Source organism: Thermoanaerobacter uzonensis DSM 18761 (assembly GCF_900129115.1).
In the GTDB taxonomy this organism is placed as follows: domain Bacteria; phylum Bacillota; class Thermoanaerobacteria; order Thermoanaerobacterales; family Thermoanaerobacteraceae; genus Thermoanaerobacter; species Thermoanaerobacter uzonensis.
In genome coordinates this window covers 1-46,269 of the sequence record NZ_FQUR01000019.1, presented here as the reverse complement: position 1 = coordinate 46,269, position 46,269 = coordinate 1, and the positions used below count along the sequence as shown (strand labels likewise).

Annotated in this window: 47 protein-coding genes, 1 tRNA gene and 1 pseudogene; 36 read left to right on the top strand and 13 right to left on the bottom strand. The window is 33.5% G+C overall.

What is annotated here, in order from left to right; genetic code table 11:
- The first annotated feature begins 297 nt into the window (after positions 1–297).
- The 20 genes from ruvC (at position 298) to BUB32_RS10760 (ending at position 19,598) form a co-directional block, all read left to right on the top strand.
- Positions 298–795 (top strand): crossover junction endodeoxyribonuclease RuvC, encoded by a 498-nt coding sequence (ruvC, locus tag BUB32_RS10855; RefSeq protein WP_072969397.1) that lies wholly within the window; start codon positions 298–300, stop codon positions 793–795.
- A complete protein-coding gene (gene ruvA / locus BUB32_RS10850) occupies positions 792–1,355 on the top strand; it encodes a Holliday junction branch migration protein RuvA (protein WP_072969395.1) in 564 nt (187 codons plus the stop codon). Before ruvC ends, ruvA begins: the two co-directional genes overlap by 4 nt.
- A gap of 10 nt (positions 1,356–1,365) precedes the next feature.
- Positions 1,366–2,382: a Holliday junction branch migration DNA helicase RuvB gene (ruvB, locus tag BUB32_RS10845; RefSeq protein ID WP_072969394.1), complete on the top strand. Its 1,017-nt coding sequence runs from the start codon at positions 1,366–1,368 to the stop codon at positions 2,380–2,382.
- On the top strand, positions 2,375–2,587 hold the full coding sequence (locus BUB32_RS10840; RefSeq protein ID WP_072969393.1) for a DUF2905 domain-containing protein: 213 nt from the start codon (positions 2,375–2,377) through the stop codon (positions 2,585–2,587). Before ruvB ends, BUB32_RS10840 begins: the two co-directional genes overlap by 8 nt.
- A gap of 24 nt (positions 2,588–2,611) precedes the next feature.
- Positions 2,612–4,198 (top strand): SpoIID/LytB domain-containing protein, encoded by a 1,587-nt coding sequence (locus BUB32_RS10835; protein ID WP_072969392.1) that lies wholly within the window; start codon positions 2,612–2,614, stop codon positions 4,196–4,198.
- 16 nt (positions 4,199–4,214) lie between these two features.
- On the top strand, positions 4,215–5,240 hold the full coding sequence (gene queA / locus BUB32_RS10830) for a tRNA preQ1(34) S-adenosylmethionine ribosyltransferase-isomerase QueA (protein WP_072969391.1): 1,026 nt from the start codon (positions 4,215–4,217) through the stop codon (positions 5,238–5,240).
- 40 nt (positions 5,241–5,280) lie between these two features.
- Positions 5,281–6,411: a tRNA guanosine(34) transglycosylase Tgt gene (tgt, locus tag BUB32_RS10825; protein WP_072969390.1), complete on the top strand. Its 1,131-nt coding sequence runs from the start codon at positions 5,281–5,283 to the stop codon at positions 6,409–6,411.
- Positions 6,411–6,710 carry a preprotein translocase subunit YajC gene (gene yajC / locus BUB32_RS10820; RefSeq protein WP_072969389.1) on the top strand — a complete coding sequence of 100 codons (300 nt, stop codon included), beginning with the start codon at positions 6,411–6,413 and terminating at the stop codon, positions 6,708–6,710. The genes tgt and yajC overlap by 1 nt, the downstream gene beginning before the upstream one ends.
- Positions 6,711–6,798: 88 nt before the next feature.
- Positions 6,799–7,191, top strand: coding sequence for a TIGR04086 family membrane protein (locus BUB32_RS10815; protein ID WP_072969388.1), 393 nt, complete (start codon positions 6,799–6,801; stop codon positions 7,189–7,191).
- Positions 7,192–7,246: 55 nt separating this feature from the next.
- Positions 7,247–7,384, top strand: coding sequence for a six-cysteine ranthipeptide SCIFF (gene scfA, locus BUB32_RS10810; protein ID WP_072969387.1), 138 nt, complete (start codon positions 7,247–7,249; stop codon positions 7,382–7,384).
- Positions 7,385–7,450: 66 nt separating this feature from the next.
- Positions 7,451–8,836 (top strand): thioether cross-link-forming SCIFF peptide maturase, encoded by a 1,386-nt coding sequence (gene scfB, locus BUB32_RS10805; RefSeq protein WP_072969386.1) that lies wholly within the window; start codon positions 7,451–7,453, stop codon positions 8,834–8,836.
- Positions 8,817–9,374: a gamma carbonic anhydrase family protein gene (locus BUB32_RS10800; protein WP_072969385.1), complete on the top strand. Its 558-nt coding sequence runs from the start codon at positions 8,817–8,819 to the stop codon at positions 9,372–9,374. Before scfB ends, BUB32_RS10800 begins: the two co-directional genes overlap by 20 nt.
- A gap of 19 nt (positions 9,375–9,393) precedes the next feature.
- Entirely contained in the window at positions 9,394–10,629 is a 1,236-nt protein-coding gene (gene secD / locus BUB32_RS10795) for a protein translocase subunit SecD (RefSeq protein ID WP_072969384.1), read from the top strand.
- 12 nt (positions 10,630–10,641) lie between these two features.
- Positions 10,642–11,553, top strand: coding sequence for a protein translocase subunit SecF (secF, locus tag BUB32_RS10790; RefSeq protein WP_042832892.1), 912 nt, complete (start codon positions 10,642–10,644; stop codon positions 11,551–11,553).
- A gap of 78 nt (positions 11,554–11,631) precedes the next feature.
- On the top strand, positions 11,632–13,299 hold the full coding sequence (gene ubiB / locus BUB32_RS10785) for a 2-polyprenylphenol 6-hydroxylase (protein WP_072969383.1): 1,668 nt from the start codon (positions 11,632–11,634) through the stop codon (positions 13,297–13,299).
- Between the two features lie 8 nt (positions 13,300–13,307).
- Entirely contained in the window at positions 13,308–15,755 is a 2,448-nt protein-coding gene (gene recJ / locus BUB32_RS10780) for a single-stranded-DNA-specific exonuclease RecJ (RefSeq protein WP_072969382.1), read from the top strand.
- A 13-nt stretch (positions 15,756–15,768) separates the two neighbouring features.
- Positions 15,769–16,290 (top strand): adenine phosphoribosyltransferase, encoded by a 522-nt coding sequence (locus tag BUB32_RS10775; RefSeq protein ID WP_072969381.1) that lies wholly within the window; start codon positions 15,769–15,771, stop codon positions 16,288–16,290.
- A gap of 44 nt (positions 16,291–16,334) precedes the next feature.
- On the top strand, positions 16,335–18,494 hold the full coding sequence (locus tag BUB32_RS10770) for a RelA/SpoT family protein (RefSeq protein WP_072969380.1): 2,160 nt from the start codon (positions 16,335–16,337) through the stop codon (positions 18,492–18,494).
- An 11-nt stretch (positions 18,495–18,505) separates the two neighbouring features.
- Positions 18,506–18,955, top strand: a complete 450-nt coding sequence (gene dtd, locus BUB32_RS10765) for a D-aminoacyl-tRNA deacylase (protein WP_072969396.1) — start codon at positions 18,506–18,508, stop codon at positions 18,953–18,955.
- A gap of 10 nt (positions 18,956–18,965) precedes the next feature.
- Complete coding sequence (locus BUB32_RS10760) at positions 18,966–19,598, top strand: MBL fold metallo-hydrolase (RefSeq protein WP_072969379.1); 633 nt, start codon at positions 18,966–18,968, stop codon at positions 19,596–19,598.
- A gap of 30 nt (positions 19,599–19,628) precedes the next feature.
- Here the strand turns inward: BUB32_RS10760 and BUB32_RS10755 are convergent, their stop codons facing one another.
- From BUB32_RS10755 to BUB32_RS10730, 6 genes and pseudogenes are all read right to left on the bottom strand, one after another.
- Entirely contained in the window at positions 19,629–20,837 is a 1,209-nt protein-coding gene (locus tag BUB32_RS10755; protein ID WP_072969378.1) for an ABC transporter permease, read from the bottom strand.
- Positions 20,838–20,849: 12 nt separating this feature from the next.
- Entirely contained in the window at positions 20,850–21,542 is a 693-nt protein-coding gene (locus tag BUB32_RS10750) for an ABC transporter ATP-binding protein (protein ID WP_003869775.1), read from the bottom strand.
- Complete coding sequence (locus BUB32_RS10745) at positions 21,542–22,723, bottom strand: efflux RND transporter periplasmic adaptor subunit (RefSeq protein ID WP_072969377.1); 1,182 nt, start codon at positions 22,721–22,723, stop codon at positions 21,542–21,544. Before BUB32_RS10745 ends, BUB32_RS10750 begins: the two co-directional genes overlap by 1 nt.
- 18 nt (positions 22,724–22,741) lie before the next feature.
- Positions 22,742–23,182 carry a MarR family winged helix-turn-helix transcriptional regulator gene (locus tag BUB32_RS10740; RefSeq protein WP_072969376.1) on the bottom strand — a complete coding sequence of 147 codons (441 nt, stop codon included), beginning with the start codon at positions 23,180–23,182 and terminating at the stop codon, positions 22,742–22,744.
- A 174-nt stretch (positions 23,183–23,356) separates the two neighbouring features.
- Positions 23,357–24,760 (bottom strand): ISLre2 family transposase, encoded by a 1,404-nt coding sequence (locus BUB32_RS10735; RefSeq protein WP_072969375.1) that lies wholly within the window; start codon positions 24,758–24,760, stop codon positions 23,357–23,359.
- A 129-nt stretch (positions 24,761–24,889) separates the two neighbouring features.
- A pseudogene (locus BUB32_RS10730) lies at positions 24,890–25,393 on the bottom strand (transposase); the annotation flags it as partial.
- 212 nt (positions 25,394–25,605) lie between these two features.
- Between BUB32_RS10730 and BUB32_RS10725 the strand changes: the two are divergent.
- Positions 25,606–26,160 (top strand): DapH/DapD/GlmU-related protein, encoded by a 555-nt coding sequence (locus tag BUB32_RS10725; RefSeq protein WP_042832862.1) that lies wholly within the window; start codon positions 25,606–25,608, stop codon positions 26,158–26,160.
- Here the strand turns inward: BUB32_RS10725 and BUB32_RS10720 are convergent, their stop codons facing one another.
- The gene (locus BUB32_RS10720; protein ID WP_072969374.1) at positions 26,161–27,513 is read right to left on the bottom strand and encodes a PIG-L deacetylase family protein; all 1,353 of its coding nucleotides are present in this window, start codon (positions 27,511–27,513) and stop codon (positions 26,161–26,163) included.
- A gap of 153 nt (positions 27,514–27,666) precedes the next feature.
- On the opposite strand from BUB32_RS10720, the gene BUB32_RS10715 reads away from it, so the two are divergent.
- The 6 genes from BUB32_RS10715 (at position 27,667) to trxA (ending at position 31,745) form a co-directional block, all read left to right on the top strand.
- Positions 27,667–28,812, top strand: coding sequence for an ROK family transcriptional regulator (locus BUB32_RS10715; RefSeq protein ID WP_072969373.1), 1,146 nt, complete (start codon positions 27,667–27,669; stop codon positions 28,810–28,812).
- 12 nt (positions 28,813–28,824) lie between these two features.
- On the top strand, positions 28,825–29,586 hold the full coding sequence (gene nagB, locus BUB32_RS10710) for a glucosamine-6-phosphate deaminase (protein WP_072969372.1): 762 nt from the start codon (positions 28,825–28,827) through the stop codon (positions 29,584–29,586).
- Between the two features lie 109 nt (positions 29,587–29,695).
- A complete protein-coding gene (locus BUB32_RS13145) occupies positions 29,696–29,917 on the top strand; it encodes a hypothetical protein (protein ID WP_072969371.1) in 222 nt (73 codons plus the stop codon).
- A 179-nt stretch (positions 29,918–30,096) separates the two neighbouring features.
- A complete protein-coding gene (locus tag BUB32_RS10700) occupies positions 30,097–30,753 on the top strand; it encodes a cytochrome c biogenesis CcdA family protein (RefSeq protein WP_072969370.1) in 657 nt (218 codons plus the stop codon).
- A gap of 12 nt (positions 30,754–30,765) precedes the next feature.
- Positions 30,766–31,380, top strand: a complete 615-nt coding sequence (locus tag BUB32_RS10695; protein ID WP_072969369.1) for a peroxiredoxin family protein — start codon at positions 30,766–30,768, stop codon at positions 31,378–31,380.
- A 41-nt stretch (positions 31,381–31,421) separates the two neighbouring features.
- Entirely contained in the window at positions 31,422–31,745 is a 324-nt protein-coding gene (trxA, locus tag BUB32_RS10690; protein WP_042832869.1) for a thioredoxin, read from the top strand.
- Positions 31,746–32,094: 349 nt separating this feature from the next.
- On the opposite strand, the gene BUB32_RS10685 is transcribed toward trxA, so the two are convergent.
- Complete coding sequence (locus BUB32_RS10685) at positions 32,095–33,582, bottom strand: aminotransferase class I/II-fold pyridoxal phosphate-dependent enzyme (RefSeq protein ID WP_072969368.1); 1,488 nt, start codon at positions 33,580–33,582, stop codon at positions 32,095–32,097.
- A 375-nt stretch (positions 33,583–33,957) separates the two neighbouring features.
- Between BUB32_RS10685 and BUB32_RS10680 the strand changes: the two genes are divergently transcribed.
- On the top strand, positions 33,958–36,423 hold the full coding sequence (locus BUB32_RS10680) for an ASKHA domain-containing protein (RefSeq protein ID WP_072969367.1): 2,466 nt from the start codon (positions 33,958–33,960) through the stop codon (positions 36,421–36,423).
- Between the two features lie 55 nt (positions 36,424–36,478).
- Positions 36,479–38,179, top strand: coding sequence for an ABC-ATPase domain-containing protein (locus BUB32_RS10675; protein WP_072969366.1), 1,701 nt, complete (start codon positions 36,479–36,481; stop codon positions 38,177–38,179).
- 58 nt (positions 38,180–38,237) lie between these two features.
- Here BUB32_RS10675 and BUB32_RS10670 read toward each other — a convergent pair.
- Positions 38,238–38,326 (bottom strand) — tRNA-Leu (locus BUB32_RS10670).
- 154 nt (positions 38,327–38,480) lie between these two features.
- Here BUB32_RS10670 and hflX point away from each other — a divergent pair.
- Complete coding sequence (gene hflX / locus BUB32_RS10665; RefSeq protein WP_072969365.1) at positions 38,481–39,722, top strand: GTPase HflX; 1,242 nt, start codon at positions 38,481–38,483, stop codon at positions 39,720–39,722.
- Here hflX and BUB32_RS10660 read toward each other — a convergent pair.
- Positions 39,712–40,194, bottom strand: coding sequence for a DUF3189 family protein (locus BUB32_RS10660; RefSeq protein ID WP_042832874.1), 483 nt, complete (start codon positions 40,192–40,194; stop codon positions 39,712–39,714). The two genes, hflX and BUB32_RS10660, sit on opposite strands and share 11 nt — an antisense overlap.
- Positions 40,195–40,414: 220 nt before the next feature.
- Here BUB32_RS10660 and BUB32_RS10655 point away from each other — a divergent pair, with 220 nt between their 5' ends.
- The 3 genes from BUB32_RS10655 to BUB32_RS10645 all read left to right on the top strand — a co-directional run bounded on the left by BUB32_RS10655 (position 40,415) and on the right by BUB32_RS10645 (position 42,076).
- Positions 40,415–40,843 (top strand): NUDIX hydrolase, encoded by a 429-nt coding sequence (locus BUB32_RS10655; protein WP_003869745.1) that lies wholly within the window; start codon positions 40,415–40,417, stop codon positions 40,841–40,843.
- An 89-nt stretch (positions 40,844–40,932) separates the two neighbouring features.
- Positions 40,933–41,583: a YigZ family protein gene (locus BUB32_RS10650; protein ID WP_072969364.1), complete on the top strand. Its 651-nt coding sequence runs from the start codon at positions 40,933–40,935 to the stop codon at positions 41,581–41,583.
- Positions 41,584–41,665: 82 nt separating this feature from the next.
- Entirely contained in the window at positions 41,666–42,076 is a 411-nt protein-coding gene (locus tag BUB32_RS10645) for a CoA-binding protein (RefSeq protein WP_072969363.1), read from the top strand.
- Positions 42,077–42,102: 26 nt separating this feature from the next.
- On the opposite strand, the gene BUB32_RS10640 is transcribed toward BUB32_RS10645, so the two are convergent.
- Both BUB32_RS10640 and BUB32_RS10635 read right to left on the bottom strand, forming a co-directional pair.
- Entirely contained in the window at positions 42,103–42,456 is a 354-nt protein-coding gene (locus BUB32_RS10640; RefSeq protein ID WP_072969362.1) for a sulfite exporter TauE/SafE family protein, read from the bottom strand.
- Positions 42,453–42,809, bottom strand: a complete 357-nt coding sequence (locus tag BUB32_RS10635) for a TSUP family transporter (RefSeq protein WP_072969361.1) — start codon at positions 42,807–42,809, stop codon at positions 42,453–42,455. The genes BUB32_RS10640 and BUB32_RS10635 overlap by 4 nt, the downstream gene beginning before the upstream one ends.
- A gap of 131 nt (positions 42,810–42,940) precedes the next feature.
- Here BUB32_RS10635 and cysK point away from each other — a divergent pair, with 131 nt between their 5' ends.
- Both cysK and BUB32_RS10625 read left to right on the top strand, forming a co-directional pair.
- A complete protein-coding gene (cysK, locus tag BUB32_RS10630) occupies positions 42,941–43,861 on the top strand; it encodes a cysteine synthase A (RefSeq protein WP_072969360.1) in 921 nt (306 codons plus the stop codon).
- Between the two features lie 60 nt (positions 43,862–43,921).
- A complete protein-coding gene (locus BUB32_RS10625) occupies positions 43,922–44,662 on the top strand; it encodes a YebC/PmpR family DNA-binding transcriptional regulator (protein WP_029688331.1) in 741 nt (246 codons plus the stop codon).
- A gap of 19 nt (positions 44,663–44,681) precedes the next feature.
- Here BUB32_RS10625 and BUB32_RS10620 read toward each other — a convergent pair whose 3' ends face one another.
- Positions 44,682–45,128: a chemotaxis protein CheW gene (locus tag BUB32_RS10620; protein WP_072969359.1), complete on the bottom strand. Its 447-nt coding sequence runs from the start codon at positions 45,126–45,128 to the stop codon at positions 44,682–44,684.
- Positions 45,129–45,238: 110 nt separating this feature from the next.
- On the opposite strand from BUB32_RS10620, the gene BUB32_RS10615 reads away from it, so the two are divergent.
- Positions 45,239–45,805 (top strand): hypothetical protein, encoded by a 567-nt coding sequence (locus BUB32_RS10615; RefSeq protein WP_072969358.1) that lies wholly within the window; start codon positions 45,239–45,241, stop codon positions 45,803–45,805.
- Positions 45,806–46,269: the final 464 nt, after the last annotated feature.

The following is a 46,269-nucleotide window of genomic DNA, read 5'->3' as shown; positions in this document are numbered from 1 at the left end:
CGCTCCGATGTTCCAAAGCGACAAAACTAAAACTCGACCTTCAGGTTCCGGCAGGGTACCGGGCACAATCGACGTCCTGTCTCAGGTGCCCGCCTCCGCCATCCTTGGCTTCGGCCCTGCCTCCACCTTTGGTCTTGCTAAGTTTTGTTGCCGCTTTGTCACAAGTCGCACCGATTACAAAATATCTCCTTTACGAAAGTTTGTCTACAGTCTGAAGTTCTCCTATGCTTTTAGGAGAACTTTTTCTTGTTTATAAAGTCCATTGATGTTAAAATAAATAAAAGGAGAGGAGATATAATGAGGGTATTAGGGATAGATCCTGGAATTGCCATAATGGGCTATGGTATAATAGATTACAAATCCAATAAGTTTACTGTTATAGACTATGGTGCAGTTACTACAAAAGCTGGTATTGATAAGGCTTTGCGCCTACACGATATATATAATGGAATTATATCACTTATAAAATCTTACAGTCCTGAGGTAGTAGCTATAGAAGAGCTTTTTTATAATAAAAACGCAAAGACTGTCATAACTATTGGGGAGTCTAGAGGAGTTTCTATTTTAGCTGCTGTCAATTCGGGAATAAAGGTTTTTGAATATACTCCTTTGCAAGTTAAACAAGCAGTGGTAGGGTACGGAAGAGCAGATAAATATCAAGTCCAACAAATGGTGAAGGTTTTATTAAATCTTGAGGAAATTCCTAAACCTGACGATGTAGCTGATGCATTGGCAGTTGCTATATGCCATTGTCACAGTAACAATATGATTGAAAAGCTGGGGTATTCAAGATGATTGAGTATATTAGAGGGATGATTGAAGATATTGGACAAGATTATGTAGTGATTGACTTTATGGGTATAGGTATAAAGGTTTTTGTCCCATTTTCTACTTTTAAAGTTTTACCTTCTAAAGGAAATATAACCAAGCTTTATACATATTTACATATGAGAGAAGATGGTTTCCAAATTTTTGGCTTTAAAACAAAAGAAGAGTTAGATTTATTTGAAAAGTTATTGTCTGTTAGTGGTGTAGGGCCTAAAGGAGCTTTATCTATTTTGTCCGTGGTTTCTATTGATAATTTTGTAAAAGCAGTTAACGCAGGCGATTATAAAGCTCTTACATTAGCTCCGGGAATAGGTAAGAAGACTGCTGAGAGAATTATTTTGGAATTAAAAGATAAGCTTCCAAGAGAAATAGTTTTTGAAGGTGATAATAATTTTTCAAATGAGGCTTTAGAAGCTTTATTAGCGTTGGGTTACACCAAAAGTGAAGCTATTTATGCTTTGGCAGATATCACCTGTGATAGCGTAGAAGAAGCTGTAAAGCAAGCATTGAAAAAATTAATGAAATAGGGTGAATTGAATGGAGGAGAGAATACTAACTCAAAGTTTTACACAGGAAGATGCCTCTGAATACAGTTTGCGTCCTAAGTGGCTTTCTGAATATATAGGTCAGCAAAAGATAAAAGAGGAATTAAAAATTTACATAGAAGCCGCTAAAATGAGAAAAGAGCCCCTTGACCATGTTCTACTATATGGTCCTCCTGGCCTTGGAAAAACGACTTTAGCCACAGTAATTTCTAATGAAATGGGAGTAGGAATAAAAATAACCTCAGGTCCTGCTATAGAAAAGTCGGGAGATTTGGCAGCAATTTTGACTAATTTACAGGAAAATGACATACTTTTTATAGATGAGATTCACAGGCTTAATAGAAGTGTAGAAGAGATTCTATATCCTGCAATGGAAGACTTTGAATTGGATATAGTAATAGGAAAAGGCCCAAGTGCCAGGTCTATAAGGCTTAGTCTTCCGCGCTTTACTTTAATTGGGGCTACGACAAGGGCTGCTCTTATGACTTCTCCTTTGAGAGACAGATTTGGGGTTATAAACCGCTTGGATTACTATTCAGTGGAGGAATTAAAAGAAATAATTAAAAGGTCAGCGAATATTTTAAACATTGGAATTGATGAAGATGCAGCTTTGGAGATTGCTAAAAGGTCACGGGGGACTCCGAGAATTGCCAATAGACTTCTAAAACGGGTGAGAGATTTCGCACAAGTAAGAGGAAATGGATACATTGATTTTAAAACTTCCAAAGAAGCGCTGGACGTATTAGGTGTAGATGAGATGGGATTAGAATACATTGATAGAAAGATTTTGGTTTCTATTATGGAAAAGTTTGGCGGTGGTCCTGTAGGAATCGATGCTATTGCTGCATCAATAGGAGAAGATGGGGATACAATAGAGGATGTTTATGAACCTTATCTTTTGCAAATAGGTTTTTTAAACAGGACTCCGCGAGGAAGAGTTGTTACAAAATTGGCTTATGATTACCTTAAATATCCTTATATAGAACAGGAGAGGATAGAAGGTGTTTGATAGTTTTGGTAAAATATTGATATTTATGGGAGCTATATTAATTTTAATAGGGGTGCTTTTTTCTGCAGGTTCAAAAATTGGTTTAGGACGTTTGCCGGGAGATATAGTTTATCAAAAAGGAAATTTCACTTTTTATTTTCCTATTATGACAAGCCTTTTATTGAGCCTGTTTTTAACACTAATTTTATGGCTTTTTAGAAGATAACATATGAAAAAGGAGTTGTATTTTGTGAGGTTGAAAAAATTTATAATAGGGAGTATAATTAGTGTCATGATTTTAACTCTCTCACCTTATCCTACCGTGAATGCTGATATCAGCATTCCAAAAATTATAAAAGTAGGACTTTTTTACGGACAAGGGGCGAAATCTTCTTACCAGCTTTCTTCTCTCGGAGGTTTTAATTTTGCTTATCAAGATAATACAGGAAATTTAATTAATATTTTTAGTACCAGCATGCAAAACATACAAGTTGCAAAAGATGATAATTTCTATTTAATGGTGGGAAGCTATGATAGTTTGGACCTGGTGAATGCTGATTATGCTAAAATAGCAAACCAAATTCCGAATGCTTTTATAGGATTTGATGGCAAATATCATGTATACATAGGACCTTATTTGGCGCTTCCGGATTTGCAATCTGCCTATGAAATTTTTTCCAAAAATTATACCAATATATCCACAGTGTTGCCGGATAAAAATATTTTAATAAGCAATGGGACAAAAAACCTGTTTTTATTTAATATGAAGGATGATTTATATGTAAGTAAACTTAACCCTGATGGCATGCCCCTTGCGATAGAATCAAAACGTTACAGAGGCATGTTTGAATTTAGAAGGCAACAAGACAGTGACATGACTGCTATAAATGTTGTGCCATTGGAAGAATATTTATATGGTGTTGTGCCGGGTGAGATGCCACCATCTTGGAATATAGAGGCTTTAAAGGCTCAAGCAGTGGCAGCACGAACTTATGCAGCGAAAAATATAGGGAGATATGGAAAATATGGATTTGATTTGACAGATGATGATAAAACACAAGTTTACAAAGGGTATGATGGAGAATCTTCTTCTACAAACAAAGCGGTAGATGAAACAAAAGGTGTGGTGGCTATATATCAAGGAAATCTTATAGATGCCCTTTATCATTCCCACAGTGGTGGATATACCGAAGACAATAATAATTATTTTTCTGCTGATGTTCCTTACTTAAAAGGTGTGGAAGATAAATACGTTTTTGGCTATAGCAGTGCTAATGACAGTTGGATAGTCACTTACACAAAAGACCAGATAAAAAACCTGCTGTTAAGTAAAGGACAGGATATAGGAGATATAGTAGATGTAAAGGTCACTGAGAAAAGCTGGACTGGAAGGGCGATTACTGTCACCATTTACGGTACAAAAGGAACTTTTTCTCTACGGAAAGGAGATATACGGTCTTTCTTTGGACTTAAAAGTACCATGATTGACATAAAAGGCGATGGCAACAGTGAATTTGAAGTTTTCGTGACTTCTTCTTACAGTGATTCGCAAAAAGTTTCTTTAAATGAGATAAATATTCAAAATAATGAAGGTATAACGAGGGTTTCTAAAGATACCGTTTATGTTGTAGGAGCAAATGGTATTAAAGAACTAAAAAAGACAGACAAGCCCAGTGAAGTTTATACTATAAAAGGCAGTGGTTATGGACACGGGGTAGGGTTAAGCCAGTATGGGGCAAGAGGACTGGCGGACCATGGGTATAATTACATTTATATTTTAAAATACTATTACAAAGGTATTGAGGTATACGATACTATAAACAACAAAACTTTGTAAAAGGATGGCGCAAAAAATGAAACGCAGCGAGTTTTACTTTGAATTACCAGAAGAATTAATTGCACAAGAACCTTTAGAAGATAGGTCTAGTTCTCGTTTAATGTTTTTAAATAAAAAAACTGGTGAGATTCAACACGATATTTTTAAAAATATAATAAAATATTTAAAAGCGGGAGATTGCCTTGTTTTAAATGATACAAAAGTTATTCCTGCGCGCCTTATAGGACGAAGACAAGACTCGGGAGGAAAGATAGAATTTGTTCTTTTGAAAAGATTATCAGTAAATGAGTGGGAAACGTTAGTAAAACCTGGCAGAAGAGCTAAAGTAGGGACAAGAGTTGTTTTTGGAAATGGAGAATTGGTTGCAGAAATTTTGGACAATACAGAAGTTGGAGGAAGAGTAGTAAGATTTTATTATGAAGGAGTATTTGAAGAGGTATTAGATAAATTAGGCGAAATGCCTGTCCCTCCTTATATCAAGAAAAAATTAAAAAATAAAGACAGATACCAAACTGTTTACGCAAAATATGAAGGTTCTGCAGCTGCTCCTACTGCAGGGCTTCATTTCACACAAGAGTTATTAGAAAAAATAAGGCAAATGGGAGTAAAAACTGTTTTTATTACTCTTCACGTAGGATTAGGTACCTTCAGACCAGTAAAGGAAGAAATAATAGAAAATCACAAAATGCATGAAGAGTTTTACATTGTTACAAAAGAAGCAGCTGAAGAAATAAATGCTACAAGAGAAAAAGGTGGTAGAGTAATAGCTGTTGGAACTACTTCTACTCGTACTCTTGAAACTGTAGCCGATGAAAATGGTTATATAAGAGAAAAAAGTGGTTGGACTGATATTTTTATATATCCCGGTTATAAATTTAAAGCTATTGACGGCATGATAACAAATTTTCACTTACCTGAGTCCACTTTAATTATGATGGTGTCAGCTTTTGCAGGTAAAGAAAACATAATGAGGGCTTATAAGATAGCCATTGAAGAGAGATATAGATTTTTTAGCTTTGGAGATGCAATGCTTATAATTTAAGCAGTTGATTACGAATCAAAAGGTAGAATAGGAGGATATAATGACAGCAATTAAGTATCATCTCATAAAAAAGGACAGTAAGACTAAGGCGAGATTAGGAATAATAGAGACTCCCCATGGAATTATAGAAACGCCTGTGTTTATGCCAGTAGGAACACAAGCAACTGTGAAATCTATGACTCCTGAAGAATTAAAGGAAATTGGAGCGACGATTATTTTAAGCAACACTTATCATCTTTATCTAAGGCCGGGGCAGAAGATTATAGAAAAAGCTGGTGGCCTTCATAAATTTATGAATTGGGATAGAGCGATTTTAACAGACAGTGGAGGATTTCAAGTTTTTAGCTTGAGTTCTTTAAGAAAAATTACAGAAGATGGTGTAGAGTTTAGGTCTCATATAGATGGTTCTAGACATTTTTTCACTCCCGAAAAAGTAATAGAAATACAAAATGCTTTAGGTTCGGATATAATGATGTCTTTTGATGAATGTGCACCTTATCCTGCAGATTACGATTATGTAAAAAAATCTATGGAACTTACTATCAAATGGGCTGAAAGGGGAAAAAGAGCCCACAAAAATACTGAAAAACAAGCTCTTTTTGGAATTGTCCAAGGAGGAACTTATGAAGATTTAAGAAAAGAATGTGTTCAAAGATTAGTAGACATAGATTTTCCTGGATATTCTATAGGTGGATTAAGCGTAGGAGAACCAAAGAATGTAATGTACGACATTGTAGATTTAACTACAGAATATTTACCTGAAGACAAACCGAGATATCTTATGGGGGTGGGAAGTCCTGATGACCTTATAGAGGGAGTAATACGAGGAGTTGATATGTTTGACTGCGTACTTCCGACGAGAATTGCTAGAAATGGGACAGTTTTTACCAGCAAGGGCAAATTAATAGTAAGAGATGCTCCTTATGCGGAGGACTTTTCTCCTTTAGATGAAGAATGTGATTGTTATACTTGTAGAAATTATTCAAGAGCCTATATAAGACATTTATTTAAGGCTAACGAAATTTTAGCAGCAAGGCTTGCTACTTTACATAATCTTTATTTTCTAATTAAGTTGATGAAAAAAATAAGGGAAGCTATAAGGCAAGACCAGCTGCTTGAATTTAAAAAAGAGTTTTTTAAAAAATATTATGGGAATAAGGAGGAGTATTAATGAATCCACAAACGACTTATGTAATTGTCGAAATGCTTATTTTTATTGCAATCTTTTACTTTTTGCTGATTTTGCCTCAACAAAGGCGCCAAAAGAAAGAAAGAGAAATGCTTGATTCTTTAAAACCTGGCGATGAGATTATTACAAAAAGTGGCTTTTATGGTAAAATTCTAAACATAAAAGACGATGTGATAACTTTAGAAATGGGAGCAGATAAGGTGAGGCTAAAGATTGCAAAATGGGCAGTTGGAGGAGTTATAAGCTCAACTAGTGATAAAAACGAAAAAGAAGAAAAGTGATAAGATGCGGTTTGCCGCGTCTTTTTTTATGTACTATGTTTAAAATAAAAAGCATACATATTAGTAAGAAAACTGTGGGGGTGAGACTTTGAAAGGAAGGTTTGGCGTGGAAAATGGAACTGGTATAAATATTACTGGAATTTTTACAGGGGTTTTAATAGCCTACATTATCACTCTTAGTTTTTTCATAATTTACGCTTTGCTTTTGACCTTTACAGCCGTATCCGAATTAACTTTACCTACCCTTGCTTTGTTGATAACCATAATAGGCATAGTTTTATCAGGTGCTTTATCTGCACGACATACTACCAGTAAAGGGTGGTTGAATGGAGGAATTGCTGGTATTCTGTATGTAACTATTATGCTGATTGTGGGAGCATTTTTTGTAAAAGAATTAGGGCCTACCTCTTCCTGGGCGGTAAAATATGCTTGGGGGGCTATTTTAGGAGCTTTAGGTGGTATGATAGGCATCAATTTATAACTTTAATTCCTTCTCTTTATGTGTTATAATAAATCAGGAAGAGGAGGGAAGAAAAATGAAGCATGTTATAACAATTAACAAGCCAACGTTAAAAAATAGCTTAAAAAAACCAGGGTGCGGCGAATGCCAGGCATCCTGTCAGTCTGCTTGTAAAACCTCATGTACTGTAGCAAACCAAGAGTGTCAATATTAATACATATTACTCAAATGGCAGTAAAGTGTAATTACTGCCATTTAAACTTGCAATGGAGGTTAAAAAATGTCAGAGCTAATGCATAAATTTAAAAGACTGGGAATGAATATTGTAGTAGATCCGGTAAGTGGCTCTATCCATGTGGTAGACGATATTATTTATGATATTTTGGACTTTTATGAAAATCATTCAAAAGAAGAAATTGTAAATTTACTTCAACATAAATATGAAAAAAAAGATATACTAGAAGCTATTGCAGAAATTGATGAATTAAAAGAAAAAGGTTTATTATTTTCAGAAGATATTTATAAAGATATTGCAGTGTCGAGAAGCGATTCTGTTATAAAAGCAATGTGTTTAAATGTGGCCCATGATTGCAATCTAAGGTGTAAGTACTGTTTTGCCTCTACGGGGGATTTTAAAGGTGGACGCAAATTGATGGATTTTGAGACGGGCAAAAAAGCAATCGATTTTTTAATAAAAAGTTCTGGAAAAAGGAGAAACATTGAAGTTGACTTTTTTGGCGGTGAACCCCTTTTAAATTTTGATGTAGTCAAGAAGTTAGTAGAATATGGTAAAGAAAAGGCGAAAGAGAATAAAAAAGTAATTAAATTTACCATAACGACGAATGCAGTTTTGCTGGATGATGAGAAAATAAAGTATTTTAATGAAAATTTTTCTAATGTGGTACTTAGTTTGGATGGAAGAAAAGAAGTAAATGACAACATGAGAATACGTGTAGACGGCAGTGGAACTTATGATACAATAGTTCCCAAAATAAAAAAGTTTGTTGAGTCAAGAGGGAAAAAGGAATACTATGTTAGAGGGACTTTTACTGCAAAAAATTTGGATTTTGCTAATGATGTGTTGCACATTGCTGATTTAGGAGTTTATGAAATATCTGTAGAGCCGGTAGTTGAAAAAGAAGATAAAGACTATACATTAAAGGAAGAGCATTTAGAGAGAATTTTAAATGAATATGACAGATTAGCAGAAGAATATATAGAGAAATACGAAGAAGGAAGGCCTTTTTCTTTTTATCATTTTAAAATAGATTTAGAAGGAGGGCCTTGCGTTAAAAAAAGGCTTCAAGGCTGTGGTGCTGGCTTTGAGTATATAGCGGTGACTCCCGATGGGGATATTTATCCTTGCCATCAATTTGTGGGTATTGAGGAATTTAAATTAGGAAATCTTGAAGAAGGTATAACTAATAAAGAATTACAGCAAAAATTTATGGAAAGCGATATTTACAAAAGAGAAGAATGTACAAAATGTTGGGCAAGGTTCTATTGCAGTGGAGGTTGCTTTGCAAATAATTACAACATAAATGGAGATATTAATAAACCTTATGAGCTGGCTTGTGAAATGCAAAAAAGGCGTTTTGAAAATGCGATTGCCATAAAAGCATATCAAATGTTAAAGGGTGAGGTAAATGATTATAAAGGAATATAAGGGTATGAAACCCAAAATAGATGATGAGGCGTATATAGCGGAAACAGCAGAAGTTATTGGAGATGTAGAAATAAAAAAAGATGCTAATATATGGTATGGAGCTGTGCTAAGAGGAGATATAGATAAAATAGTTGTTGGAGAAGGAACTAATATACAAGATAATTGTGTTGTACATATTACAGAGGGACATCCCTGCTATATAGGAAATTACTGTACAATAGGACATGGGGCGATAGTCCATGCTTGCAAAATAGGAAATAATGTGCTAATAGGAATGGGGGCGATTATCTTAGATGATGCAGATATAGGAGATAATTGTATAATTGGAGCTGGTTCATTGGTAACAGGAGGTAAAAAGATTCCTGAGGGTAGTCTTGCTTTTGGGAATCCTGCAAAAGTTATAAGGAAACTTACTCAAGAGGAAATTGAAAATATTCATCGTTCCTATGAACATTATGTAGAATTAGCAAAACTACATTTTTCTAACTTTGGGCAATTGACCGTTTACAATAAAAGTAATATAATAGAAAATAGTTAAACTACGAAGGAGGATTTGAATGAGAAGTAGAGGGTTTATCAAATTTTTTTCTGTAATTGTTATTGCAGCAGTAGTTGCATATGTGGCGTTTTTTGGAATAAATGCAGGTAATTACTCCATAAGTCCCGTACAAAAGCACATAAGGTTAGGGTTAGATTTAAGAGGAGGCGTTTATGTATTAGAAGAGGCACAAGGTAATGTTACACAAGATGCAATAAATAAAGCTATTGCAGTTATAAGGAATAGAGTAGATGCCCTTGGTGTAACACAACCTGTGATAGCTCAACAGGGGTCAAATAGAATTCGTGTAGAATTACCTGGTATGAATGACCCTGATAGGGCAATACAGGTAATAGGTAAAACCGCTCAATTAAAATTTGTAGGTCCTGACGGCAAAGTAATATTGACAGGAGCTAATGTAAAAGACTCTAAAGCAGTATACGCTCAGACTCAAACAGGTGTACAACAACCAGAAGTTACGTTAGTACTTGATGCAGAGGGTACAAAGAAATTTGCAGAAGCGACACAAAAATTTTTAGGACAACCTATTGCGATACTTTTAGATGATAAGGTAATTTCCGCTCCTAGAGTAGATGCTGTAATAACTACTGGAAATGCAGTCATTACAGGCTTGAAGGATTTTCAAGAAGCATCTGAATTAGCCACTCTTATAAGGGCAGGTTCTTTACCTGTTACATTGAAACCTATAGCCTACAGTTCTGTAGGGGCAACGTTAGGACCAAGTGCTTTAAATGCCAGCGTAGAAGCTGGAATATATGGGACATTGCTGGTAATGCTTTTTATGATTGCTTTTTATAGATTACCTGGTTTTGTAGCGGACTTAGCTTTATTAATATATATATTGATAAATTTCATTATTTATGCTTTGTTTAATATTACTCTCGATTTGCCTGGTATAGCAGGCTTTTTACTCTCTATCGGTATGGCTGTTGATACTAATATTTTAATTTTCGAAAGGTTTAAAGAAGAATTGTGGTCTGGTAAAAGCATAAGACCAGCTTTAGATGGTGGCTTCGCGAAAGCTTTTAGGGCAGTATTTGATGCTAATATAACCACTATAATTGGAGCTATTATACTTTTTTACTTAGGCTCTGGAAATGTTAAGGGGTTTGCCTTAACTCTTATAATAGGTGTGACTTCAAGCCTATTCACTGCTATAACTGTTACAAGGTTTTTGTTGCATGCACTATTAGATATGGATTTGTCAAAGAATATAAAAGTCTATGGAGCATAGGAGGGGAATTGAGTGAATCAGCACAGATTTCATATAGATGTTATTAAAAGAACTAAGATTTGGTTTGTAATATCAGGTGCAATGATTCTAATTGGTATATTAGCTATGTTTGTGAATGGATTTAATTGGGGCATAGATTTTACTGGTGGAACGATAATGGAGTTTAAAATTGGTAAACCTTTTGATACAAATGATATAATTAAAATCTTAAATGAACATAAAGTTAAAGACTTCCAAATACAAAAGATAGGGACAAAAGGTGATGAAGTTTCAATAAAAACAAATCCTATTTCCAATGAAACGCGACTTTCAATAATAAAGGATATCACAAAAAAATACAACTTAACAGAAAATGACTTAATAATGTCACAGCAAGTTGGACCTTCTTTAGGAGCAGAAATAAAATTTGGAATGATATTAGCGCTTTTAGTAGCTTCTGCAGTGATGCTTACTTATTTAGGTTTTAGATTTAATTTTGAAATGAGCTTGGCAGCAGTTGTTGGATTATTGCATAATGTAGTAATATTAATTTCAATTTACGCTATTTTCAAAATAACAGTAGACTCGCCTTTTATAGCGGCTCTTTTAACAGTATTTAGCTATTCTCTTCACGATACTATTGTAATTTTTGACAGAATAAGAGATAATTTAAAAAGTATGAGAAGATCTGATTATGCAGAAATTGCGAATGTGAGTATAAACCAGACGCTTACACGGTCGATAAACGTAGTTTTAACAGTATTAATTATGCTTGCTTTAATGTATTTCTTAGGACCTAAGGCATTGAAAGATTTTGCATTGCCTTTACTTATTGGTATAACTTGGGGAGCATATTCTTCAATATTTATCTCTACTCCTCTTTGGGTATTAATTAAGAATAGAGAAAAGAGAAGGAAAATCTCTAATAAACCTATAAAAGCCTAAATCTTAAATTATAAAAAATGTAGTGGCATAATATCTCTTTGAGAGATAATGCTACTATATTTTTATTGAGGTGAAAAAATGAATTTGCCTTTTATTTTTAGAAATAAAAATATTACCCGAAGATATAAAGAGATATTAAAAATTTTAACTAAAAATGGCTTTAGTTTTATTTCTGATATTTTATTAAAAGGTGGACATATACCTTTTAATATACTGAAAAGTCATGATTACATAGGAGTTGGAGAGAGGATTCGAAAAACATTGGAGGAATTAGGCCCTACTTTTATAAAAATGGGACAGCTTTTAAGTACAAGAGGGGACCTTATTCCTCATGATATTTTATTGGAACTTGCTAAACTTCAAGATAATGTAGAACCAGAAGACTTTGTAGCTATAAAGAATATTTTAGAAAGTGAATTAAAAGGCAAAATATCGGATTTTTTCATTTATTTTGATGAAACTCCTATTGCTTCAGCTTCTATTGGACAAGTTTATAGGGCAAAAATTAAAGAAGGGAAAGATGTCGTTGTTAAAGTACAGCGTCCAGAAGTATCACAAAAGATAAATGCTGATATAATAATTCTAAAGAATATTGCTAAAATTTTAAATGAGCGTATAGTTGATGCTCCTTTGGATTTTGTAGAAATTGTTGACGAATTATCCGAATCTCTTCTCAATGAATTGGATTACACACAAGAAGGGAATAATGCCGAACGCTTTAGAGAAAATTTTGAAAAGGAAAGTTATATCTACATACCTAAAGTATATTGGAAATACACTACAAAGCACGTTCTTACAATGGAGTACGTAGAAGGTGTAAGTGTAAAAAATAGAGATTTACTTATTAAAAAAGGCTTTGATTTAAAGAAAATTGCAAGAGAGGGAGCATGGGCTATATTTTTACAAGTTTATGAATTTGGTCTTTTCCATGGCGATCCCCATCCTGGCAATATCTTAATTACAAATAATGGCAAAATTTCATATGTGGATTTTGGAATTGTAGGTTACCTTGATAAATCCTCAAGGGAAATGATAATTGACCTTTTTAAAGCTTTTGCTGAAAATGATATTGAGGAAGTAATAGAAGTTTTATCGGACATGGGTGCCATAAGGCCTGATACTAATCTTAGAACCCTTAAATCTGATTTAAACCATATAATAAATTATTTTTACAACACTCCACTAAAAAATATCAGTGTGAACGATTCAATGAGGAAAATAATGTCAACTGTTTATAAGCACAAACTGATCTTGCCTCCAGAGTTTACTTTACTTCTCAAATCTTTAGCTACAGTAGAAGGTGTAGGCAGAAGCTTAGATCCCGATTTTAGTATTTCTAGTGTGGCAAAAGATTTTATAAAAGAGGTATATTTGAGAAACATCAGTTTAACTAAAATATTAAAAGAAAACTCGAAGGATTTACATAAGGCAATAATAGTATTGAGAAAGCTTCCATCTAAAATCCAAAGTATAATGACAAAGCTTATAAAAGACGATATAAAAGTTAGAATAAACCTTGATGAAAGTGAAAGCTTACGCTATGACTTAAATATTATGGTAAATAAGGTTATTGTAAGTATCATAGCATCAGCTTTAATTGTAGCTTCTTCATTGGTTTTGACATTTCAAGGGGGATATAAAGTTTTTGGCTACAATGCACTGGGGCTTTTTGGTTATGTAGTTGCTTTATTTCTATGTTTGTGGGTTTTCTACAGAATCTTTATAATTGAGAGGAGAAAAAAATAGAAGAATTTGTGGGTGATTTGATGTCTAGAATTTGCAGGTGGATTTTGAAGGAGAATAAAGATTCTCGATTATCTGAGGAAGTACAAAAAACTTATGGACTACCCAAAATAATTGCTGATATACTTTCATCAAGATTAAATCTCCAAGAAGTTAAGAGTTTTTTAAATTCTGATTTGAAAGATTTGTACTCTCCTTATCTTTTAAGGGGAATAAAAGAGGCAAAAGATTTGATACAACAACATATCGCCTTGAAGGACCTAATCACTGTTTATGGCGATTATGATGTTGATGGGATTACCGCTACTGCTATCCTATATTTAACCTTAAAAAAGTTAGGGGCAAAAGTGGATTATTACATACCAGAAAGATTAGTTGAAGGATATGGTATAAATGAAGAAGCAATAGACAAAATTGCACAAAGAGGAACAAAACTTATAATTAGTGTAGACTGTGGTATAACTTCTGTTAAGGAAGTGGAAAAAGCTAAATTTTTGGGAATAGATGTAATTATAACTGACCATCATAGTATTCCTAAAGAGATACCACAGGCAGACGTTGTGATAAATCCTCATTTACCTGATAGTGAATACCCTTTTTGTGACCTAGCAGGGGTGGGAGTCGCTTTTAAACTGTCACAAGCTCTTATTGGAGAAGAAGCTTATGAACTTTTGGATATTGTTTCAATAGGAACTATTGCAGATATTGTTCCTTTATTAGGAGAAAACAGAATAATTGTAAAAGAAGGGCTAAAAAGACTAAATGAAACACAAAATATAGGTTTAAAAGCCATCATAAAAGCTTCTGGATTGGAAAATGTTAAAATTGACGAATATCATGTGGGATTTATATTAGCTCCTCGTCTCAATGCTGCGGGGCGATTAAGAAGTGCAGAAGCGGCTGTCAGATTATTGATAAGCCATAGCGAAAAAGAAGTAGAAGAGATAGCAGAATATTTAAACCAGGAAAACCTAAATAGGCAACAGTTAGAAAATCAAATACTTCAACAAGCAATCAAAAAAGTAGAAGAGACTGTTGATTTGAATAGAGAAAAAGTAATTGTACTGTGGGATGAAAATTGGCATCCAGGTGTTATTGGGATTGTGGCATCCCGGATAACAGAAAGGTTTTATAGGCCTTCTGTACTTATAAGTTTAGGAGAAATAGAAGGTAAAGGTTCGGGGCGAAGCATAGAAGGCTTTAATTTATATAAAGCATTAGAATACTGTAAAGATTATTTGATAAAATATGGTGGCCATGAAATGGCTGCTGGAATAAATATTGAGAAAAACAATTTGGAGATTTTTAAAACTAAGATAAATGAATATGCTGATACGGTGCTTAGTGAACTTGATTTAATTCCAAGTTTAAGAATAGATGCAAAGGTTAAAAATGAAAAGATAGATATAGAAATAGCTAAGCAAGTTCAAAGATTTAAACCTTTTGGCAACAATAATCCTCGGCCTAATTTTTTATTTGAGGGTTTGACAGTTACAAAAGTATTTGATTTAAATGGTGGAAAATACAAAAAAATCATCGTCCAAAAAGACAAGTTTGTGTATGAGCTTATGCTATTTGATGCATCAGAAAAAGGAAACGATGTAAAAATAGGAGATGTAATAGATGTTGTGGGAAACATTGAAATAAATAGCTGGAACGGTATAGAGGCAGTAGTGATAAATGTAAAAGATTTAAGAATTAAGTTGCCTTTGTTTTCCTACTATAAAAACTTGAGCAAAATCATGGTAGAGTATCAGCCTGAGAAAAAAGAGATAGACAAAAAAGTTGATTATATAATTGACCAAAGAGGAATTAATAACAAGTGGGAATATGTGCTGAAACTTTTTAAAGGAGAAAGCAAAACAGTTGTCATAGTAAATACAATTATAGAACTTAGGTCATTACTTAGATATCTTAAAAAGGAAAAGTTTTTGGATTTTTCATTATGTAATGGAGATTGTGAAAAGGAAAATGGTATACTATTTTTCCCTAATTCTTTAAAATCATTAAAATACTACGATGATATAATTATTTATGATATACCCTTTAAAAAAGAAATCTTTTATCACATTCTTTCTCATTCACAAGGAAAGAGGATTCATTTAGTTTTTAAAGAAGCAGATATATATTATAATTTAAAATCCTTTGACGAAATTTTTCCTCAAAGGAAGGACTTTATTAAACTTTACAAATTTATAGAAGAAGGAAACAACATTTTATTTAAAGAACATTTGCATCCACAACTGAATTTAAATCCAATAAAATTTTCATTTTGCATAAAAGCAATGAAAGAAATAGGATTGATAAATGTAAAAGAACGTGATAATATTTTTATGTTAAGCAAAAATTCTGTGTCACAAAAGGTTAATATTGAACAAGCTCGGATAATGCAACAGATACTCTTAGCTAAAAAAGAGTTTATTGAATTTGCCAAGTTCATTGTCAGCCAGAAAATTTAAGGAGGTTTTTGTAATGACGCTGGAAGAAATCAAAATGATGATTAGAGAAATACCTGACTTCCCTAAAAAAGGAATAAAATTCAAAGATATTACACCTGTTTTAAAAGATGCGCAAGCTTTCAATTATTCCGTAGAAATGCTGGCTAAGGCTTTAGAGGGTAGAAAATTTGACCTTATTGCAGCACCAGAAGCAAGAGGATTTTTGTTTGGAGCCCCACTAGCTTATAGATTGGGAGTAGGATTTGTCCCTGTCAGGAAACCTGGAAAACTACCTGCAGAAACGTTAAGCTATGAGTATGAACTAGAATATGGGACAGATTCACTTGAAATACACAAAGATGCTGTTTTAGAGGGACAAAGAGTTGTAATAGTTGATGATTTACTAGCGACAGGTGGTACAATTTACGCTTCTGCAAAACTGGTGGAAAAATTAGGAGGAATAGTAGACTCTATTATTTTCTTGACTGAATTAACTTTTTTAGATGGTAGAAAAAAGCTTGACGGATATGATATAATTTCATTAATAAAGTTTTAATCAAAAGTGGCTTTAAGCCACTTTAATTATAAGGTGTGATAATTATGTTGGACAAAGTGATAAATAGGATAAAAAAATACATGGGTGATGATGCAAATTTAGAGTTAATATACAAAGCTTATAACTTTGCTGTAAATGCCCATGAGGGCCAAATGAGAAACTCGGGAGAGCCATATATTGTTCATCCCATAGAAGTTGCATATATTTTGGCCGATTTGGAGTTAGATATTACAACTATTGCAGCAGGTCTTTTACATGACGTATTAGAAGACACAGATGTGAATTACGGCCAGTTATTGGAAATTTTTGGGAAAGAAATTGCTGATTTGGTTGACGGAGTTACAAAGTTAGGAAAAATAGAATACAAAAGCAAGGTAGAGCAGCAAGCTGAAAACATGAGAAAAATGCTTATAGCAATGGCAAAAGACATAAGAGTGATACTCATAAAACTGGCAGACAGGCTTCACAACATGAGAACTCTCAAATATTTACCTCCTGACAAACAAAAAGAAAAAGCGGAAGAAACTTTAGAGATTTATGCTCCTATTGCTCATCGCCTAGGAATATCTAAGATAAAATGGGAATTAGAAGATTTGTGTTTGAGATATTTGCATCCGGAGGAGTATTATGACCTCGTAGAAAAGGTTGCTGCAAAAAGAAAAGAAAGAGAAGAGTTTATACAAAATATTATAACTGCCATTAAAGAGAAATTAAAAGAAATGGGAATACAAGCAGAAGTAGATGGGCGACCTAAACATTTTTACAGTATATACAAAAAGATGAAAACGCAAAATAAAACTTTCGAGCAAATTTACGATTTGTTAGCAGTGAGGATAATTGTTAACACTGTAAAAGACTGTTATGGTGTATTAGGAATTGTTCATACTTTATGGAAGCCAATTCCTGGCAGATTTAAGGATTACATTGCAATGCCTAAGCCTAACATGTATCAATCCCTTCACACTACAGTAATAGGTCCTAAAGGAGAACCTTTTGAAATACAAATAAGAACATGGGAGATGCACAAAACAGCAGAATACGGTATTGCAGCCCATTGGAAATATAAAGAGGGTAAGACCACAGAAGACGAGTTTGACCAAAAGCTTTCTTGGCTTAGGCAGCTTTTAGAGTGGCAGAAAGAGTTAAAAGATGCAAAAGAATTTATGGAAACTTTAAAAATTGATCTTTTTACAGATGAGGTTTTTGTCTTTACCCCTAAAGGGGATGTAATAAATCTGCCGGCGGGGTCTACTCCTATTGACTTTGCGTACAGCATACACACTGAAATAGGTCATCGTTTGAACGGTGCTAAAGTAAACGGTAAAATAGTCCCTATAAATTATCAATTGAAAAACGGCGATATTGTAGAAATATTGGTAAGTCCAAATAAAGACAGAGGTCCAAGTAGAGACTGGCTCCAGATTGTCAAAAGCTCTCAAGCGAGAAATAAAATCAGACAGTGGTTTAAAAAAGAAAAAAGAGAAGAAAACATCGCTCGCGGCGAGGAAATGTTAGAAAGAGAGTTAAGGCGTCATGGTATACAGCCTGCCATGATAAAGAGTGAAATATGGGATGAGGTGCTTAAAAAACTCAATATTCACACAATGGAGGATTTATATGCAACAATCGGATATGGAGGGTTAACTCTAAATCAGGTAATACCGAGAATTAAGGAAGAAATCAAAAAATCTCAGAAAGAAATAGGTTTAAAGTCTGTTCCAACTGATAAGGTTGGAAAGAAAAAAGAGAAAACAGGTGGAACAGGAGTCATTGTTAAAGGGGCAGACAATGTAATGGTAAGGTTTGCAAAATGTTGTTCACCTGTTCCGGGGGATGAAATAATAGGTTACGTAACTAAAGGAAGAGGTATTTCTATTCACAGAAAAGATTGTCCCAATATAAAAGAATATCTTTTCGATAGGAACAAGATTGTAGAAGTAGAGTGGGAGCAAGGTAAAAACATCGCTTATCAAGCTGATATACAGATTATGGCCAGTGATAGATTTGGACTTTTGACAGAAGTTACAAGTGTTCTTGCAGATGTAAAAATTGCTGTAAAAGCTGTCAATGCAAGAACAACAAAAGACAGTATTGCAATTATAAATTTAACTTTAGAGATTACTTCAAAAGAGCAACTAGAAAAAGTTATGAATAAATTAAAAGCTTTGGAAGGAGTAATGGACGTCTACAGATTAAGTGCATAGAGGTGATTTTTTTGAGAGCTGTTGTTCAACGGGTGACTCATGGAGAAGTTAGTGTAGATGGTGAATTAATAAGTTCAATAGGAAAAGGATTTGTTGTTTTGGTTGGCATATCTGTTGATGATACAGAAGAAGACGTAGCCTATATGGCGGATAAAATAGTAAATTTGCGTGTTTTTGAAGATGAAGAAGGAAAAATGAATTTATCTCTTTTGGAGGTAGAAGGGGAAATACTCCTCGTTTCTCAATTTACTTTGTTGGGGGATGTGAGAAAAGGCAGAAGGCCTAATTTCATGATGGCTCAAAAACCAGAAGAGGCTTTGAAGTATTTTAATTTATTAGTCAAAGAGATAGAAAATAGAGGTGTAAATGTCAAAACAGGTAAATTTCAGGCCATGATGAAAGTATTAATTGAAAATGACGGACCTGTTACAATCCTTATTGATTCTAAAAAAATATTTTAGGAGTGAGTTTATGAAAATACAAAGGTATGTGGTAGGACTTTATGGAGCCAATTGCTATATTGTTTCTGACGAAGAAAACATGGAAGCAATTGCAATAGATCCAGGGGAATATTCATCTGAAATACAAGAGTATATTATTATTAACAATTTAAATGTAAAATATATTTTGCTTACACACGGGCATTTTGATCACATAGGTGGAGTAGAAGAGCTGAAAAAACTAACTAATGCAAAAGTTGCTATTTCACAAGAAGATGCTCCTATGCTTTTAGACCCCAGTTTAAACTTATCTGAAATGGTCTATAAAAAAATACTATGCAATCCTGCAGATATTTTATTAAGTGACGGTGATACTTTAACTTTTGGAAAATACAGCGTAGAAGTTATATACACCCCAGGGCACACAAAAGGAGGGGTGTGTTTTAAAATTAATAATGTATGTTTTACCGGCGATATCCTATTTAAAGGCTCTATAGGAAGATACGATTTTCCAGGAGGAGATTTTTCTACTTTAATGGATTCTATAAAAAATAAACTTTTAGTTTTAGAAGATGATGTTATAATATACCCTGGTCATGGGAACTCTTCAACTATTGGCAAGGAAAAGAGACTTAATATGTTTTTAAGGGATTTGATGGAGTGAAAAAGCAAGAGGAGGTTATTCCTCTTGCTTTTATTCATATCGTAATGCTACAATTGGGTCTAATTTGGCGGCTTTTTGTGCGGGATAGATTCCAAAGAATATCCCTACTGCTGTTGAGAAGAGAAAAGCGATTAATATTGTATTTATTGAAAAGACTGGAGTTATATCAATAAAGGGCCCGACTATATTTGCTAAAATATACCCTAGGAAAATACCTATTGCTCCACCTATAAGAGAAATTGTAACTGCTTCAATCAAAAACTGTGTCAATATGTCCTTTTGTCTTGCTCCTATTGCTTTTCTTATTCCTATTTCTCTTGTGCGCTCCGTTACAGATACAAGCATTATATTCATAATCCCTATTCCACCGACTAAAAGAGAAATACCCGCAATGGCACCTATGACAGCTGTAAATATTCCTAATATCCTATTAAATTCTTCTAAAAAACTTATGAGGTTTTCTGTCTTGTATTTGTTTTTGTTGTGATGTAATGATTCTATCAAACGCACGGCTTGGGAGGATGTTTCATCTAATTGGTTTTGGTTATAGGTCATTACGTAAATTTGCGAGATATTAACGTCTGGAAAAATTTTTTGTGCGTAAGTTATTGGAATTGCAGCTATTACAGGTATTTGATCAGCTATTGACCCGCCTAAGCTTTTTAAATTTCCACTGTCAATGACGCCAATTATCTTTGCTGTATCAAAGGAGGAATAGCTGCCTATTTTGATGCTTTTTCCTACGCAATCTTCATAGCCAAAAAGTTCTTTAGCTGAGTCTTTATCGATAAGTATTACGTTTCTTCCTAAAAGAATATCTTTTTCATTTAAAAATCGTCCATAGATTACTTTTAAGTTAGAAACATTTCCATAATCAAAATCTGTAGCTATAAAAAGGGCTCTTTTAGTAACTTTGTCTGTTTTGGCAAGTCCCATTTTTTCTGCAATTGGCGCAGCGTATTTTACAGAAGACAATCTTTTTCTAATCATTTCTACATCTCTAATAGCTAATCTATCGTTATCTCTAATTTCTACGTCATTTCTTGTTTTAATAGAAAACACATTTACACCAATTTTTTCAAATTCACCTAATATAGCCTTTTGGCCACCTGCTCCTAAAGAGACAATTGTTATAACTGAAGCAATGCCTATTATAATTCCCAACATCGTTAAAAAAGCTCTCAATTTGTTACTCAATATGCTGTCAATTGCCACTTTTACTGCTTCCCAAATATACATATTTATCACCTGCTAATAAGTTATTCTGTTTGGAACAAGCGTATCTTCTATAATATTTCCATCTCTTAAGCGGACTATCCTTTTTGCATGATTTGCAATATCTTGCTCATGTGTAACCATTACTATTGTAGTACCCGATTCATTGAGTTGATAAAAGATTTTCATTATTTCAATGCTAGAAGCTGTGTCAAGATTTCCTGTTGGTTCGTCTGCTAGCAAAAAAGAAGGATTCATCACAATAGCACGGGCAATAGCAACTCTTTGCTGCTGCCCTCCCGATAGCTCATTAGGTTTGTGGTGTATTCTTTCACTTAATCCCACTATTTCTAAAGCTCTTAGGGCTCTTTGCCTTCGTTCTTTTGATGGTATTTTGGCGTACAACATTGGTAGTTCTACATTTGCCAGTGCGTTCAATTTGCTCAAAAGGTTAAAAGATTGAAAGACAAATCCTATCTGACGATTTCTCAAATAAGCTAACTGGTCATCGCTTAGGGTTGATACTTCAGTTCCATTGAGTTTATAACTTCCAGATGTAGGTTTATCTAAAAGGCCTATAATGTTCATTAAAGTGGATTTGCCAGAGCCAGAAGGACCGACAATTGCTACATATTCACCTTTATCTATTTTTAAAGATACGCCTTTTAATGCATCAACTTGTATCTTTCCAAGATTGTACACTTTTTTTACATTGCTTAGCTCAATCATCAGTCCTTCCCGCCCTTTACGCTAACTTTTGTGCCATCTTCGATAGAACTGGTGGGGTTTAGTATGACTTTTTCACCAACATTTATTCCACTTATGATTTCTGTCTCTAAATCAGAAGCGAGACCGGTTTTTACTTTCTTTTGTTTAGCTATGCCATTTTCTACTACATACACAAATTCATTGCCATTTTTATCGCTTACGATTGCTTCTGATGGAACTTTTATTGTATCTTTCTTTTCGCCAATTTTTATATCAACATCCACGTTAAAACCGGGCTTTATTGTGCCATCATTGTTTAAAAGGTCCACATAGACTTTTACTACATTATCTCCTCCTGTTTGAGTAATTACTTTTGTTGCAGTAGGACTCACTTTGCTGACTACTCCTTCAAAAGTTTTATCTGCAAAATGTATGTAGGCTTTTTGCCCTTCTTTTAAATTTACCGCATCATAAGGGTTTACATCAAGTGCAATTTGCAAGTTGTTTAAATCTTCTACTGCAATTGCAGGAAATTGAGAGGAGGTAAAATAGCTATTATCTTTGGCATTTACTATTGTTACTGTCCCATCAAATTCAGCAATAACATATTTTTGCTGTTTATACATATTTTGCTTTATATTTTTGAGATTTAATTCTGCAATTTCTACTTGTTTTTGTTGGAGTTTTATTTGGTCCTCAAGGCTAAGAGAAGAAGTTTGTATCTGAGAAATGGAGGGTTGTTGTACTGTACTTTCTCCCGAAGGGAGTTGTTGTGGCAAAGAGGTATTGGGAATTTGAGCTGCGACTTGGGATTGTTGTGACTGTTTTTCTTTTAATTTTTTTAATGCATCCAGTTGCATTTGCGCTATTTCCAGTTGTTTTTGTGCAATTTGATATTGTATAGATAAATCTTGTGTTTCTAATTCTAGAAGTTTATCTCCTTTTTTTACATTATCTCCAACGGATACATAGACTTTTAAAACTTTAGTGGGAGATAATATGTAATATTCTTGTTTGGACTTTGATTCTACTACTCCTGTGGTAGAGAATAAAGAAACTATATCACCTTTTTCAACTTTAGCAGCATTTACCTCTACAGTGGAAGCAGAGTTTTTGTTTTTTATAGAGATTGCATAAACGGTAGAAGCCACAATTGCTAAGATGACTAAGACTATTAAAAACGTTTTTACACTGTTTTTCATAAAGCACCACCTTCAAAATTATAGTTCTTCTTTAATTTTTTGCAATATGCTTTTTAATGTTTCTATTTCTTGGGGAGAGAGTTTTTCAAAAATTGGCTGTAAAACTTTCATTCTAAAGTCTACTAAATGTTTATATATATCTTCTCCTTTTTTTGTTAAAGAAATTTGTATTTTTCTTCTATCTTCTAAATCAAAGTCCCTTTGAACTAAACCTTTTTCTACAAGTTTATCTACTATATTTGTAAGGGTACTGGGAGAAATATCTAGTTCTGAGGCAATATCTTTCATGTATATTGGAGCATTTTTATTCTCACTTAAAACCATTATTACTTGTTGTTCTCCAATTGTAAGGTCTTTTTGAAATTCAGAGAGGTTGTTTGCTCTCAATTGGTTGTTGAGTTTTTGTCTAATTGCACGCAACAAATCATATAAAAGCTTACTATCGCAATCCTTGTTCATAAAGTTTCACCCCAAAAATTTTCAATATAAAATATTTTGTATATAAAAATATTAACTCACGAAAATTTTTTTGTCAATAGCTGGGTGAGATATGATAGTGTCAAGATACTGTAGGATATTTTTAAGACAACCCCTGTAACTTACTTAATTCAGGGCTTCGTCTTATCATGTTCTTTATATGACTTGCGCGTATTTTATTGCTCTTAAAATCCTATATATTGGCGTTACTTTCCCTATATTCAAAACTGTAATATTATTTATCTTTTCATTTGTAGACGTTTTAATTCTCCTTACCGCCTCTTTTATTTGCTTCTTCGTTAATTTGTAACTTTCTGCATTTATATTCTCTCTCTTACCCCATTCTATTTCTCTTAGATCTCCTCCATTCTTGCTGAATACTCTTAATTTCGCCATTAACTTTAATCCTTCTCTACTCCATCCCAATGGATTCCTACTTAATCTAGAAGAAAATACATGACTTATATGCCCTTCTGCACTGCACCCTATTACATCTTTGTCTTTACTGTATATCTCTACTCCTTCCCAATTATTTAGTATGTACCTCTTGGCCTCTTTTACCTTCTCTTTTTCTCTCTCTTCCTCTGCTGCCTTTATTAACTCATCCAATACCTTCTTTACTCCTTCTTTATCCCCTTCATTTATTGCTCTCCATATCTTATCTCTATACTTTGGCTCTTTTGATGTTGCTTTTAATACGTATTTGTTTAAATGATATCTGTCTAACACAAACCTTGATTTTACTATCCACTCTAATCCCTCTTTTATCCACGGTGCTCCATCTCCTGCTATGTATATCTTTTCTATCTTCTCTTCCTTGTAATTTTCTTCTATGTAATTTGCTACATCTATCCATATGTCTTCAGCTTTCTCTCCTACGTATGCCTTGTAATGCACATTCCTCAGTACATTTCTACCATTTTTCTCTTCTTTACCTTCATGTATGTATATCAATCGCGGTGTTTCATTGCTGCCATCTTGCAATGGCACATGGTCTTCGTCTGCCTCTATGTATAATACCCTTACTTCTTTCTTCTCTTTTATTTCTCTCTTTACCTCTACTTCCCCTATTTCCCTTATTGCATTTAATACCGTCTGTTTACTTAGCTCCTCTGGACATGCTTTTTTACTGCTTATTTCATATGATTCTTCTATTGCATTTTCTACTAACTTTATTTTTACACCTTTTTCTATCCTATCGTGCCGCCCTATCTCTAATGCATCATCTACCAAGTATGTATATCTTCCATCCTCTCTGGATTTGTAATATGTCCTCTCATATTCTATATCCCCAAGGATTGTCGTTAATCTCTTTTTATCTTTCCTCTCTACTACCCATTTTTCTTTCCTTCTCTTGTCTTCTTTTATTATTTTATCTAACTCTTCAATAATTGCTTCTATTGCCTCTCTACCTAGTTTGTCCGTCAGTTCCTTTATCCTTGCTGCAAGCTCTGTAATATTCATTCCTTTGTTTAATAAATCGTCAAAAATGTCTACCACTTCTCTAGTGAAATTTAGAGCATTTTGTAGTATAATATCCTCAAAGATATTTTTTTTCACAAGAGACACCCCTTTCTGTATTGTTTTGTTTTCCATAATCTATTTTATCACAGGGGTTGTCTCTTGTTTTTTTTTACTTAAAAAATCCTACGATAATTTTACACTATGCGTTTTTTGGGCTAAATTAATTTGAGAAATGACACCCACCCTTGGTTTTAAACGTAGTTTTAAAGGTAAATCAATGTTTTTAACTTTTAATAATCCTCTATCTATATAGTTGTACAGTGTTTTAGTACAAACAATGGTTTTATTATTCCAGCTTGGGTCTTTTTTACAATAGCCTACAACTGCATCTGGTGACCATTTTTCATTTAATATTTTATTTTCAGCATATTTCAAGAAATCTTCTGCTTTAGCTACTTTAAATTTAGCTCCGCAATTTGAACGATTTTATTCGTAGATAGCTTGACCGGTTTCAGGAAAATAGCTTGTATAAGAAGATAAATCACTTCTAAGTTGTGTAGTAGTTCCACGTTTAATTTCACGGCTTATAGTGCTTGGAGATCGATTAAGTTTTTTAGCAATATACCGAATACTTCTTCCTTCTTTGAGTAATGCATAGATCTCTCCTCGTTCATAGCTACTTAAGTGTTTAAAAGAGCGCTTTTTTGTGGTATCATTATTATGAACCATAGTGAAAATCCTCCTTGTATGATGCTTAGTTGACACCTATATCATACACGATTTTCACTATGGTTTCTATTCTTTTATCTGTTGCATTTAATTATACAACTAACCCAAAAAAGCTAATTTCATTTTTTCGTTGTATATTTACTTTTTTTGTGATATAATGTAAACAAGTATTATAACCTGATATAAATGTTAGGTTATATGAGGTGGAAATTATGATTAGGGAAGATATATTTGGGAATTTTCCTCAAATTGCTCATACAGCTTACATAGATAACACAGCGATTTTAATTGGCAATATTGTAGTAGGAGAAAATGTCTACATAGGACCTAATGTTGTCATTAGAGCAGATGAAGTTGATGAAAATTACAAAGTGGGTAAAATTGTTATTAATGATGGTGCAAGTATTTATGATGGAGTTAATATAAATACAATAGGGGCTTCAAAAATTGAAATAGGGAAAAATGCTATTATTTCCAATGGAGCAATAATAAAGGGAGAATGCTATATTGGGAATTGCTGTAATATTAATATAAAAACTATAATATTTAACTCTTACATTGGTGATAATTGTTACATTGGAATAAACGCTATATTGGAGAATGTAAAAATAAAAGACAATATGATGGTGGAGTCTGGAAATATTTTAAATGAAGGCAATGTAGCTTTATTGGTGAAACCAATTTCAAAGGAAAAAATTGATGTAATTTACAAAATGAGTTCTGCAAATAAAATTTTAGTAAATGGCTACAAGTTAATAGGATATTGATTATTTTTCTTTTTTCAAAAGTCTCCACGCTGTTTTGTCAATAAGATATTTATTAGAAGTAGTGGTAGCACATAAATATATTGCATCAAAGTCTATATTTACAGGAATAGTGATATGAACTATTCTATTTTTTATATTGACATCTCCTTTTCTATTGACTAATTTTCCATTTGTAACTTTTACATTTATTCTTGTAATTTCTTTATGACCTTTAAATAGTATACCATATAAGTTGTATTCATAAAGTGGCTTTGCAGGTTGTCTACATTTTATAGCTACGTGTAAATTATTGTTTTGCATGTATGCATATACTCCTGTTATATCAACACTTCCATTTTCATAATCTCTAAAATTATCATATTCTGGATCTATTATCACTTTATAATCATCAAATTTACGGTTTTTATTGTATTTTTTCAATATACCGTCTTCATAAAATCCATACAGCTCTGTTTTTCTGTCAAAAGCCAATAAAAAGTCTTTCATCACTTTTATCTGAGTTTTATACATCATTATTGCTTCTCCCTTTTTGTCTATATCGGTTTTTGCAAGAGGGTATAAATGCCACTCTGTTCCTGTCTTCAAAAGATTTTGAGGAGGATTTAGATTTAATTGAGGGTGTTTTCCAAAAGGCAGTGGCCAGTCTGTGCGATGAACTATGTATAAAAATTGCGGTATATTTTCTTTTTCTAGCAAATATAGAGCATATTTTACAAAACTATTTGTTGCCCAATGGTCGGGATGAAGCTCATTTGGATGAGGATATACAATAAGCGTAGGGTTATATTCTTTTATAATTTTTGTTAAATCTTTTATTATGTTTTCTCCTTTGTATTCTACTTTCAGAGTGTATGAATTATCATAGGGGCTTATTGTTGTCTTAGTACCAAAGCTTTTATAAGGTACATTCCAATATTTCCACCAAAGAGGAGCTAAACCTTTATCAGGATATCCTAAAAAAATAATGTTTTTCTCTTTTACTCCTAAGTATTTTAAAGCGAAAAGAGTCTCTTTTTGTCTATCGTATCCAAGATGCAAAAAATCATGAGGTGTGGGGAAAGGAAGGTCATAATTTTCAATAATTGCCCTTTTAAAGGAATCTCCATTAGTCATTATTACGACTTTTACCTCACCACCATATCTTATAGTGTCTTGAATAAGGCCAGCTGAAGCCAATGTTTCATCGTCAGGGTGAGGTGCAAAAACTAATACTTTTTGATAAATTTGAGGAACTGGATAAAGTTTTTTAACAGGAGTTTTGCTTTCATAATTATAAGTTTTTAATTCTAATCCAGCAAAGGCTACAAAAAGTATTAAAATAATTATTGCAATGCATTTCATTTTTTTATTCATTATAAGGCACCTTCCTTATATATTTGTAGTCTCAAAATTTATTATTTACATTTTTCAAATTATTATGGTATAATAATTACAAGGAAATGTTCGGATATCGAACTAATTTTTTTAGATAATTAGTTCAGATAATGAACTAATGGAGGCGAGATATTGAAAGACTATACTAAAGGCACTTCAGGGTTAATTAAAAATATCAATAAAGCCAATGTTTTAGATGTTATTAAAAAGATGCAACCCATATCGAGAATAGAGGTTTCTAAAGTTTTAAAAATGAGCAAATCTACTATTTCTGCCATTGTAGATGAGTTGATTGAAGAAGGTTTGGTAATAGAAAATGGTTACGGAGAAAAAGGTACAGTAGGGAGAAAGCCTATACAGCTTTCTTTTAATCCTGATGCTAGATTTGTTATAGGGATAAGCGTTGAATCTACAAATTCGATAGGAATTCTGACTAATTTAGAGGGGAAAATTTTAAAAAAGATAAAATGGGAAACTGGCATTAAAGAACAGGCTTTTAATGGAATTGTGAAAGGGATAAAAGAACTTACTGAGGAAGATAAAAATATAATAGGAATTGGTATTGGTCTTCCAGGAATCACAGATATACAAAAAGGAATTGTTGATGCACCAGGATTGAAATGGAGTAATTTTGATTTAAAGAAAAGGTTGAGTGAAATTTTTAATTATAATATCTACCTAGACAATAGTGTAAATTATGCCGCATTAGGAGAGAGATGGATTGGTTGTTGCCGTGAAATAGAGAATTTTGTGCTTATAAACATAGGAAATGGTATAGGCTCGGGAATATATGTAAATGGTACTTTATTACGAGGCAATAGTTACGCTGCAGGGGAAGTAGGGTACATGGCCATAGGAGAGGATGCTTTTGAAAGAGTTTATTCTTACGAGGATTATGGTTATTTTGAAAGAAAGGCTTCTTTGTCTTCTTTAGTTGAATCAGTTTCTAAAAGTTTGTCTTATGTAAAAACTATGGAGGGTGTAGTAAAAGAATATAAAAAACAAAATCCTGCTTGTGTACAAGCTGTATCTCAATTTATTAAAAATTTAAGCATGGGTATTGCCAATATTGTAAGTATTTTAAACCCAGAAGCAATAATAATTGGAGGAGACATCCTAAACTATGAAATTGATATACGCCAGGAGTTAAAGGAGAAAGTGAAAAGGATTGTGCCTTTTGATTTTGACATTAAAGTAGCTCAACTTGGTGAAGATGCTTCTGCTATTGGAGCGGTAGCCGATGTGCTTTTAAATACAAATAATTTAATTTTACTATAAGGAGGCCATAAGATGAAAGTAATTATAACTGTAAATTATGACGAAATGAGTAAAAAGGCAGCAGAAATTGTGAAAAAGCAAATCAAAGAAAAGCCTAATACGGTTTTAGGGCTTGCTACAGGTTCTACGCCTCTGGGGATGTATAAACATTTAATTGAGGTGTATAAAAGAGGGGAAATAGATTTTTCTAATGTCATTACTTTTAATTTAGACGAATACATTGGTTTATCTCCAGACCATCCTCAAAGCTATCATTATTTTATGTTCCACAATTTTTTCAATCACATTAACATTAAAAAAGAAAATGTTCATATTCCAAATGGCATAGCCGAGGATTTAGAAGAAGAGTGTAGAAAATATGATGAAGAAATAGAAAAAGCAGGTGGGATTGACTTGCAAATATTAGGTATTGGTGTCAATGGACATATAGGATTTAATGAGCCGGAGGAAAGCATAGAGACTAAAACTCATGTAGTTACTTTGACAGAAGATACAATAAATGCTAATAAGAGATTTTTTAAAAGCGCAGAGGAAGTACCAAGAAAGGCGATTACTATGGGACTTGGAAGTATCATGAAAGCAAAGAAAATTGTCCTTTTGGCTTCTGGAAAGAATAAAGCAGAGGCAATAAAAGAAACTATAAAAGGACAATTGACTACTAAAGTGCCTGCTACTGTTTTAGCTTTACATCCTGATGTAACTATAATAATTGATAAAGAGGCTGCTTCACTTATACCCGATGAAGATTTAAAAGAAATAGAAATAATTGTTTAATAGGCGAAAGCCTATTTTTTTATTTAGCAAGATTTTGCAATTGAGATATAATATAATTGTCAGGGAAAAATAGATTATAAAAAGTGCTACTTTAAAGGAGAGGTAAGCTATGATAAAGGTGATGATGAAGGGATTTAAATTATATAACCATAATGAATGGCCTCGTGAAAAAATAATGGAATATAGCATTAAGCGTATTATTGATGACCTTGATAGTGATGAAAGCCTTATATTGAACTGTGTCAAACTACCTAATGCCGGTGAAGATGTTGAAGAAGAAATCAAGAGACAACTTGACCAGTTTTTGAGTAAAAAAAGCTTAGAAATGTAAAATACGAGGTACATTTTACAGGCACGCTTCAGATTGATAAGATAACTGGAAAGGTGAAAATGGTTATAGATGCTAGAAAACAAAGCTAAAAGTAATTATATTTGTACCTTGTTGTACTGTGGGTGAAATTGTAATATAATATTTAATAGTTATACCCTATAGGGGAGGGAGGTGTAGATGTGCCAATTTACACTGCATTTTTAGCAGGAATTGTTTCTTTTTTATCACCCTGTGTTTTGCCTTTAATTCCCGCTTATGTGTCATATATTTTTGGAAATAAAAAGAATAATTTAATAAATTTGCTTCTTTTTGTTTTGGGATTTAGCATAGTGTTTGTTTTAATGGGGGCGACTGCAAGCCAACTAGGGAAGCTTTTTTTAGCCTATAAAGACATTTTTAGGAAAGTAAGTGGGATAATAATTGTGCTTTTTGGACTTCAAATGACTGGGATTTTTAGACCACTATTTTTAAATAAAGAAGTCAAATTAATAAATATGGAAAAGGTCCAGACCGGTTATATAGGGTCATTAGTACTGGGTATAACTTTTGCAGCAGGATGGACACCTTGTGTAGGTCCAATTCTCGCTTCGATATTGTTGTATGCTGGGTCGGTCAGTACTTTAAGTGTAGGCGTGATATTGCTTTTTGCATATTCTATGGGACTTGGCATACCTTTTATAGTTACAGCCTTATTGATTGACAAGTTTAAAAGTATGTATAAAAGGATTAACAAAATATTGCCTTATATTGAGGTAATAAGTGGGGTTATTCTCATAATATTTGGAGTTCTTTTATATTTTAACATGCTAATCAAGATAAGTGGATATTTTTATTAAGAGGTGGTTAGTGTGAAAAATAAAAGTCTAATTTTTACGATAATTGCTGTGATAGTTATAGGGGCACTTATTTTCGTCTTAAATAATTACACAAAAAGTGCTCAACCTTCCCCTTCTCAAGTGGCAGAAAATAATACTCATAGCAATAATGAAGATCAAAATACAAGTTCAAATGCAAATAAAACTGAGCAAAGTGAGCCTAAGATAGGGAATCAAGTAGGAGATATAGCACCAGATTTTACGCTAAAAGATTTAGATGGCAATACTGTGACCTTGTCGAGCTTAAGAGGAAAAAAAGTTATACTAAACTTTTGGGCAACAACTTGTCCTTATTGCAAAATTGAAATGCCAGCTTTAAATCAGTTTATAAAAGGCCATAAAGATGATACGGTTTTACTTGCGATAGACTTGGGTGAAAGCCCATCAAAAGTAAAGCAGTATTTAGAAGGGAAAGGATATGAATTTACTGTGCTACTGGATACTGACTTAAGTACTATTTACGATTATCAGGTTCAATTTATACCTATGTCTTATTTTATAGATAAAAACGGGGTCATAAGGGCAATTAGCAATGGGGCTATGACATATGACGAAATTGAAGAGTATTATAAATCAATTTCTCAATAAATGAAAATGTACAAAAGCAAGTAGAAGGAGGATATACACAAATGAAACCAGTAAATGTCACAGATGAGACTTTTGCAGAGGAAGTATACAATTCTGATAAACCTGTTTTAGTAGATTTTTGGGCTAAATGGTGTAGACCCTGTTTAATGATGGCACCAGTGTTAGAGGAGTTTGCGGAAGAATACGCTGATAAGATGAAAGTGGCAAAACTGGATGTGGATGAAAATCCTGTAATTGCTTCTAAGTATCGAATTATGAGCATTCCTACGATGGGAGTTTTTGTAGAAGGCAAAATGGTAGATAAGGTGATTGGCTTTATGCCAAAAGAGCATTTAGTTGAAAAATTGTTAAAATATTTAAAATAGGTATTAAAAAGGAGTATCTTTTGTTAGAGATACTCCTTTCAGTTTGTTGACAAAGTAAAAAAATATTCAAAGGAGATATTTTGCATCGTCGCTCCGATGTTCCAAAGCGACAAAACTAAAGCTCGACCTTCAGGTTCCGGCAGGGTACCGGGCACAATCGGCATCCATGCCTTAAGGTGCCCGCCTCCGCCATCCTTGGCTTCGGCCCTGCCTCCACCCTCGGTCTTGCTAAGTTTTGCTGCCGCTTTGTAACAAGTCACTCCTTATGCAAAATATCTCCTTTACGAAAGTTTGTCTACAGTCTGAAAGGAGTATCTTTTGTTAGAGATACTCCTTTTTTAGTAAAACATTATGCTATCACGTTTAAAACTTGCCGGTCATTTACTACTTTTATATAATTTACTTCCGGGTCTTCGGTGCCTTGTATGCTTAAGTTAGCTTCTTTCATTTTATCTACATATTCTATAATTTCTAATGTTATTCTTTCCCCCGGGCAAAGCACTGGAATACCTGGAGGATAAGCCATCAAAAACTCGGCACTTATTTGCCCTACACTTTCTCTTAGAGGTAGAGCAAGAGTGGAGGAGCCAAAAGCATATCTTGGTGATACTACTTGTTCTGGTATTTCTGGTATATCTATAGGTTTCGCTATTTCAATATTTTCATTGTATAATTCATCGCTTATTTCTCTTAAAGCCCTTAAGAGATAATCGACTTTTTCCTTTGTATCACCAATAGAAAATACACATAAAACATTATACATATCTGATAGTTCAGGTTGTATATAATATCTTTCTGCCAATATTCTCTCTAACTGGTGGCCGCTTATTCCAAGACCTTTAGCTGTTATTGTAACTTTTGTAGGGTCAAAGTCATAGGCACCATCTCGGCCAACAATTTCTTCACCAAAACAGTAGAGTCCTTTTATATTGTTTATCTCTCTTCGAGCGTACTCTGCTAATTCTATTGTTTTATCTAATAATTCTCTTCCTTCTGTAGCCATTTGCATTCTTGCAACATCTAAGGAAGCCAACAATATATATGAAGGACTTGTTGTCTGGAGTAAACTCATTACTTGTTTTACTCTATTAATATCAATTCTATCGCCTTTAACGTGAAGCATCGAGCTCTGCGTCATTGAGCCAATAATCTTATGGGTGCTCTGTGCACAGATATCGGCTCCTGCTTCCATCGCTGAAATAGGCAATTTTTCGTTAAATTTAAGGTGTGGTCCGTGAGCTTCATCCACCATGAGTATAGCGCCATAATCATGAACAATTTCAGCAATTTTTACTATATCCGTAGAAACTCCGTAATAAGTCGGGTTTATTATTAAAACAGCTTTTGCATCGGGATGATCTCTTAACGCTCTTTCTACTGTTTCTGGGGTGACATTTAATGCAACACCGATATTTTTATCAATTTCTGGTTGCATATAAACAGGTATAGCACCACTTAATATAATTCCTGACGTTACAGATTTATGAATATTTCGAGGAACGATAATTTTTTCTTCATCTCCCATTACACTTAAAATCATTGCTTGAATTGCACCAGATGTTCCGTGTATAGAGAAAAAGGTAGCGTCGGCACCAAAAGCTTCTGCTGCTAATTCTTGGGCATACTTAATTGGTCCAGTAGGTTTGTGCAAGCTGTCTACTTGCTGAAACACTGTTACATCCATTGACAATACATTTTTGCCAACAAAGTCTAAGAACTTTTTTGCCATTCCCACACCTTTTTTATGGCCTGGCACGTGAAAAGGGATAGTATTGTTATTTACATATTCCATTAAGGCATCAAATAAAGGAGTTTGGGTTTGATCTAACTTTTTCAACGCATATAACACCTTCTTTCATAAGTTTTGGCTCAGAATAAAAGCCTAAAACCTTGATAATAAGTAATTCAAAGTATAGGCTTTGCAGAGCTTTGCTTTCCTTAAAAATAATTTCAATTCATTATAAGACATATTGTTGTAAATTTCAATAATAAGTTTGCTTTAATTTAAAAAAATTTTTTAGAGAAATTTTAAACTGCTAATCTATTTTTAATTACACTATACTATATAGTATGAGAAAAGCCCTTAAATGTCAATTGCATTTTGTGATAAGTAAGGGTTTTCTATATAAATTTTTATTTGCGATTTTTACTATAGAAATTTATAATAATAAACAAAACGATATGACAATATGGGATTTAATGAGGTGTGGAAATGTTTAGTAAAGATGTTGTGCAGAAAGTAAAAGACTTGTCATTAGAAAAATTAAAAAACATGAATTTTGATGTGGATCAATATTTAATTAAGGAAGCAACTGGCGAAGTACAGAGCTTAATAGATTACAAAATGATTCACCAAGTATGTGATAATTTTCATATTGATGAGAGAGAAAATAAAATAATCTTTAAAACTGGAGATTATTTGTTTGGGGATTATATAGTAAAAAATTTGAAAGAAGCGGAATATATAATTTTAGCAATCATTACACTGGGAGATAGAATAGATAAAAAGGTAAATGATTATTTTTCAGAAAGTAATTACACAAAAGGAATGATTTTAGATGTTATTGCAGGCGTGTTCCTTGAAATATTGACGAATAATTTTTGGGAAGAGGTAAGAGAAAACGCGCAAAAGTATGGTAAAGAAGTTACAGATATTTTTTATCCAGGAAATAAGTGGGACATAAAAAATCAGGCTGTGATTTGTAAACTTGTGGACAGTTCAAAAATCGGTGTAAATATTAATCACAGTTTTATCATAACACCCCAAAAAACAGTGTCTTTTGTATGTGGAGTAGGAGAAAATGTCAAAAGACCTGTAAAAAAATCAGTCTGTGACGATTGTGAATCCAAAAATTGTATTTATAGAAACGTTCCTGGTGAATCTAAATATAAAGTGACTGTACGTTTTAGTAGTAATACAAAAATTATTGAAGCAAGTGAAGGAGAAAATTTGTTTCACATTCTTGTAAGAAATGGAATAAAACTTAACAATTTTTGTGGTGGTAGTCGGATTTGTGGTCAGTGTAAAGTTATATTAAATGAGAAACTTGATATCTCTGATGATGAAAAATACTTTTTGACAGATAAAGAAATAAAAAACAATGTTCGGCTTGCGTGTTTTGTTGAGATAGATAGGGATTTAGAGGTCAAAGTACTTTCTGAAGAGCAAAAAGCAAAGATATTGACGAAAGAAAATGATTTGTTAAGTATTGAGTCACACCCTCGCATAAAAACTTCTACAGTAGATATTAGAAGACCAACTTTAAACGACCAAGGAGACTATGTTAAAAGAATTAAAGAAGCTGTGGGTGGAGAAATAGAAATTCCTTTAGGGCTTTTAAGTAATCTTCCTGAAGTTTTAGAAGAAAATGATTATAAGGTAAATATTACTATTAGAAAAAATGAAATAATTTCTATTAAAAAAGCTGCTTCAAAACAATACAACTATGGTATAGCATTAGATATAGGAACTACTACTATTGCTGCTTATTTGTATGACTTAGATGGAGGTAAGGAAGTAGATGTGTATTCATGTTTAAATCCGCAGAGAACTTTTGGGGCTGATGTTATAACGAGAATAACTTATAGTATTTCTAATTCTCAAGGATTATATCAGTTGCATTCAGCTCTAATAAATAAAATAAATGAGATTGTAGAAGAGCTTTGTGTAAAAAATTCTATAGACAAAAGCGATATACATGAAATTGTAGCAGTAGGTAATCCTACAATGATACATTTTCTTTTAAATGTATCTTCTAAGAATATAGCAGTATCTCCGTATGTGCCGACTTTTACGTCAAAGATAGAAGTAAAAGCAAAAGAAATTGGCATAAACATAAACAAGGAAGGATACGTAATAACATTACCGCTTATATCTTCTTATGTAGGAGCAGATACTGTAGCAGCGGTTTTGGCAAACAAAATTGACCAATCTGACGAACTATGTTTGCTTGTAGACATAGGAACCAACGGCGAAATGGTATTGGGGAATAAAGATAACCTTATTGCTTCTTCGGCAGCAGCAGGCCCTGCTTTTGAAGGAGCAGGAATAACTTTTGGACTAAATGGCGTAGAAGGAGCTATAGACCATGTAGATTTTAGTAAAAGACCTTTTTATACTACAATAGGGAATAAAAAAGCTAAAGGAATATGTGGTTCCGGTATTGTAGATATTATTTCTGAACTTTTGAAGTACGGCATTGTTGATATTACTGGCAGATTTTTGTCTAAAGAAGAAGTTAAAAATGTACCTGTTGATATTGCAGAAAGGATAACTCTTTACAAAGATGAACCGGCATTTTTAATAGAAAATGGAATATATGTGACGCAAAAAGATATAAGGCAAATACAGCTGGCAAAAGGTGCCATACTTGCTGGCATTAACATCATGATAAAAGAAATGAGCATTTATGTAAATGAAATAAAAAAAGTTTTTTTAGCAGGAGGATTTGGAAATTATATTCTTCCTGCGAGTGCAATAGCAATTGGGCTTTTACCAAAGGAACTTCAAGGCAAAATTCTTCAAGTAGGCAATAGTGCTGGAGTTGGTGCGATAATGGCATTGCTTTCTGATAAAGAATTGGAAAGAGCTATACATCTACAAAGTAAAATAAGCTATATAGAACTATCAACTCATGAAGATTTTCAAAATGAATTTGTAAAAGGAATGTATTTTTAATAAAAGTGGAGATTAGAATAAAAAATTGGAAATTATAACAAAGGAGTGTTTACAGATGACAAAAGAATACCTTAAGAAAAAGCTTGATAAAATAGATGGAAAGGGGTATAAAGCTTATAAAGACCTTGAAGGAGAATATGAGTTTGAAAAATTTATACTGTATATTGACCATGTTCAGGGAGACCCTTTTGCACCTCCTTCTAGGATAAGGGTTAAAGTGCCCCAAAATATGGCTGATTTTGAGTTTTCCATGTATAACAATCCTTCAAGGCAAGTTGCTTTAGAAGATTTTTTGACAAGGTCAGTTTTTGAAGTTATAAAAAGTTTGCCTCCTTTAAAAGGTACAGGACATAGTGGTGATATTTACATAGACAAAGGTGGTCAACAAATAATTAAAAGAAGTGCAATGGTAGTTAATAAAGAATACGTAGAAGCAAGATTGAGCATAGGACTTCCTGCTTTTGGTAGACGAATAAATGGTAGCGGTGCCCAAAGAATATTTCTTGAATTTTTACCTCAAATTGTAGAGAAAAGTCTTTTAAAAAAGAGCCTCAACGTACAAGAGATATGGCTATGGGTTGAGACATTGGAAGACCAAGATTACCTTAGAAGTCAACTAAAAGAGAGAGGGCTTGTGGCTTTTGTGGCTGATGGTGCGATTCTTCCTAGAGAAAGCGGCATAAGTGATAGACCTTTAAAAGATGGTAATGTAGTACCTTTTGAGTCGCCGAATAGCTTGAGGGTTAAGTTTCAACTTCCAAATCGAGGAGAGATAACGGGGATGGGAATACCCGAAGGAGTTACGCTTATTGTGGGTGGTGGTTATCACGGCAAGTCTACCTTGTTACAAGCTATTCAAAAAGGGGTATACAATCACATACCAGGTGATGGCAGAGAGTTTGTTATAACTGTAGCTGATGCAGTAAAAATAAGAGCAGAGGATGGCAGAAGGATAGAAAAAGTAGACATAAGTCCTTTTATAAATAATTTGCCAAATAACGTAGATACCACAAGGTTTACTACCGAAAATGCCAGTGGCAGTACTTCTCAAGCAGCAAATATTATTGAGGCGATAGAAATAGGCACTAGCTTACTGCTTTTGGACGAAGATACTTCAGCTACTAATTTTATGATAAGGGATGCGAGGATGCAAAAACTGATTGCAAAAAAAGAAGAACCTATAACTCCTTTTATTGATAGAGTAAAACAGTTATATAAAGATAATGGCATTTCTACGATTTTAGTTATGGGTGGCAGTGGGGATTATTTTGATGTTGCAAATTGCGTAATTAAAATGCACAACTACAGACCCTACGATGTCACACAAGAGGCAAAGAAAATTGCAAAAGAATTTAAAACAAATAGGGAAGTTGAGGGAAATAATGAGCCTATAGTTATAAAACCAAGAATTCCTCTTAAAAAAGGGCTTGAGGTAAAAGGCAAAAAGATAAAGTCAAAAGATGAGGATACTATTAGATTTGGATACCAGGAGATTGAATTGGATTATGTGGAACAATTAGTGGATAAAAGTCAAACAAATGCAATAGGGGAGATAATACGCTATATTGCTAGTAAATATGTAGATGAAAAAAGCAGTATTAAGGAAATATTAGAAAAGGTATATAAGGATATATACGAAAAAGGACTGGACGTGGTATCTTCTTTTTATGGTAAGCATCCAGGCAATTTAGCATTGCCAAGACTTCAGGAAGTAGCTGCTGCATTAAATAGATTGCGAAGCTTTACTGTAAAATAAAAATAACCTCCTCCGCCACACCGGATTTGCTCGAGGAGGTTAATCCTTCATTTTCAATTGGTGCCGAAGGTGGGAGTCGAACCCACACGGGGTGTGAGCCCCACTGGATTTTGAGTCCAGCGCGTCTGCCAATTCCACCACTTCGGCGAGTTGCTACATTTGATATATTATCACAGGTTAATGAAAATTTCAATACCCTTTTTATAAAAAGTGCTGTTAATTTACCTATTTCATTATTTATAAATTCCTTTATTTGTGATATATTTATATTTACAGCACATTTTTCAAGGTTGGTGATGTTATGGAAGAGTTAAACAGAGATAAAAAAATAGAACGAGCTATTTTAGTAGGAATTGTTTCTACACCTGAAGATGAAGAAAGCATGGAAGAATTAAAAGAACTTGCTTTAACAGCTGGAGCTGAAGTAGTAGGACTAATGACACAAAAGCGCAATACAATTGACAAAGCTCACTATATTGGTAAAGGCAAGCTGGAAGAATTAAAATTCTTTGTTGAAAATCAAGAAGTTGACCTTGTCATTGTGAATGATGAACTTACTGGTACACAAATTAAAAATATGGAAGACTTTTTAAATGTAAAAGTTATTGATAGAACAAATCTTATTCTTGATATATTTGCAAAAAGAGCAAAGTCAAAAGAAGGAATGTTACAAGTAGAATTAGCCCAATTGAAGTATCGACTGCCACGTCTCGTAGGTCTTGGTGGACAACTTTCAAGATTAGGTGGAGGAATAGGTACAAGGGGTCCTGGTGAGACAAAATTAGAGACAGATAGAAGGCATATAAAGAATAGAATAAAAGCGATAGAAAAGAAGATAGAAGAAATAGAAAGGCACAGAAGTTTACAAAGGGGAAGGCGTAAGAAAAACCGTATTCCTGTGATAACTATAGTAGGGTATACAAATGCGGGCAAATCCACGCTGCTTAATGCTTTAACTAATGCAGAAGTATACGTTGAAGATAAATTATTTGCGACACTTGATCCTACTGCGCGGAGACTTGTTTTGCCTGCAGGGAGAGAAGTAATTTTGATTGATACTGTAGGTTTTATTAGAAAGTTGCCTCACGACCTTGTGGAGGCTTTTAAATCTACGTTAGAAGAGGTTAAATATGCAGATTTATTGCTTCATGTAATTGATGTGACTTCACCAGGTATGGAGGAAAAGATAAAGGTTGTAGAAAAGGTTCTTTCAGATTTAGGGGCTACTAATACCCCTACGATAAATGTTTTTAATAAAATTGACCTTTTGGAAGTTGTACCTAAAGGAAATGAAAGAGAAGTTTATATTTCTGCCAAAAATAAAATTGGATTTGATAAGTTATTGCAAGCAATAGAAAGAGAAATTTTTAAAGATGTGGAAGTAGTTGATTTTCTATTGCCTTATGATAAGACTAAAGAATACAATTATTTAAAAGAAAAAACAAAAATAATTGGAGAAAATTATAGTGAGAAAGGGATAATTATAAAAGCCGAAGTTCAAAAAGAAATAAAGGAAAGACTTAAAGATTTTATCATCTTTTAATAGCGTTGTACTCTGCTTTTTCTTGAGCCTTTACGTTTTTAACTATTTGAACAATTTTTTTATAAGCTTTTTGCGTACCATAAATGACTAAAGGCCTTCCTATAACAGGAAATTTTAAAGCAATAGAAGTAAATCCTCCAATTTTCATAATCCAATTTGTAGCACCAGTCGTGTCAATCAAAAGCAGTCCTTCGTTTGTATTGAATATATGATAGTATAAATCTTTAAGAGCTGGCTCAATTAACTTTTTAGCATTTTTTACTCCCATAGAATACACGTTGTTGCCATATTCATCAGTGCCAATAGGAACGATGTGTCCCGGGTCATTTTGGCCATTTAGTTTATCAAACAAAGGTATGCTTTCTATTTCTTCTCGAGAGGGAATTCTGTCCATTGACAGTTTTCCAGTATGTATATAAGCTGCTATTACAGAAGTATGGGTCCCACCATAACAGTGATAAATTATATGCATTTAAAACTCTCCTTCCTTGCTTTGTACATTAGATATTTTTTATAATTTAAGGATTTTTATACTGGTAAATTAATTTTCTGGTGGGAAAATTAAATTTTAATGTATAATTGTGGAGATGTGCGAAAAAATAAAAATAAAATTAAAAATTTAAGAAGGAATTTAAGAGTTTTTAAAGAATATTATATTAAGAGAAAAAATAAAAATTTTAGGGGGCTTGAAAATGTTAATAAGAGATTGCGCTGGAGGAGTTGTATTCAAAGGAGACAGTGTATTTATCCTCAAGAATGATAAGGGGGAGTGGGTGTTACCCAAAGGGGTTATTAGAAATAATGAATTACCTATTGATGTGGCTATAAGGAGAGTCTGTGCTGAAACAGGTCTTAAATCTGTTGAGGTCCTTTCTACTGCTGGTGAAACCAGCTACGAATTCTATTCTGTCACCCGTCAACGTCCTGTCTTTAATAAAATCACTTGGTATCTCATGATTACTGCCGATGAGGAATTTAATATTAGTAAAGAAGATGGTTTTGTTGATGGAGGATTTTATCCTATAGACAAGGCTTTGGAGATGATTACCTATAGTCAAGACAAATCACTTGTAAACGTTTCTTATTTTAAATATAAGACGTTGACGAAGGCTCTGGCGTAAAGCGAAAAAGCTTTAATAAAGCCTTATAAAGCCGGCAACGGCTTTATTTTTTGATTATAATTTGGTATAATGACAAAAGGGGTGCTATTTTGGCTAAAAGTTATAAAACACTATACTCTTACGGAGTTGCTGAAATCGAAATAAAGCGTTCCAGATTTATCGGACATGCTAAACCAGTTTCTTCAGAGGAAGAGGCGATAAAATTTATAGAGGAAATTAGGGCAAGTCACAGAATGGCAACCCATAACGTTTATGCTTATGTTATTGGAGAAAATGATGAAATTCAGCGTTTTAGTGATGATGGAGAGCCTTCTGGAACAGCAGGCATACCAATATTAAATGTAATCAAAAAAGAAGGATTAAAAAACGTTGCTGTTGTAGTTACAAGGTATTTTGGCGGAATATTGTTAGGAGCAGGAGGATTAGTGAGAGCTTATACAAAAGGGGCAAAAGTGGGTATTGATGCTGCTGGAATAATAGAAAAAATACCTGCGAAAAGTGTTATACTCACTTTTGATTATACTTTCCTGGGAAAAATTCAAAATGAGCTTTTAAAAAAAGGTTATTATATTAAGAATACTATATATTCAGATAAAGTTTCTATAGTATTACATATTGAAGAAGACCAGTTATCAGAATTTCAAACTTTTATAAATGATTTGACAGGTAAAAAGTGTGATATAAAGATTGGGGAAGATGTGTACCTTTTTAAAAAAGGCGATGAATATTATGGGACATAAACTTTATCTTTTATAAAAGGGTGAGAGAAAAGTAATAGGGGTGCATTAATTAAAACCCTATTGAATTAGGAGGTAAAAATGAATGGAGTGGGATTATTCCTACATAGATTACGTGGAAGAAGCTATGAAAAGAAAAATATGGGCTGTAGTAGGAGCACTCCCTCGAGAGAGTAAATATGGTTATCAAATTTACCGAACTCTTAAACTGAACGGCTATACGGCTTATCCTGTTAATCCCAAATTTCAAGAAGTAGATGGAGATCCTTGCTATGACTCTTTATCCAGCTTACCTGTAATACCAGAAGTTGTAGATATGGTAGTTCCCCCTAATAGGGGTGAACAGTACGTAGAAGAAGCAGCAAAATTAGGCGTAGAATTTATTTGGTTTCAACCAGGGGCAGAAAGTGAGGAACTGGTGGAAAAAGCTAAAAATCTTGGGTTAAAAGTTATCTATAATACCTGTGTAATGTTGGAAACAGATAAAAGGAAATAAGAGGAGGGAAGTCTCCTCTTATTTGACTATTTGCGAGGTTTTGAGAAAAATTCGTATATTCCCATACAGAATAAAAAAACAGCGAATATTTTTTTTAATATAAAGGCTTTTGTAATTACTGCTATAATAGCTCCAGCAAAACTTCCTATCATTCCACCTATTATTATAAGCAATATGATTTTATACTTTATGTTTTTACTTTTAAAATGGTATATTAATGCGATAATTGCTGTAGGAATAAAAGAAAAAAGATTAACGCTTTGAGCAATGTGTTGTTCGGTTCCAATAAAGATTGTCAAGGCAGGAATGAGAATTGTCCCTCCTCCAATTCCCATTCCTCCTACAATTCCTGAAAAAAGTCCTATTAGAAATAGTTTCATGATATCCACATCCTGACGGAAGCGATTAGCATTATTATTCCAAAAATTTTTCGTAATAAAGGTATGGAAAGTTTATTAAGAAAGTATGCGCCAATTATCCCTCCTATTGTACTTCCAATAGCTATGTTAATAGTTAAAGGAATGTCGATTATTTTATTTTGTAAATACACTAAACTACTGACTAGAGTGATAGGAAGTATAATTGAAATTGCCGTAGCATGAGCCTTATGGTCTTCTATACCAAGTAAAAATACCAATGCCGGGACTATTAAAGTGCCTCCTCCTGCCCCTAAAAGACCGTTTACCATACCAGTTATAAAGCCTATAGATAAAAGCTTTAGTTTATCAGTCATTTTTATCACCTTTTGCAGCTTGATATTATTATTTTTTCTCTAAAATTTTTTGATATTCTAATTTCCATTTGACATGTCTAGCATAGAAAGTTTAAAATTTTTATAGTAATGTACAAATGGAGGTAAATTTTATGATTGCCAACAATGTTTTTGAGCTGATTGGGAAAACGCCAGTAGTTAAGTTAAATAAAATTGTGGAGAAAGAATGGGCGGAAATTTATTTAAAATTAGAATTTTTTAATCCCGGCGGCAGCGTTAAAGATAGGGTAGCTTTTTCCATGATAGAAAAGGCAGAAAAAGAAGGAAAATTAAAAAAAGGAAGTGTAATTATTGAACCTACCAGCGGAAATACGGGAATAGGGTTGGCGATGGTAGGGGCAGCAAAAGGGTATAAAGTAATAATAGTTATGCCTGATACTATGAGCATGGAAAGAAGAATGCTTTTAACGGCATATGGGGCAGAAGTAGTTCTTACCCCTGGCAAATTCGGAATGGAAGGTGCTATAAAAAAAGCAGAAGAATTGGTAAGACAGAATAAAAACTATTTTATGCCACAACAGTTTGAAAATTTTGCAAATCCTTTAATCCATGAAGAGACTACTGCTAAAGAGATAATTGAAGATTTTAATGAAGGACTTGATGCTTTTGTTGCAGGTGTAGGTACAGGAGGAACTATTACAGGAGTAGGGAAGAAATTAAAAAGTAAATTTTCTAATATAAAGATAATTGCAGTGGAACCTTTTTCAGCAGCAGTTTTATCAGGTAAAGAACCTGGTCCTCATAAGATTCAAGGAATTGGGGCAGGCTTCATTCCTAAGGTATTAGATCAAAATGTCATAGATGAAGTAATTGCTGTAAAAGATGAAGATGCTTTTGAGGTGACTCGCCTTTTGGCAAAAAAAGAAGGCATACTCGGAGGAATTTCTACAGGTGCTTCCTTATGGGCAGCAATTGAAGTTGCTAAGAAGTTAGGCAAAGGTAAAAAGGTTTTGGCAATAGCTCCTGACAGTGGAGAGAGGTATTTAAGTACACAACTTTTTAGAGAAGATTAGATTTACAAGCCCTAGATTATTGTGTTAAAATATTTTAGACACAGTAAAGGAGGTTTTTTTATGTCAGGGCATTCAAAATGGGCTAATATAAAACACAAAAAAGAGAAAATGGATGCTAAAAAGGGAAGAATTTTTACAAAGCTTACTAAAGACATTATAAAGGCGGCTAAAGAAGGCGGTGGAGACCCTAATGCCAATAGTAAATTAAGAGATGCTATAGAAAAGGCAAAAGCTAATAATTTGCCAAATGAAAATATACAAAGGGCTATTAAAAAAGGTACCGGTGAATTAGGAGGAGCTAATTTAGAAGAAGTAATATATGAAGGATACGGTCCTTCTGGTACTGCTATAATTGTTGAAGCCTTGACTGACAATAAAAACAGAACTGCTGGTGAAATAAGGCATATTTTTGATAGGCATGGTGGTAGTTTAGGAGCAGCTGGTTCTGTTACATGGATGTTTGACAAAGTCGGAATTATAATTGTTGAAAAAAATGATTCTATTGATGAAGACGAATTAGCGATGGTTGCAATAGATGCAGGCGCGCAAGACTTTTCTGCAGAAGATGAAGAATTCGAAATAATCACTGAGCCTTCAAATTTTCAAGAAGTAAAAGAAGCAATTGAAAAAGCAGGCTATAAAATTTCTGAAGCAGAAGTTACTATGCTTCCTAAAAATACTATACAACTAAGTCCTGAAGACTACGAAAAATTTGAAAAGTTAATTGACAAATTAGAGGAAAATGACGATGTACAAAACGTTTATCACAATGTGGAAATAGAAGACGAAGATGAGGAATAAAAGAAAGAGATAGAAGAGGCTACATTTCTTCTATCTCTTTCTTTTCTTTTTCTGTTAAAACTTTATGTAAGTCTAAGTTGATGATTAATCTGTCGTTTAAATTGATAATAGAGTTTATGTACTCTTTCCCAATACCTTTTATTATGTCTGGAGCTTCTTGTATGGAACTATCGTCTACATGTAAAACTTCTGTTACTGAGTCTACGATGAAACCTACTGGTTTGTTGGTGACATTTACTACAATAATCCGATTATTGTCATTTTTTTCTGATAAAGGCAATTTGAAGCGCTTTTTTAAATCTACAATAGGAATAACTGTTCCTCTTAGATTAGTTATGCCTTCCACAAAAGAGGGAGCATCAGGTACTTTAATAATCGTCTGAAGCCGTATAATTTCTATTACCTGATTAATGTCTACGCAAAAGTCTTCATTATTTAGTTTAAAAACTACAATTTGATTTGCCACTTTACCATCTCCTCCTTTATAGATATTATTCGATATTTTTTGACAAAATCCTGCAAAGAGAATAAATTTTTTAAAATTGGTTATAATTACATAAAACAGGAGGAGATGTTATGAAAAAGCTAATTTCCTATAAACTGGTTACTATATATTTGTTAGCTATATTTATAGGAGTAATGTTTGGATATTTAATTAATGTTAAAGATAATGAAAAGCAAAGAACAGAAAAAAATATAACTTATGAACAAAAGATTTCTTCTCAACAAGAAGCTCTTGCTAAGAAATTAATTTCTCAGAGTAAACTCATATTTGAAACTAAATATCTTGAAAATGGTGAGATAGTCCGGGAGGTTCAAAATTTAACCCCTTCTCTTTATGGGAAAAGCAAGGAAGAAATTGCGAGGATATATAGTGAGTGGGAAGTTAAAAGTTTTGATGAAAACGAAATAGTTCTCTATAGGGAAAAAGAAGGATTACCTCCAGATTATTATATAATTTCCAGTATGAATGGATATGTAGTTTTATTAAAAAGCGATGGAAATGGCAATAAGGAAATTGTAGAGAAAACCGACATACCACTGGATAGTTTAACACCTTTTGACAGAGAAAGGGTGAGGGAAAATATAATTACAAAAGACAAAGATGAAGCATACCAAATATTAGCAAATTTGAGCTCTTAAGTTCTCCTATGCTTTTAGGAGAACTTCAGTTTGTTGACAAAGTTAAAAAATATTCAAAGGAGATATTTTGCATCGTCGCTCCGATGTTCCAAAGCGACAAAACTAAAGCTCGACCTTCGTGTTCCGGCAGGGTACCGGGCACATTCGACATCCTTGTCTTAGTGCCCGCCTACGCCATCCATGGCTTCGGCCCTGCCTCCACCCTCGGTCTTGCTAAGTTTTGTTACCGCTTTGTCACAAGTCGCACCAATTGCAAAATATCTCCTTTACGAAAATTTGTCTACAGTCTTAAGTTCTCCTATGCTTTTAGGAGAACTTCAGTTTGTTGACAAAGTAAAAAAATATTCAAAAGGAGATATTTTGTATCGTCGCTCCGATGTTCCAAAGCGACAAAACTAAAACTCGACCTTCAGGTTCCGGCAGGGTACCGGGCACAATCGACGTCCTGTCTCAGGTGCCCGCCT

What these genes read in the sequence shown, in the direction of transcription:
- yajC (WP_072969389.1), top strand. Translation starts at nt 6,411, where the DNA reads ATGAATCCACAAACGACTTATGTAATTGTCGAAATGCTTATTTTTATT.
- BUB32_RS10770 (WP_072969380.1), top strand. Translation starts at nt 16,335, where the DNA reads ATGTTGGACAAAGTGATAAATAGGATAAAAAAATACATGGGTGATGAT.
- BUB32_RS10675 (WP_072969366.1), top strand. Translation starts at nt 36,479, where the DNA reads ATGACAAAAGAATACCTTAAGAAAAAGCTTGATAAAATAGATGGAAAG.
- BUB32_RS10640 (WP_072969362.1), bottom strand. Translation starts at nt 42,456, where the DNA reads ATGAAACTATTTCTAATAGGACTTTTTTCAGGAATTGTAGGAGGAATG.
- tgt (WP_072969390.1), top strand. Translation starts at nt 5,281, where the DNA reads ATGACAGCAATTAAGTATCATCTCATAAAAAAGGACAGTAAGACTAAG.
- BUB32_RS10720 (WP_072969374.1), bottom strand. Translation starts at nt 27,513, where the DNA reads ATGAATAAAAAAATGAAATGCATTGCAATAATTATTTTAATACTTTTT.
- BUB32_RS10725 (WP_042832862.1), top strand. Translation starts at nt 25,606, where the DNA reads ATGATTAGGGAAGATATATTTGGGAATTTTCCTCAAATTGCTCATACA.
- secD (WP_072969384.1), top strand. Translation starts at nt 9,394, where the DNA reads ATGAGAAGTAGAGGGTTTATCAAATTTTTTTCTGTAATTGTTATTGCA.
- ubiB (WP_072969383.1), top strand. Translation starts at nt 11,632, where the DNA reads ATGAATTTGCCTTTTATTTTTAGAAATAAAAATATTACCCGAAGATAT.
- BUB32_RS10775 (WP_072969381.1), top strand. Translation starts at nt 15,769, where the DNA reads ATGACGCTGGAAGAAATCAAAATGATGATTAGAGAAATACCTGACTTC.
- BUB32_RS10800 (WP_072969385.1), top strand. Translation starts at nt 8,817, where the DNA reads ATGATTATAAAGGAATATAAGGGTATGAAACCCAAAATAGATGATGAG.
- BUB32_RS10740 (WP_072969376.1), bottom strand. Translation starts at nt 23,182, where the DNA reads ATGAACAAGGATTGCGATAGTAAGCTTTTATATGATTTGTTGCGTGCA.
- BUB32_RS10760 (WP_072969379.1), top strand. Translation starts at nt 18,966, where the DNA reads ATGAAAATACAAAGGTATGTGGTAGGACTTTATGGAGCCAATTGCTAT.
- BUB32_RS10655 (WP_003869745.1), top strand. Translation starts at nt 40,415, where the DNA reads ATGTTAATAAGAGATTGCGCTGGAGGAGTTGTATTCAAAGGAGACAGT.
- BUB32_RS10615 (WP_072969358.1), top strand. Translation starts at nt 45,239, where the DNA reads ATGAAAAAGCTAATTTCCTATAAACTGGTTACTATATATTTGTTAGCT.
- queA (WP_072969391.1), top strand. Translation starts at nt 4,215, where the DNA reads ATGAAACGCAGCGAGTTTTACTTTGAATTACCAGAAGAATTAATTGCA.
- BUB32_RS10645 (WP_072969363.1), top strand. Translation starts at nt 41,666, where the DNA reads ATGGAGTGGGATTATTCCTACATAGATTACGTGGAAGAAGCTATGAAA.
- BUB32_RS10660 (WP_042832874.1), bottom strand. Translation starts at nt 40,194, where the DNA reads ATGCATATAATTTATCACTGTTATGGTGGGACCCATACTTCTGTAATA.
- BUB32_RS10745 (WP_072969377.1), bottom strand. Translation starts at nt 22,723, where the DNA reads ATGAAAAACAGTGTAAAAACGTTTTTAATAGTCTTAGTCATCTTAGCA.
- BUB32_RS13145 (WP_072969371.1), top strand. Translation starts at nt 29,696, where the DNA reads ATGATAAAGGTGATGATGAAGGGATTTAAATTATATAACCATAATGAA.
- trxA (WP_042832869.1), top strand. Translation starts at nt 31,422, where the DNA reads ATGAAACCAGTAAATGTCACAGATGAGACTTTTGCAGAGGAAGTATAC.
- nagB (WP_072969372.1), top strand. Translation starts at nt 28,825, where the DNA reads ATGAAAGTAATTATAACTGTAAATTATGACGAAATGAGTAAAAAGGCA.
- hflX (WP_072969365.1), top strand. Translation starts at nt 38,481, where the DNA reads ATGGAAGAGTTAAACAGAGATAAAAAAATAGAACGAGCTATTTTAGTA.
- BUB32_RS10750 (WP_003869775.1), bottom strand. Translation starts at nt 21,542, where the DNA reads ATGATTGAGCTAAGCAATGTAAAAAAAGTGTACAATCTTGGAAAGATA.
- scfA (WP_072969387.1), top strand. Translation starts at nt 7,247, where the DNA reads ATGAAGCATGTTATAACAATTAACAAGCCAACGTTAAAAAATAGCTTA.
- ruvC (WP_072969397.1), top strand. Translation starts at nt 298, where the DNA reads ATGAGGGTATTAGGGATAGATCCTGGAATTGCCATAATGGGCTATGGT.
- BUB32_RS10755 (WP_072969378.1), bottom strand. Translation starts at nt 20,837, where the DNA reads ATGTATATTTGGGAAGCAGTAAAAGTGGCAATTGACAGCATATTGAGT.
- BUB32_RS10635 (WP_072969361.1), bottom strand. Translation starts at nt 42,809, where the DNA reads ATGACTGATAAACTAAAGCTTTTATCTATAGGCTTTATAACTGGTATG.
- ruvB (WP_072969394.1), top strand. Translation starts at nt 1,366, where the DNA reads ATGGAGGAGAGAATACTAACTCAAAGTTTTACACAGGAAGATGCCTCT.
- BUB32_RS10680 (WP_072969367.1), top strand. Translation starts at nt 33,958, where the DNA reads ATGTTTAGTAAAGATGTTGTGCAGAAAGTAAAAGACTTGTCATTAGAA.
- ruvA (WP_072969395.1), top strand. Translation starts at nt 792, where the DNA reads ATGATTGAGTATATTAGAGGGATGATTGAAGATATTGGACAAGATTAT.
- scfB (WP_072969386.1), top strand. Translation starts at nt 7,451, where the DNA reads ATGTCAGAGCTAATGCATAAATTTAAAAGACTGGGAATGAATATTGTA.
- BUB32_RS10625 (WP_029688331.1), top strand. Translation starts at nt 43,922, where the DNA reads ATGTCAGGGCATTCAAAATGGGCTAATATAAAACACAAAAAAGAGAAA.
- cysK (WP_072969360.1), top strand. Translation starts at nt 42,941, where the DNA reads ATGATTGCCAACAATGTTTTTGAGCTGATTGGGAAAACGCCAGTAGTT.